The sequence below is a fragment of the Pseudoalteromonas sp. 20-92 genome, from assembly GCF_030847595.1.
In the GTDB taxonomy this organism is placed as follows: Bacteria; Pseudomonadota; Gammaproteobacteria; order Enterobacterales; family Alteromonadaceae; genus Pseudoalteromonas; species Pseudoalteromonas fuliginea.
Genome location: NZ_JANJGQ010000021.1, coordinates 1 through 57671, shown reverse-complemented (window position 1 = coordinate 57671; position 57671 = coordinate 1). Strand labels below are relative to the sequence as shown.

The following is a 57671-nucleotide window of genomic DNA, read 5'->3' as shown; positions in this document are numbered from 1 at the left end:
TAAGCCTATACCAATTTTGACCGCAGGTAGTTTTTGTTCGGCAAATAATTTATTAATGAGAGTCAGTCCGTTAATCATAGCCATTGCTGCTTCAACGCCGTTTTGTGCATGGTTTTCATCTTTTAATGGAGCATTCCAAAACGCCATCACCATATCACCAACGTATTTATCGATAGTCCCGTTATGATCAAATATTATTTGCGTTATTGAAGTAAGGTATTGGTTTAAGTACTCGCTTAATTGATGCGCAGTCATGTTTTCAGATAATGAGGTGAAACTGCGAATATCAGCAAATAATACTGTCATGTTTCTTTTTTCACTGCTTTGAGATAGCTCATTGCCTTGTTTTATAAGTTGTTCAATACGCGCAGGGGGGACATATTGATTGAACATAGATTTAATTTTTCGGCTGTGGTGCATCTCGGCGATAGAGCCAACAATAATGTAATAACCAGCTAATAATATTATGAGTAAGAGTGGCATTAATAATGGCAAACTAATTTTTTGTACTGACCATAAATACACGTTAAATGATATAACAGCTACCGTAATAGTTAACGAAAGAAAAATAATAAATCGGGCACTTCTGCCGTGGCTAAAAAGTGATAAAACGACACCCGTTAGCGCAATAATAAATAGGCTCGCACCTAAAGACCAGTTGGGCTTGGCTGGCAGTATCTCTGGGTGCATCAGTCCTTCAAATATATTGGCATGCACTTCAACACCAGGATATTGCATACCAACTGGGGTTGACCTTAGGTCAGCTAAGCCCACAGCTGAAGTACCAATAAAGGCAACTGTTCCTTCTAATTCATCAGAGCCAACTCTTTGCATCAGCACATCGGTTGCTGAATAATATGGGAAGCTATGTGCTCGGCCTTTATAGGGAATGAGTATTTGGCCGTGCTCATCTGTCTGAATCCATTTATCTTGAAACTTAATTCCTTCAAACAAAGTAATACCATCTAAAATATTTGAGCGCGTTTCAATTTTATTAGCAAGGACATACAGTCGAGCCACTTCAAGTGCTAAAGAGGGGTAAAGTTTATCACCGACTCTATTAATAAGAGCGGCTCTGCGGATAAAGCCATCGTTGTCGCTATGCGCATTTATAAAACCAATACCAGCAGCGGCATTTTGTAATTGTGGGATATTTACAATAGCCCCCGAAAACTCACTTATTTGTGAGTTCGCATGTTCAGCATTTTGCCATAAAACGCTGCTTTTTTTTGGTGGACTGTGGGCTGCAAGTTGGTCATCGGTTAGTAAAAATCCAAGGGCGGTATCATTTTTAGCAAGTGCGTTAGCAAACTTAGTATCGGCGTCTACTTGCTGTTTAATTTTGGCAAGTGGTAATCTATATTGCTTTGATAAGTTAGGTATTTCAGAAATGATTTGTGTAACTGGATTTACTTCAGGCTCGGCAAAAAATATATCAAAAGCGATAACAATAACACCTGCATCGGTGAGTTTTGTTACAAGATCAGCTATTTTCGATCTACTCCAAGGAAATCGACCTTGCTCTCGCATACTTTTTTCATCAATATCGATAATAACTACTGATTCGTCGATATGTCTAGGTGTTGCAGGTGTTGTTAATAAGAGCCGAGAATCATAAATGATGCCTTCCACACGATTAACTAATTTGGCTAATGTTCCTGTAGCAAATAACTCTATTGATGCAATAAATAAAGTTATAACGGCACCAATAAAAAAATGCCTGGAAATTATAGGCTTTAAAGATCTAATGGGCGTTTATCCTTGATAGATTAAAAATCAAAAACTCGTCCTTCTCGGCCGCATTCTATCAGTAACTTGTCACCGTATTTAGCTTGCAATGAGTTTTCTATTGCAAGAAGTTCATCATCGCTTCTTGCAGGGTCGTGGCTGATAATAACAATGTTTTTGATGTTCGCCTTTACGGCGAGATCGGCAACTTGATTAATCGTGCTGTGTCCCCAACCATGCTTAAGTGGTAAGTCGATATCTATAAATTGTGCGTCATGGATCAGTAAATCAGCGCCTTTAATAAAGTGAATCCACTCGTTGATATCGGTTCTTAGATCTTCTGGGGGGTTTAATTCATTATCAGTAACATATGCTACTTTCTTGCCGTCAGCGTTAACACAATACGCAGTACCGCCATCGGGGTGATTAAGCGGCGCAGTCGAAATTGAAAAACTATTAAGGCTAAATGTTTTTTTAGCCGACAATGTCGTATTTAGCGTAATATTTGCAGGTAACTCTTGGTATTTAACCGGAAATTGAGAGCCACTCATTTGTTTTAGTATGGCATCTTTACTTTCTTCGTCATCTACATTTCCAGCCACTATTGTTATATTTTGGTTAGATTGATAAATAGGGGTGAAAAAGGGGAAACCCTGAATATGATCCCAATGATTATGTGTCAGTAATATAGCGATAGGTTCCGCTTTTACCACTAAACGTTTACCTAGTTCAACAATACCTGTACCTGAGTCTAAAATAAGGGATTTGCCATTTTTCTGCTCTATATATACGCAAGATGTGTTACCACCAAAAATGTGCGTATGTTTTCCTGTTGAGGGCATTGAGCCCCTAACACCAAAAAGTTCAACTCTCATAAATTAAGGTGTAACTCCATCAACATAAAAATTGAACTTAGATGCACTTATATTATTAGAAGTACCGTTATTACAGGTGCTGCTAACAATAACTTGGGTATCACTTTGTAAAATCATTGATGTAAATACTTGTTCATTTGCACATTGCTCGGCCTTGTAAAAACCAACACCGTTGTGGCCAAATGTGCCATCTAATACACCATTACTTAAAATGCGCGCTAACACACCTTTATTATTACCCATACCACTTAGTACAATGTTACCCATGCTATCAAGCGCGGCATCTTTTACCTTAGTGTCACCGGTTTGCGTCAGTATGTACTGGCCAGCTCCACCTTCAGCAAAACTAGTCTCTTTTATTCCTGCTGATGATAATTTAACAATGACAGCTTGGTTTGGCGTATTCGTTTCATTACCAATTAAATACAGGTTATTTAAGGTATCAGCAAATATTTTAACTATTCTATCGTCGTTATCTAAACTCATTACAGAGTCTATATAGCTAAATTCGCGTTCACCATCAATACTTAGCTTTACTGCTAATAGCTGAGAATCAGAACCCGAAACAACTTTTCCGCCAATAAAAATTTTATCGCTATTATCAATGTAAACAGTTTTATAGGATTCGAAAGCGGTTCCAATAACTTTACCATTGTTACCAAAGTCGCTCTCCAGTGAGCCTTCTGGCGTTAACTTCATAACAAATGAGCTCGGTGTATCTGCCACTGTTAACGAGCCTACGGCAATAATATCGTTATCGTTATCCAGTGCTGCGTCAGTTAGATTGAGCTTCTGCGTCGTTACGGCTGTAGTGGCGTAAATCCCTTCTGTTGCAAAGTCTGTATCAAAATAACCATTTTGATCTACTCTTGCTACAAAACCTTCTTCATTGTTTTCAGTTTTACGCGAACCCGCGATAATAAGTTTGCCATCATTTTGCTCAATTAATGCAAAATTAGATGTACTTAAGTCGATTGCAATTTGCTTGTGCCCACTTTCACTAAAGCTAGTGTCTAACAGCCCGGCTCCGGTCAGGCGCGTTAATACTAGTTTAATTACGGAGCCTTGCTGAGCTGTTGATGCGATAATATATTTACCAGCATGGGTGCCATGGCTAAGCTGTATCACCTGCTTTGATTGATCATTAGAGTCAGTCCCTAAGTTGCTCAATGTAAGGTAACCTGATCCTGCTAAGCCAGTAAACAATGCCGCGTGATTGTCTATTGCTACAATAAATGGCTGACTACTTGAATCATCGCTGATGCCTGATACCCAAAGCGTATCGTTTAAATCTATTGTTGCAGTATTAGCTATTTGTTTACCGTTAATATCCGAAATAATATTAATGCCGTAGGTGTCATCAAGTGCCCCATCGGTTGCTAAAATACGCGTAGAAAACAGCTTTTCAGTCTCACCTTTCCCCGTTGTGCCCGATAAAGTAATTTGATTATTTATAGGTTCATATTTTACGCCTGTAATTTCAGCACCACCATTGCCTGTATTACCACCATTGCCTGTATTACCATCAATATCATAAACGGCAATACCATGATTACCTATACTCGTTACCAAATCGCCTTTTTTATCAATAGCGAGAACAACAGCTTCTTTTTCACCTGAATGGCGAGTGGTATATCCGCCAACAAAGGCGGTAAAATCAGCTGTATTTAAACCGCCAAGTGCAAAGAGTTCATCGTCGGTGTTATTCCCAGATAAATCGATGCTAAGTGCATTATAATCATTAAAATTACCGTTATTTTCACCATCTGAAATAAGGTAACGGATTAATGCATCTTTATCACCGTTTGCACTGGTAACACTCCCCACAACCATAAGATCAGAACCATTAAAGTTTTTAATGGCAAATGCTTCATCATCGCGTTGTTGACCACTTACATCTTTAATTTTAGGGCTAGATGCTTCGTAAGCTAATGTCGAAATGTCATATTTTATCCATAAACTATCATCGTCATTACCATTAAACTGTTTGCCAACAGCTTGAATTTTATTGTCGCTAAATTCAAGATCATTAATAACCAGCGTACTTGCCATTTTGGTACAGTGAATACCTGAATTATTGTCACCTGAGGTGTTGCTTATCACGCCTGTAACGCTCATTTTTAATAAACATGCTTCGGTGTTGGTACCATCAAAACTAGAAAAGGCGATAAACAAGTCACCGCCACCTGAAATTATGGCCGTTGCTTTTTCATCGTGCCCTAAATCCAGTATTTTTATGCCATCTTCATCGAACGCATTGTTGGCCGCACCATTATTAGTATATGAAGCAATGACAATATCTTGGTCTATGTTTTGACTAAACCCAACAAAATAAAGATTATTATTTAACTCAATACTGTCGTTAAATTCACCGTTTGAAAAAACACTAGACAGCTCTAACTCACCAGTCACAGGGCGTCCAAAAATTTCACTTTCGACAGGTATAAGGTAGTCGTCAGCATTAATTACATTAACAGTAATATTAATAGAAGTTGTTTCATTAGGAGTACCATCGTCGGTAACTGCTACTGTTATCAAATGCTGAGTCGCATTTTCATAATTAAAAGGGCTCGGGCCGCTTGCTGTTAATAGGCCTGAGCTGCTGTTAATGTTAAACAAACCTATGTCGCCACTGACCAGTGTGTAGCTTAAATTTTCGTTTTCAATGTCGCTGGCAACAATGGTGCCGACAACGTCACCGTCTATCGAATTTTCACTAACACTAAATGTTTGATTTGATGCAGTAGGTGCATCGTTTACAGCTGTGATTGTAATCGACAAACTTGCCGAGGCAGTGCCTTGGTTTCCATCACTTACAGAATATAAAACGGCTGCCACGCCATTACTATTTACAGCAGGTGTATATTGAAGTTGATTGCCAATAATTAATACCGACCCTAAGTCGGCGGTCGCTGAGGTGATTGTTAAGGTATCTCCGTCAATATCGGTGTCATTGGCGAGCACATTAATTAATAGCGGGGCGGCATCTTCGGCCATTGTTGCTGTATCAGCATTTGCAATGGGCGCATCGTTTACAGGTGTGATTGTAATCGACAAACTTGCCGAGGCAGTGCCTTGGTTTTCATCACTTACAGAATATAAAACGGTTGCTGCGCCATAACTATTTATAGCAGGTGTATATTGAAGTTGATTACCAATAATTAATACCGACCCTAAGTCAGTAGCTGCAGAGGTTATTGTTAAGGTATCTCCATCAATATCGGTGTCATTGGCGAGCACATTAATTAGAAGTGGGGCGGCATCTTCGGCCATTGTTGCTGTATCTGCGTTCGCAATAGGCGCATCGTTTACTGGGATAACCGTGACAGTTACTGTTGCTGTTGTATCATTAGCATTGGTGTTTTCTAAGGTTTTTCCATCAGTAATACTATAAGTTAGCGTTATATCACCATTAAAATTGACTGGTGGTGTAAATTCTATTTTTTTATCGACAATAACAGCTTGGGCAATCGTGTTTTCAATACGAGATATACTAATTACATCGCCATCTAAGTCGTTATCGTTAGCCAGTACATCAAGTAACGTCGCTGGACTATCTTCATTTAGTGTAAAGGTATCATTATTTGCGCTTGGCAAAGTATTCACACCACTTTTACTTAATATTACTTGAGCACTCGCCGCAAGGCCTTGTTCATTTGAAACTAAATAAGTAAAGCTATCAACACCTACAAAATTTTGATTCGGTTGATAAGTAAAAGAGCCATCAGTATTAAGATTAAGCTCGCCATTTTTTACAGCCACAACCGGTACGGTATTAACATAAAGATCACCGCTTTCAATATTAATGTCATTAACTAGCAAGCCGTTTTCAGCGTTAACTTCAAGCAACTTATTCGGTCTGAATAAATACTCATCATTCTGGGCAATCGGATTATCAGCTTCACTATTAATTGTTAACGTTACGCTGGCTTGAGCTGTAGCACCTTGAGAGTCAATTATTTGATATTGAAACTGATCTACACCAAAAAAATTAGCATCGGGTATATAAGTAAAGCTACCATCAGTTGCAAGTAATAATTGGCCATGAACAGGCGCAACAATAAAGTTTTCATCAACAAAAAAGTTGTCATTATTAGGATCTGTATCATTTTTAAGTAAACCAGCAATCGCTTCAACAACTAATGTACTGTCTTCACTTAAACTATAACTATCGTTAGTCGCAATCGGTGGCATATTTTCAGCTGCGCCGATGATAACTACATTGGCAATAGCTTGCTCACCTTGACTATCAACAATACGATATTGAAAGCTATCCTCCCCGCGCATATCTACTTCACCAAGGTATTCAAAGCTACCATCTGCGCGTAAAGTCAAACGTCCTCTTTTTGGTTCAGTGATAGGTGAGGTATCAACCGTTAAGCTATCTAAATCAATATCACTATCATTGGCAAGTAAGCCTGGTGATGCAATATTCAAATTACCATCAAGTGGAATGCTATAGCTGTTATCAAGTGCAATAGGTGCATCATTTATCGGATTAACAACAATTTCAACAACAGCGATGTCTGTCATATCAAGCTCATTAACCACTTGATAGCTAAAAGTATCTTCACCATTAAAGTTGGCCGTTGGTGTGTAATTAAACTCACCAGACTCATTTATATTTAACGTACCGTGCTGTGGTTGCACTAGCGCATCTAAATTTATGCGTAATTCACCCATATATTGATCGGTATCATTAGCAACTACATTGCCTTGTAAGCTTTCATCTTCATTAATTTGAAATTGATCGGGTTGCGCATTCGGGGCAAAATTTAGTTCTCCACCAATGGGGGCTATATTTATTGCTTCAGCAAAACCACTTTCGCCACCGCCATCAATGCCAGTGATCAGTATTTGATAGCTTTTATCAACAAGCGATCCATCAAAGCTAAAAGCTGAATTGGATAAGCTTAGAAATTGTTGCCCATTTTCGAGCGTATTAATATTTTCAGGAGTCACACCAGCTTGAGTTGCTAAATAAACGTTATAGCGATTGAGGTCTGAATTGGCTTGCCATGAAAGATCAATACTTTGATCATTACGCTGCGCTGTAACGCCTTCAATTTGATGGGGTTGCCAGCTAAATGTAGTCGCGTCAGCAAGTACTTGGTTATTTAAATTATCGGTTATCCATATTTCTAAACGAAGATCGCCCGCTTTTTCACCATAAAAATAAGGGTTAAAGCCAATAATTGATTGTTCAAAGCTTAAGCCACATAGTTCAGAACAAAGTGCGATGCTTTTATCTACACTTGGTAATACCAAGCTTACTGTAGCAATACCATCGGGATCTGAAACCGCAAGTGAAAACGTTACATTACCTTGCACAACTTCATTTTTTTGCGCAAATATAATATCAGCCTGTGAATTAGCAACTACATCGCTAACAAATGCTCTACTTGACGTCGAAACACCTGAAACTTTAAATTTGGTCGATTGATTACTAGCAGTAACTCCCGTTAAGTTGAGGTTACTTGAAATAGGCTGAGGTGTTGCTTCGTTACTCGAACTTGGCGAAGCTTCTGGTGCAGTGGTGCCTTCTGAGCCACCACAGGCGCTTAATATAAACGCCATGGCACCAAGCAAAAATATATTTTTTGCTATCATTTTAAATACTCCATAATAAAAAGCGCTATGTCCAATGTGTTTATGGTTCTAACCTAAAGGAGCCATTAGCATTTACATTAGGATTATTTATTTCATTGAGATTAAAATTGCCGGTAATCGTATCTAAACCATTCAAAAAAATCGCCTCAATATCGCCAGCTGCTTTATTATTGCCATGAGATGCAAAGGTAACAGCTAAATCAAGTTTACTTATATCTATTAGGCCGCTGTAAGCTGCATACCAATTACCACCAGTATCGCTAAAGCTAATTTCACCCTCGGGCACTGTACCATTATCAAAATCAACCGCCATGGTCATTGCAAAGTCAGTCACTGCACCTAAACTAGAATTCACTCCAAAGCTTGTCGCTTGATAGTTAAAAACGCCTTGGCGTTGTGCTATTTGATCAACCAAAGATGCATCACTAACCGTTTGATATTGTTGTTCAGAATAAACATCAGCAATAATAACTGTCTCTGAATCAAAGTTACTTTCTACTACAATCTCAGTAACAGGATCGGGCGAGGCAGTGGCCGTTTGTTGTTCACTTTCTTCATCCTCACTTTCACTTGGGCTATCGATACTTGTTATATTTTGATCAAAAACGCGCGACGCACTAATACTTGTGAATACTTCACCAGAAGACGTTACTTGCGCAAAGGAAAACGCTTCATCGCTGCCTAAAGAAACAACTTGCTGGTTTTCGAGTGTTAAATCTATTGCGCCGTCCCAAACAGCTAAAAACACATCGCCTTCGACCAACTGAACTTCAAAATGTGTACCGCGAATACCAATAGATCCAACAGGGGTTTTTACGCTATAAGAGCCACCATTTTTTTTAATCACTCCCGAAATCGAACGCAAACCACCTTTAAGTAATTCAATTGATGCAGAGCCTTGTTGGGTATTACTATCAAATTCATAATTAGCAATATTGAGCACCGAATTCTCTTTTAGCGCAATCAAGCCACCGTCAGACATTGAAAACTGTGCCTTACTTTTTTCACCAGTAGTTATGCGATCTACACCAAATACAGTGTCTCTGCGTTTTAATTGTCTTTGCTGTTTGGAGTTAGCATCTAGAGCTAAAACAGTACCTCGGGCAAGAATCGTTTTACCAGCAGGATTGACGGCTTGTGCATTAAAACTCACACAAAATAAGGTTGTTATTACAGGGAGTAAAAGTTTCATAAGTACCTTAAATTAGAATGAGTAAGAAACGCTTAAATTAACATCTAAGCGGTCATATTCGAATAAAGATATATTACTGGTTTTATCTTGGTAATTGGCCGCCAGTTGTATAGCTAAATCGTCGTTTATTAAATAACGTATGGTGCTTGTAAGCATCAGTAAATTGTCTTCACGGTCTTTTAAAAATAAAGGATGTTCATCTTGGTAATCAATCCACTGATATCCTGCAAGTGTTAGTAGTTGCCAATGTTCAGCAAGCTGAGAATTAGCCTGATAATACATGCCAAGTATATTACGACTATTTGATTTACCCGCAGGCACATCCGCATTTTCAGTTTTGATATTAATACTCACACTCTGAAACCAGCGTTGAGATACATAACTAGTTCCTGCGTTTAGTGCAATAAATGTGTTATCGAGTTTTTCATCAAGTTTATTATTCATTACACCAAAAGAAACAGCCCCAAATAAGCGAGACTTTTTAGAGAATTTAAAATCAGCCCCTGTTACGAGCGACGATTCTGTTCTATAAAGTTCGCCATCAAGTATTAATGGTGTTACACCAGCTTGTACATACCAACTTAGCTTATCTTGTTTGTGTTTATAAGCTGCATTTATGTGTGTGTTAACGCGGTCATATTGCTCTAACGCTTCAAACTTATACCATCCAGTATTAACACTTAACGTTAATAAGCTTTGCTGGTCCAGAGGATGAGAGTAGCTCCCTCTATAGTTAAGCTGCATATAGTTATCATCAGTACTTTTGCTGTCTGGCGACAGTAAAAATTCGCCTAAATTAGGTATGATAATAGTATCTTCGGTTGTCCCTGCGTTTACATTGTCATCCACACCAAAAGCAAGTTGAATATTTTGCGTATAAGAACGCCCTGCACGTTGCTGTTCAACAATGGCAGCATCAAGTAGTGATTGCGCGCTCGTTTTTATATTTTTGGGTGTATTAGCCGCGTTAATAAGTATTAGCGCTTGAGTGTCTGCTGCGGGTAAGTTTTTAACCATTAAATAAGCTCGAACTAAATGTAGGCGAGCTTCGTACCATTGCGGGCTTGCTTCGACTACACGTTCAAAAGCAAAGACTGCTGTAGCCGGTTGGTTTGTTTTAAGTGCGGAAATCCCTAACAAAAAATCAAAAGCAGGCTCGCCTAAATATTGATTTTCAATATGACTTTTTTTGTAGGCTTGTTGAAACTTATGATCAGAAATTAATTGTTGTAGTTCATTTAACAATTTAGCGTAGCTTTCGTCATTTTTAGCCAGAGCACTAACACTAACTACAGTTAAAAAACCACACAGTAAATGTGCTAAAGCCTGTCTAATCATGTTTTATCGAATATCCTATAAGAATTTTTTTGCTTTATTGCCATTAGGGTCAGTTGACCTTTGCGGATTGAAATTTGTTCTATCTAGGGGCGACTTAATCGCGGCGCAAGGTTTGTAGCTTAGTGGGCTCGGTAACTGCTCCTGCGTTACTCTAATGGCTTACATCCCTATAAGAATAAATCAAAACCGAGCAAAGCTGCCCAGTCATGCTCACGGGCCTTATTTAAAAAACAAACACGCCGCTACAAATCTAACCTCGAAAGATAAACAAGCCCTAATAAAATGATGGTAGTAGGTAATAATTTAGCACTTTTTATAGGCATGTAAAGCAAATGAAAACATTATTTCAAAAATGTAAATGTTAATATCTTCCAGTTTTTTAAATCAATAGCATAAAATTAGTGGCCTATTATAGCGATAATAAAACAGCTTGATAACAAAGCATAAATTTCGTTATTTAGGGCGTGTTGGCCTTTGTGGATTGAAATTTGTTCAATCTAGGGGCGATTAAATCGCGGCGCGAGGTTTGTAGCCTAGTGGGCTAAGTAAAAACCGAGCAACAAAGACTTAATCGTCCCTAGAATGAACTCAAAGGGCAGCGCATGTTTGGCATTTATACTGCGTTATCGCCTATTTATGGGGAATAACCACACTACATAGGCTCTGCCTTGCCTAAATACTAAACAGTCTGCTGAAAAATCAATCACGAAAGGTCAACACGCCCTAGTTGTTCTAAATAAAAATTTACAACGTTTTAGAGTAATTTAATTCGGTAAATTAGTCATGTTTTAATAAAATTGGTTTAGAACTGGTCTAGCTGTTCAGACAAGTAAATGCAGGGGGTAATAGATTGTATTTTTAGTTATTTAAAATTACTGAGGATATAATATGAAAATGATTATACAAAAAAATAAAAAAGGAGAAAAATTGGGGCGATTGACGGGGCTTGAACCCGCGACAACCGGAATCACAATCCGGGGCTCTACCAACTGAGCTACAACCGCCACAACACACCTTGTTTGGTGTGGCGCGCATAATACATAAAATAATAAATCTTGTGAAGTCTAAAAGTGAAAAAAATCAAAAAAAATAATTAATGCGTAAAATACAGTATGTAAGGTGGTGATTGATTAGTGCTTAAATATGGCTACTTTAGGCCATTTAACTGGGGGCAAAACGTGTAACGAACGAGATTAGTAAAGGGAGAAGAAATATTTAAGTCTTACTTTCTTTCTTAGTAAGTGCGAATGATTAAGAAACAGCGCATACCTTCTAAAAAACCGATAAATACTCAATAAATATGAAATATATTGTCGCTTTTATATATTAATTTATATAAACATAGCGTTTTTTGTAGTGAAAATTCATTGTTTTTTGAGAATAAATTGTAAATGAATGTATAATATTGGCTGGAAAAACGCTTAATAAAAACTATTTGGAGTGATTATGGATTCAATATTAAACTGGCTGAACGAAAACTCAGGCTTAATTTTACATTACGGTATACAGGCGGTTGTTGCGCTTGTTATCTTTTTACTTGGTAGTCGTATTGCTAAGTTTTGTTCTAACTTAACTGAAAAAGGTTTTGCTAAAAAGAACGTAGATAAAGCGGTTGGCTCATTTGTTTCAAGCATTGTGTATACACTTGTATTTGCTGTCACTATTTTAATGGCACTTTCGCAAATTGGTATTGAAACTACGTCATTCATCGCTATTTTAGGTGCCGCAGGTTTAGCTGTTGGCTTAGCGCTTCAAGGTTCATTGTCTAACTTTGCATCTGGCGTACTAATTATTTTACTTCGTCCATTCAAATCAGGTGATTTTGTTGAAGCTGGTAGTAAAATGGGTACTGTTAAAAAAATCGAAATATTCTCAACTGAACTACGCACTCCAGATAATAAAGTAATAATTGTGCCAAATTCACAAATTATGTCGGGTGCTATTACAAATTTCTCACGTGAGTCTACTCGTCGTATCGATTTAGTTATCGGTGTTGGTTACGATGCTGATTTACGTCAAGCAAAAGAAGTATTAAAATCAGTGTTAGATGCAGAAGAACGTCTACTTAAAGATCCAGCTTATACAGTTGCTGTATCTGAGCTAGGTGATTCGAGTGTTAATTTTGTAGTGCGTCCTTGGGTTAACAGTGCGGATTACTGGCCAACATATTTCTCGCTAATGGAAAATATTAAAATTGCATTAGACGACGCAAACATTTCAATTCCATTTCCACAAATGGATGTTCATTTACACAAGCAAGACTAATTTTAAATAGGTTATTTTTTTAATGAAATTAAAGCTTTTATCAATGTTAGTTGCAGCCTCTGCTGCAACTAACGCATTTGCCGAAGATGCAGAGCAAAAAACGTGGGAAGTTACCAGTGAGCTTGGTGCTATTATCACAAGTGGTAATACAGAAACAACCACGCTTAAAGGTGGTATTAAAGTACAGCACAATCTAGAAAACTGGAACAATGAGTATAAAATCGATGGAATCTTCAAAGAAGATGAAGTTGAAGATGCTGACGGTAATAAAGATAAGCAGCGTACCAACGAAAAATACTCTATTTCTGCGCAAGGTAATTACAAATTAAATGAAAAGCATGCTCACTTATTCATTTATGGTTCACACGTGTCAGATTACTTTGGCGCATACCGAAGTGAATCAGTAATTTCTGCTGGTTATGGTTTACGTTTATTAAACGAAAAAACCATGTGGCTAAGTGCTGAAATTGGTCCAGGTTATAAATATTTCGAATACCCAGATGACAGCACTGAAATTGACGACAACGGCGATTTACTTGCTGGTGAGTTTGAAGGTGAGGTGATTGCTCTAGGTAAGTTAGATTATAACTGGAAGATTTCTGATAATGCGCGCTTTACTCAGTTAATTGCAGTGGAGTATGGTGATACAAACACTAAAACGCGTTCAGAAACTGCACTACTTGCAAAAATTAATGGCTCATTACAAATGAAAGTTGCTTTTAATGTTACCAACAACTCAGATGTTGCTGATGATAAAGAAAGCACTGATACTGAAACGTCATTCACGTTAGTTTACAGTTTTTAACCAATGTAACTAAAGAAATGACATTTAAGTGACAAAAAGGGACGAAAGTCCCTTTTTTATTTGCTACTAAATAATGTATTATGGCGACCAATTTTGGTTGTAGACCTAGGGATATACCTACTCGTGAAAGTATTTACACAATTTATTAGTGCTTTTGTTCTATTGTGCAGTTTTAGTGCATTGGCTTTTACGCCAACAGCGTCACAATTGGAGCAGTTTAAAAAGTTACCTAAAGCTCAACAAGAAGCCCTCGCAAAACAGTACGGTGTTGATATAGCAACGATCACTGGTACAAACCAATCTAATAATCAAAATAATGCACAGCAGCAAAATAGTATTGGTGAGCGCGCAGAACCCGAAAAAGAAAAGCTTACAGATGAAGAGCGCTTTAAACCAAAAGTAGACGAAATAAAGCCTTTTGGTTATGCGTTATTTGCAGGTGAACCTACAACATTCATGCCAAGTGAAAATGCAGCGGTTCCTGATACGTACTTAATTGGACGCGGCGATCAACTAAGAATTAATTTTTATGGTAAAGAAAGTGAAAGCTTCGACATAACCGTTGACCGTGAAGGGCGACTTAATATTCCTGACTTAAGTCCAGTTCAAGTGGCTGGCCTTACTTTTGCTGAAGTAAAAGAGTTAATTAATGCAAAAGTAGAGCAAGAAGTTATTGGTGTAAAAGCATTTGTATCGCTTGGTCAACTTCGCAGTATGCGCATTTTAGTGCTAGGTGAAGCGTATAAGCCTGGTAGCTACAGTGTTTCTTCATTAACAACTGTTTCGCACGCATTATTTGTAAGTGGTGGAGTGTCTGATATTGCTTCACTGCGTAATATTCAAGTTAAACGCGCAGGCAAGGTTGTAGCAAATTTTGACCTTTACGACTTACTTATCAATGGCGATAGCAGTAACGACATCGTATTAAAGCCTGGCGATGTTGTGTTTATACCATCAGTAGGATCACAGGTCATCGTTGAAGGTGCAGTAAAACGCCCAGCTATCTTTGAACTTAAAGAAGGTGAGTCTGCTAAGCAGTTATTAGCAATGGCTGGAGGCCTTAAACCAAATGCATATGCCAAAAGCGCAATTGTAGAGCGCTTTAACTTCGATCGTAAAGAAGTGCTATCGGTAGATTTTTCAAAATCGCAAATTAACTATATTCCGCAAGATGGCGACCGTATTCGCTTTAATTCAGTTAGCTCTCAATACCAAAATACTATTAGCTTGATTGGCGCAGTAGCACGCCCGGGTAATTATCAATGGTACCAAGGAAAACGTATTTCCGACGTTCTAAAATCAGTACGTGGCGACTTACTCCCACAAGCAGATTTAAGTTACGGCTTACTTATTCGTGAAACAAATATTAATGGTGACATAGAAGCGCACCAATTTGATATAGCGCAAGCAATAGTTAAAAACACCGCAAATAACCTACAGCTTAAAGCAAACGATAAAATAATTGTATTTAGCCGCTTTGAAGAGAAAGAAGCTGAGTTGTCTGCGCTAGCAAATATGGCATTAAGCCAAGAGCAACAAGAGCAGCAACAAAAAGCAGAGCAATGGCACAAGTTTGAGCAAAAAGAGTTCGAAAAATATATTGGCGTTAATCAAGAAGACGAAGAGCTTGTTCTTGAAGACAATAAAATACTCACTATTGCTGAAATTTCTAAGCGCAAAGCAAAAGAAGAAGAAGACCAAGAACTCAAACCTGAAGATTACGCATTATTTAGCCGCCATAATTTATTAGCGCCAATTATTGCTAAATTTAAGCAGCAAGCATCAGTGCAACAAGCTATGCAATTAGTTGAAATCAGCGGGAATGTTACCTTTCCTGGTATTTATCCTCTAATGATTGGTGGTGAGGTAAGTGACTTAATAACAGCAGCCGGTGGCTTATTGGAGTCTGCCTACGTAAAACAAGCTGAAATTACACGTATTGTAGCCAGCGATGGTTCAAAAATAGAACATTTACGATTTGACCTTGAAAGAGCTATGAAGGGCGATCTTCAAAGTAATATTACGCTACAAAGCAAAGACAGCATAAACGTATTCGCTATTCCAAACTGGCAAGAAAACGTAAAAGTAGAATTAAGAGGCGAGCTCAAATTCCCTGGTACATACACTATACGCCGTGGTGAAACGCTAACTGAATTACTTGAACGCGCGGGTGGTTTTTCACAATTCGCAGAACAAAAAGCTGCAGTATTTACTCGTGCATCAATTAAAGAGCAAGAGGAAAAGCAGTTAGCGCGTTTATCTACAGAGCTTCGCCGTGATATAGCTTCTAAGAGCTTCCAAAACTCTGTAAGCAGTAGCACACTCTCGTATGAAGAAATGAACAAGCTGTTAAACGACCTCGCTAGTGTTGAAGCCGTAGGGCGTTTAGTAATTGATTTACCTTTAATTGTAAATAATCAACAAAATTTAGTATTACAAGATGGTGATACACTTTATGTACCAAGTAAGCGTGATTCTATAAGCATCATAGGTGAAGTTAATTACTCTACGTCTCACCTTTATCAAGCTGGTGTGAGTGTTGATGATTATATAGCGCTAAGTGGTGGCCTTAAAGAGCGTGCGGCTGAAGACCGTATTTATATTATTAAAGCCAATGGTTCAGTAAAAATCCCTAATGCAGGCGGCTGGTTTGCTGCTAACAATGCAGACCAATTAGAACCAGGTGACACAATAGTAATACCAATGGATGCTGGGCATATGGATAAGCTGACGCTTTGGAGCACAGCAACGCAGATTCTTTATCAGCTAGGTGTAGCAGTTGCTGCGATTGGTAGTTTGTAAAAGTTATTTTTCAGTATTCAGTTCAAACTAAAAAATTGAAATAGAAAATATTAAGCTTATTTCAGAAGAGAGAATCATGAGCGAAGAAAAAGAAGATAGTATTGAAAATTGTCCAGTTAACTCGCTAAAAAAGCTTGATAGCGAAATTGAGTTAAAAGAAGTGTTAATTGTACTTTGGAACAGCAAGAGGTTAATTATTGTTGTTACTTTTTTATTTTTTTTAGCTTCTTTAGTATACGCATTAAATACACCTGATTTATATAAGTCAGAGGCTCTATTATCTCCGACTGAAAGTGATAAATCAGGAGGTTTGAGCAGCTTAAATGGCCAATTTGGTGGTTTAGCTAGTTTGGCTGGCGTAAGCCTTGGTAGTGGTGCAGATGATAAAACAAAGTTAACAATAGAGGTTTTGAAGTCACGTAAATTTATTAGTGAATTCATACAGAATCATAATATTCTTAAAAATTTAATGGCAACTGAGTCTTGGGATGCTCGAAGTGATACTATCATTTACAATGCGAAGGTTTTTGACATTGAAAATAATAAATGGGTTAGAAAAGTTCGATTCCCTCATAAAGAAAAGCCTTCAATGCAAGAAGCGTACATTGAATTTTACAAGATAATGAAAGTCGTACTAGATAAAGATACGGGTTTAACAACTCTATCAGTTGAACATATTTCCCCTGTTATTGCACAGCAATGGGTTTTATGGTTAATTGAGGATATTAACTTAGAAATGAAGCAAAGAGATGTCGTTGAGGCAACAAAAAGCACCGCTTTCTTAACAAGCCAACTAGAAAAAACTAATGTTACAGATATTAAAACCGTTTTATATAAGCTTATAGAAGAACAAACAAAAGTAATTATGTTTGCGGAAGTTCGTGATGAGTATGTTTTTAAAACGGTTGACCCACCAATAATAACAGAAAACAAGTTCAAACCTAATCGTGCTGTCATTTGCATAATTGGGTTTTTTTTAGGAGCTACTCTAGGGGTTATTTTCAGCTTAATTAATTACTTTATTAGAAATAAGTAAGGTTGTTTTTTGATTTTTAAACTATCGTATCAACTCAAGGCTAGCTAAATATATGGGTTTTAATAATGCATCAACTAAAAAAAGAGATGATCTCAAAGTGGTAAAGCCCCATTTTTACTTAAACAAACGCTTTAAATCAAAAAAAGAAGCACTTACACAAAAGATTATTTACGTATATTGTCCAGTTGAATGTGCCTTTAACATAGGTGAAGTTATTGATGATTATGGTTTTGATATAATTGTTAATGATTATGATATTTTAGATTTTAGTAAAAAAATAATTTGCCATTATAAAAGCGGAGATTTGGGTGAAAAAGAGAGAGATTTTTTAGTTAAAGCTACCGAGTGTGGAGCATGGGTTGAACCTTTAGTAAGTTATTTAGATGATAGATTGAAATATACCGAAGTAAGGTTATTACACAGCAGTTACTTTTTACATCAAAAAGCTTTTTCAATTTTGTCACAAAAGCGAACTCAAATAACAAAAAGGTTTACAGATATAGTTAGTTCAATATTAATTTTGATTGTTACTTTACCAATATCATTATTAACAGCTCTTTTTATTAAATTAGAAAGCCCCGGCCCTATTTTCTTTAAACAAAAAAGAACGGGTCAGTACAATGTTGAGTTTTGTGTGTATAAGTTTCGTTCTATGCGAAACGATGCAGAGAAAAATGGCGCTCAATGGGCTAGTAAAAATGATGCGCGAGTAACAAAAGTTGGAAATTTTATTCGAAAAACACGTATTGATGAAATACCACAATTAATTAATGTTCTCAAAGGTGAAATGTCTATAGTAGGACCAAGGCCTGAGCGAGAAGTGTTTATAGCAGACTTGGAAAAAGAGATCTCATATTATCGTTTCCGTCATGCTGTTAAACCGGGCGTTACTGGTTTAGCTCAGGTTAGGTATCCTTATGGAGCGTCAGTTGAAGACGCTGTTTGGAAACACAAATATGACATTTATTATATTAAGCATCATTCGAGTATGTTAGACCTGAAAATATTATTACTGACAGTTAAAACAGTAATATTTGGAATGGGTCGTTAAGTTTTTACGAATTAAAAGTAGGTTGTATGAAAATTGTAGTTACAGGTGGTGCAGGGTTTATTGGTTCGGCTGTTATCCGCCATATCATTGATAATACAAATGATTCAGTTATCAACCTTGATAAGCTTACTTATGCAGGTAATTTAGAATCGCTTAAATCGGTGGATAATAGTGAACGTTATACTTTTGAGCAGGTTGATATTTGTAACCGGATAGAGCTTGATAGGTTGTTTGTAACGCACAAACCAGATGCAGTAATGCATTTAGCCGCAGAAAGCCATGTGGATCGTTCTATTACAGGGCCAGCCGAGTTTATTCAAACTAATATTGTAGGCACTTATAATTTATTGGAAGCAGCACGCGATTATTGGAATTCGCTAGACAATAAGGCTAAACAAGACTTTAGGTTTCACCACATATCGACTGATGAAGTATATGGGGATTTACCACATCCTGATGAGCAAACGGGTGATCTAGCTTTATTTACCGAGCAAACTTCATATGCACCAAGTAGTCCTTACTCAGCGAGTAAAGCATCGAGCGACCACCTTGTACGAGCTTGGTTACGAACATATGGTTTTCCTACAATAGTTACTAATTGCTCTAATAATTATGGACCATATCATTTCCCTGAAAAATTAATACCATTAGTAATACTTAATGCCCTTGAAGGTAAAAAACTTCCAATTTATGGTAAGGGTGACCAAATTCGTGATTGGTTATTCGTTGAAGATCATGCTCGAGCTTTATATAAGGTAGTAACTGAAGGTAAAGTTGGTGAAACCTATAATATCGGTGGTCACAACGAAAAGCGAAATATTGAAGTGGTACAAACTATTTGTAGTATTTTAGATACTTTAGTGCCGAAAGAAGCAAAGTATGCTGATCAAATTACGTATGTTACAGACAGGCCAGGTCACGATAGACGCTATGCTATAGACTCATCAAAAATGAGTCGTGAGTTAAATTGGATGCCAGTTGAAACATTTGAAACAGGCTTACAAAAAACTATTCGATGGTATCTGGATAATCAGCAGTGGTGCAAAAATGTTCAAGATGGCTCTTATCAGCGTGAACGTTTAGGAAGTTTAATTAATAGGAATGAGGAATAATATGAAAGGGATTATTTTAGCGGGTGGCTCTGGGACGCGTTTGCACCCAATAACAAAAGGTGTATCGAAGCAGCTATTACCGATTTACGATAAACCAATGATTTATTATCCATTATCAGTATTAATGCTGGCTGGTATTAATGAAATATTAATTATCACAACACCAGAAGAGCAAGAGGGCTTTATTCGTTTATTGGGAGATGGTTCTCAATTTGGTATAAATCTTACTTACAAAGTTCAGGCTTCTCCTGATGGGTTAGCACAAGCATTCATTATAGGTGAAGATTTTATTGGCACAGATGACGTGTGCTTGGCTTTAGGTGATAACATCTTTTTTGGACAGGCATTTGGTAAACAGCTTAAACATGCTGCTGAAAATTTAACTGGCGCGAGTGTTTTTGGTTATCAAGTAATGGATCCTGAACGATTTGGTGTTGTAGAGTTTGACGAAAACTTTAAAGCATTGTCCATAGAAGAGAAACCTAAAAATCCTAAATCGAATTGGGCAGTAACTGGTTTATATTTTTATAATAATTCAGTTATCGACATAGCTAAAAATGTTAAGCCATCATCACGTGGTGAGCTAGAAATAACATGCGTAAATCAAGCTTACTTAGAACAAGGTACCTTAAACGTAGAACAATTGGGACGAGGCTTTGCATGGCTTGATACTGGTACTCATGATTCGCTACTAGAAGCATCCCAATTTGTTCAAACAGTTGAAAAACGTCAAGGCTTTAAAATTGCTTGCCTAGAAGAAATTGCATTACAGCAAGGTTGGTTAACTAGAGAGCAAGTTTATCGTATAGGTAATGACTTGGCAAAAACTGGTTATGGTCAATATTTATTGAACATCACAAAATAGTTATTAAAAGATAAAAATATGAACGTTATTAAGACCAAAATAAAAGATTTAGTCATCATAGAGCCTAAAGTTTTCGGTGATGAAAGAGGTTTTTTTTATGAAATTTTTCAAGCAGAACGCTATAAAGCCGCTGGAATAAATGCAGATTTTGTGCAAGACAATCGCTCCCGCTCAACTCAAGGGGTATTAAGAGGCCTGCACTTTCAAAAAAACAAACCTCAAGGGAAATTAGTATCCGTTACCGAAGGTGAGGTGTTTGATATTGCCGTTGATTTACGTCCACATTCGGATACATTTGGCCAACACGAAGCTGTTTTATTAACTGGTGAGAACAAACTACAATTTTACGTTCCACCTGGTTTTGCTCATGGCTTTTGTGTATTAAGTGAAACCGCTGACTTTCAGTATAAGTGTACCGACTATTACGATCCAAATGACGAAAGTGGCTTATTATGGAATGACTCTGAATTAGCAATACATTGGCCACTTAATAATCCACTATTGTCTGATAAAGATAAAATTCAGCCAACATTTTGTGAGATTAAAGACAAGCTAATAAATGGGTGGGATAAATAATGGCATTGTATACAGTATTTGGCGGGCGTGGTTTTATTGGTTCTGAAATAGTGAATCAGCTAAATGATCTAGGGCATACAGTTAACGTTCCCAAAAGAGGTGATAATGCAATTTTTGAATCCGACTTAGGAACTGTAATTTACTGTTCTGGTGTTGGTGATTGTAAAAACACACCATTTTCTGTTTTGGAGGCCAATGTCAGTTTACTTGCGCAGATTTTACAACAAGCAAAGTTTGAGCGCTTACTTTACGTCTCCTCTACTCGCGTATACATGAACCAGGCACTATCAAGTGAACATGAAAACTTAACTGTTTGTGTAGATGATAATAGGCGACTATTCAATTTGACAAAGTTAGTAGCAGAAGAGCTATGCCTTAAAAGTGGTCGTAACGTTAGTATCGTAAGACCGAGTAATGTGTATGGCGTGGCGTTAAACAGTCCTCTTTTTTTACCTGCTATCACACGTAATGCTATTAATCATAGAAAAGTAGATATGTATATTCCTAAGGGGTATGCTAAAGATTATGTTTCAGTGGAAGACGTTGCTTTTTGTTGTATTACAATTGCCTCAAGTGAACAATGCGATAACCAAATAATTAACATTGCTGCGGGTTATAATATAACAGCACAACAAATTGCAGACATGCTACAAGAACATACACAATGTGAAATTGTATGGCATGAAATAGATTTTCCAAATGAGGTCTTTCCACCAACTGATATAGCATTAATAAGTAATATAATTCCAAACTACAGCCCTAAAAATGTATTAGCGGATTTACAAGAAATGATTGTTGAATTTACAAAAGTGTTAAGCATCAATTAATGAGTGGGTTTAATCGTTTATTGAAAAATTCTTTAGCTAATATAATCAATGGTTTTTCTAATGTAATATTAGGTATTGTTATATCCCCATTTTTGATAAATACACTAAGCTTTGAGGAGTTTTCAGTTTGGTCAATATGCTTACAGGCGGGTATTGCTGTGAGCATTTTTGGTGTGGCGGGGCAAATAACAATAGGCCGCTTTACCTCTCAGTTCAAGTTTAACAATGATGAGCTAGGGTTAAATCGAGTTATTAATAACTATTTTAATATCATTTTTTATATTTTTGTATTTTTCCTGCTGTTGTTAACAGTCATTATAGCAAACTTTGAATCTATATTCGCCAACATCCCAAATGATATTATTTTTGATTCAACAATCTCATTCATATTGGTTTTTAGTTCATTTATTCTCGGTATATTTTCTACAGTAGTCATTGGCTACTTCATTGGCATAGAAAAAAACTATGTCACGGCAAATATTAATCTCATATCCAGAGTGTTTATTGGTATTGCAGTAGTATTTTTAGCCGACTATGGCTTAATTGCTATTGCATCCAGTTACTTTGTGATTAATGTGCTTTCATATCTATTTATGTACAAACAGTTTCGTGCTTTTGAAAAACATCATTTTTCATTTGGTTTGCAAGGTAAAATTGACGAGCTTATTAAGTTCTTCGGTGGGCTAACTATTTGGAATTTTGCTCAGTTTCTTATATCAGGAATAGGTATTTTCGTTGTTTCTATTTATGACTTTGAAAATCTCCCCTATTTTGTATTAGCAATGACCATGGTGAATGCAGTCGTTGGTCTATTAGGTGCGATTGTTAATCCGATTATTCAACCAATAGTAAAGTTGAATGAGGCAGATAATAAAAAAGGAGTTGATGAGCTTGTTATGTCATTGTCAATGATTTTTGCATTGGCAACATTTTTGGGTGTTAACATTTCTAATTATATTTCTTTGCAAATACTTCAGCTTTGGGTTGGCGACAGTAATGGTGAACTTGCTAATAACTATTTCAACTATTTATTAGTCGCATTTTCGATTCGAATGGTTATTGCTCCTTATGGTATGAAGTTAGTTGCCAATGGCCATCAGCTTAAAATTGCACACTTTCCGGTTATTGAAGGTGTATTAAATTTAGTTTTTTCAATATGTTTTGTGAGAGAATTTGGGGCTATAGGTATCGCATATTCAACAATACTGTCTGCAATAGTTATTATGTTGGTTTATGCAAGAAAATACTCAAAAGAAACTATTTTAGATAAAAGTGCTTTATTTATATTCTTGTCATTTCTGCTAATACCTTCAATAGCTGTAATTTCAATTTTTTCCTTTGATTATGTAAGTGATGAATATCGCATCTATTTGCAATTAGCACAGGTCTTTGTAATTATTGCTGCGGGGTACTATATGAGTAAATATTTTGCGAAAGTTAAAGGTATTGTTAATGAAACTAAAGCAATTAGTTAGAGATTTTTTAGTTGTGATAAAGTCTAATTATTATAAGAAATTAAATAAAAGTTCTATTTTTGCGGACAAGACAATACTTTTTGAAAAAATAGATATATCCCACTCATCAATTGGGAAATACACTTACTTTGCAGGTAAGGGGACTGTGAGCAACGCAATAATTGGTAGTTATTGTTCTATTGCTGATGGCGTTAAAATTGGCATTGGGTTACACCCGCTTGATTGGGTTTCTACACACCCATCAACTTTCTCTAGTAATACTATTTTTCCTTATAGACATTTTTCAAGATCAAAACCATTTCTCGAATCAGAAACCGTCACTATAGGTAACGATGTATGGATTGGATTAAATGCAATCATTTTGGATGGTGTTGTTGTAGGTAATGGTGCTGTTATTGCTGCCGGTTCTATCGTTACTAAGAATGTTGATGATTACGCTATAGTCGCCGGAGTCCCTGCAAAGATAATTAAGTATCGAACTCAACCTGAAGTAACTAATATTCCGTGGTGGGAATTCGATGATATTAGCTTAAATGAATATTTAACCAAGGTTGATAATTCACATGTATGAGTTTATCTATAAAGTAAATCGTCGTATTTATCTATTATTATGGAATATTTTATTTAAGCGAGATTTCAAGTCATTTGGTAAAAAAACGACTATCTACAAGCCTAGAAATATTCAAGGTGCGAAGTATATTGATTTAGGTTGCAGAACATCATTTATGCCTGATGCTTGGCTATTAGCACTTAAAATTGATGATAATGATCCACAGCTTGTTATCTCAAATGATTGTTACATTGGCCATTATGTTCATATTGTTGCTGTTAGGAAGGTGATAATTGAAGATTCAGTGTTAGTTGCTGATAAAGTTTATATTTCAGATAATTTACACAACTACGAATCGATTTCAGTACCGATAATTCACCAACCTGTTAAATACCATCGTAATGTTCTTATTAAATCAGGGGCTTGGATCGGTGAAAATGTATGTGTTATTGGTGCTTGTATCGGTAAAAATTCAGTAGTCGCAGCAAACTCAGTTGTCACAAAAGATGTGCCTGATTACTGTATTGTAGCAGGGGCTCCTGCAAAAATTATCAAACGTTATTGCCATGAAAGCAAATCTTGGAAAAAAGTTAGCTATGAATCAATGTAAAAGATTGGGTTTAGTCACTGTTTTATATAACTCGCCTGAAATACTAAATGATTTCTTCGAAAGTATTAATAATCAAAAAAATATTAATTTTCACTTATACGTTATAGATAATAGCTCATTATCAGAGCCATTAGCGCTTTCTAAAGTATTGGTAGAACAATATAAACTACCAGTAACATTTATAGATAATAAAGGTAAAAATGTAGGCGTTGCTGCTGGCAATAATCAAGGAATAAAAGCTGCTTTGAGTGATGGTTGCCATTATATAGGTTTAATAAATAATGATCTTATTTTTAGCAAATCTGATGTTCTTTTCTCTTTATGTTTATCTTTAAATGAGTATGACTTAGTTACCCCTAAAATTTATGCTTACCCTGAAGGCGATGTGTGGTTTGAAGAGGGTTACTTCGATAATCTAAGGGGGACTACTCCTCATTCTTTAATTACTGATAAATCTGTAATGCCTTATGCTCCTACATGCTTTTTGATATGTAAATCAGAAATATTTGAGGTTTGTGGAATTATGGATGAGTGGTATTTCGCTTATTATGACGATTCAGATTTTTTGTATAGGGTGAATAAAGCTGGTTACCAGCTTGGCTTTATAAAATCTGTATATATTCAGCATAAAGTGAGCTCTAGTACAGGTGGAAGTTATAGTGACTTTACAATCTACTATGCTACTCGGAATCGTCTTTATTTTATTCGCAAGAACATAAAAAAAATATTACCTCTTTTTTTTACTGTACTGTCCAGGATCTTTACGTTCCCAAAAATTAAATATAAACAATACGGTCTTTTGGTTAAAGCTATCATTGATGGCCTTAGAGCTAAAGTTTAATGCCCTATTTTATTGTATTTATATTATTGTTATCTACAGGATTTGATGTTTTGGCCGTTAATACGCCTGTAGGTGCGGTTCGATTCTCATTTTTATTGTTTTTACTTGCTGCTATTTGGATGTTTTTTTTTAAAGAGTTTAAAGTTTCTAAAGTCGGTTTAATAATTTTTCTTTTAATCATATTTATGATGTTAATTTCGACTTACTTTTCTTTTTCCCCTATTCGTAGTCTTTCTTACATAGTATGGTTTATCATTTGCTACTTATTCTATTTTAGTGTTACTAAAAATGCGATAAGGCAATTCTCTCCAGAGAGTATTATTAAAGTTTTTAGGGACTTAGGTCGTTTACTGATTTTAGGGTGTATTTTTCTAAAGGTTTTAGGGGTTGATAGACCATCACTTTTTTTCTATGAACCATCTTATATGGTCATTGCATTATTGCCATATACTTATTTTACAATTTTACAATTTAAACTTAATAATACTGTCTTTAAGCTTATAGATGTAATGTTAGTGGGTATATTGGTTTTAATAACGATGTCGGCAAATCTGTTGTTATCAATATTAGTTGTTATTTTAGTGGGGTATTTGAGGCCGTCTTTTAAATCAATATTTATATTGATATGCTTTTCTGTTTTAAGTTATTACTTTTCAATTTGGTATTATACAAATAATTCAGATTTACTCGCTTTTACATTTCAAAAAATACATGAATCACCTGATATAATAGCCTCGCTACTTGAGCGAACAGGAAATCGTTGGCCGCGAACTATGATAGGGATAGATGTTGCAAAAGAGTATTTTAACTCAGGGATCGGTTTAGGAGCTTTTGCAGATTTTTCTATTTATTATAATGTTTATAAAGATTATGCTGGTGGGTTTGTTTGGAATGAGCCGAGAGGTTTTCCTGCAAGCAATGTTTTTATAGAACTTTTGGCTGAAGGTGGGATTGGGGTATTAGTTGTTTTTTTAATTTTTATTCTATATACCTTTTTTAGTTCTTTAAAAGTTCAGGATAATAAACGTTATATATCGGATTGGCGTAAAATTATATTTATATTTTTTATATTGTTAATGTTCGAGTCGAGTTTATTAAGACCCTACTTTTGGGCTTATTTAGGAGTTCTTGCAAGCTTTACTGCCTTGCCAAATTGTTCAAATTTAAAAAGATTAAATAAATGAAATTAATTATAATTGATGCCCGCTGTATTTTCGACTCTGGAGTTGGTGTGTATTTGAGGGAAGTTTTACAGAGGTTAATTAAAGAGGATGTTCAAATTGAGTTGATTATGGATAGAGCCCAAAAGGCTCAGTTTGAAGCTCTTAAAATATCAGTGAAAAAGGTACATGTTATAAAGTATGGGAGATTCTCTTTTTTTAACCTATTGTTTTTGAATAAGTTAATAAAGCATGCTGATGTGTATTTAATGCCGTCTCTTACTGTGTCGCCTATTTTTAGTTCGGTACAAAAGATGACTGTTGTTCATGATGTATGCCCAATTAGGATGTATAAATCTTTTGGGTACATTACTGCAATAGCTTATTGGTTCATGCTGGGGATTCAATTGGTCTCTTCTAGAAAAGTAATTGCTATCTCTGAGTTTACAAAAAATGAGATTAAAGCCTATTACCCCTCATATTTGACTAGAAAAATTGATGTTATATACAATGGACTTTCCACTCGCCTTAACGATAAATATAAAGAAAATATTCGTGAAAAGCCCTATTTATTATGTGTTGGTAATGTAAAACCACACAAAAACATAGTCAATTTTGTAAATTATTTTACAAATCACAGTAAGTTTTCTAAAAAATTTATACTTGTAATTGTTGGGCAGTCTGATGGTTTTAGAACAGGAGAAAAGCCCCTTATTTGTTACGAAGATAATGTTGAGTTTACAGGTTTTGTAAGTGATGAAGAATTAGGGGGGCTGTATGATAATGCATCAGCTTTTGTTTTCCCTAGTTTTTATGAAGGTTTTGGTTTGCCTATCTTGGAGGCTATGAGTTTTAACTTGCCTATATTAGCTTCTGACATACCTGTTTTTAAAGAAATAGCCCAAAATACTATAGAGTATTTTAACCCTAATAACTTCAATGATTTTGATACGAAGTTGGAAATACTGTTTTCGCGCAGTAACTCTGATTTTTCTAAAATCCTAGAGCAGTTTACTTGGGAAAATAATGTAAAAAAGATGATTGGTATTATAAATAGATGAAAATTTTACAAGTGAATAAACTTTATACCCCTGATATTGGTGGTGTAGAAACAGTATGTCAGCAATACAGTGAGCTTTATGCAAAAAAACATGATGTAGTAGTATTATGTGTACATAAAAAATTTAAGCTGTTAGGCGATGTTTCTTATATTAACGGAGTTAAAGTAATCAGATGTAGCTCTTTGGGTATGTTTTTTTCTATGCCAGTGTCATTAAGCTTTTTATATCATTTTATTATACAATTTATAAAATGCGATATTGCTTTTATCCACCTTCCTTTTCCACTTGCAGATGTCTCTTGGATGTTTAGCTCTTTTGTGAAGCGCAGAGTGTATTTAGTTTGGCATAGCGACATAGTTAAACAAGGATTATTCAAAAAGTTATTAGGTCCAATTTTAAGATTAAGTGTTAGAAATGCCAATAAGATTCTTGTCACCTCACCATTGATGTTAGACTTTTCAGATAGTTTGAGCTCTGTGAGGCATAAATGTTCAGTCATACCCTTATCTGTTGATTCAAGCAAGATAAAGCAACAAGCTAATTTCAAAACAAATATTGAAGAAGTAGAGCATCTTACTGAAATTGATGGTCTGTTTTTTGGTCGTTTATGCTATTACAAAGGTGTAAATGTACTACTAGACTCCCTAGTTAATGGAAGCAAGAATGGCTTTACTCCAAAAGTTGTAATAGCTGGTAGAGGAGAATATGCAGAGCTAATAACTAAAACTATTATTACGTATAATTTGACAAATGTAATATTTATTAATCGTTTTTTGAGTGAAGAAGAAAAATACAACTTAATTAAAATGTCAAAATGTTTTTTGTTTCCCTCCATAGAAGTATCAGAAGCTTTTGGAATAACTCAGCTTGAAGCCATGTGCTTAGGTATACCTGTAATTAATACGGACCTCGCATCAGGAGTACCTTGGGTTAGTTTGCACGATGAAACAGGCTTGACTGTAGAGCCTAAAAATTTAGTACAATTTTTAGATGCTTTTAAATTACTTTTAGGCAATGATATTTTGCGAAAGAAGTTTAGCGAGAGTGCAATTAAAAGGGTTGCTACAGAGTTCGATGATACAATTATTATTAAAAAATTAAACTTACTGATAGAAGAGTAAATAAATGATTTTACCTATTATAATGGCGGGTGGCTCCGGCACGCGCTTATGGCCGCTTTCTCGTGGCAATTACCCAAAACAGTTTTTATCGCTAAGCGGCGAACATACGATGCTGCAAGATACATTAAGCCGATTGAATGGTCTTGTGCATAGTCCAGCTATGCTAATTTGTAACGAAGAGCATCGTTTTATTGCCGCAGAGCAAGTACGTCAATTAGGTGTAAAGCATAGCGGTATATTTTTAGAGCCAGTAGGGCGTAATACAGCCCCTGCAATAGCACTCGCTGCCTTCAAAGCAATTGAAAAAGGCGAAGACCCATTACTGCTTGTACTTGCTGCCGATCATATAATAGATGATATCGTTTCGTTCCATCAAAGCGTTAACAAAGCCTCAGAGCTTGCAAAGCAAGGTAAGTTAGTCACATTTGGTATTGTTGGCAATAAACCAGAAACAGGTTACGGCTATATAAAACGTGGCGAAGAGTTTAGTACAGGTTTTGTAGTAGACAGCTTTGTTGAAAAACCAGATTTAGAAACTGCAAAACACTATATTGCCAGTGGTGATTATTACTGGAATAGCGGTATGTTTTTATTTAAAGCGAGCCGTTATCTAGCCGAGTTAAAAGCGTTTCGTCCTGATATTTATAATGCTTGTAAAAAAGCAATTGAAATACAGTCTAACGACCTAGATTTTATTCGTGTAGATAGAGCTGCATTTGAAGCTTGCCCTGATGAATCAGTAGATTACGCCGTAATGGAACACACCCAAGATGCGGTTGTTGTGCCTATGGATGCAGGTTGGAGTGATGTAGGTGGTTTTGCTGCGTTGTGGGAAGTATCAACTAAAGACGAAAATGGCAATGCATTTACTGGTGATGTGAAAGCCGTTGATACTAAAAATACCCTTGTGTTTGGCGAAGACAAACTTGTTGCCACCGTAGGTGTTGAAAACTTAGTCATAGTAAACACCAAAGATGCCGTACTTGTAGCGCACAAAGACCAATCACAACATGTAAAATCGATCGTACAGCAATTAAAAGCTGAAAATCGTTCAGAAGCAACCATGCATCGTGAAGTATATCGCCCTTGGGGTAAGTATGATTCGGTTGATAATGGTGAACGTTTTCAAGTTAAACGTATAACGGTAAAGCCTGGCGCTAAGCTAAGTGTACAAATGCATCATCATCGCGCAGAGCATTGGATTGTTGTATCAGGCACCGCTAAAGTACAAATCGACGACACAGAGCAATTTGTAACAGAAAATGAGTCGGTTTATATTCCCATTACAGCCGTGCATGCACTCGAAAACCCAGGGAAAGTTGATTTAGAGCTTATTGAAGTTCAATCAGGCTCGTATCTAGGTGAAGATGATATAGTGCGCTTTGAAGATCGTTACGGGCGAGTAAAAGGATAAATTATGGATACAAAAATCATAATTGAGCAAAGTGATATTGCTTTTGGCACAAGTGGCGCACGTGGGCTGGTTACTAACTTTACTCCAGATGTATGTGCAGCTTTTTCAATCGCATTTATTAAATCGATTGAAACAAAATTTAGCTTTAATACAGTCGCGCTAGCAATTGATAACCGTCCAAGTAGCTACGCCATAGCACAAGCTTGTGCTGAAGGATTAAAACAACTTAATGTAAACGTAATATATTACGGCGTAATACCTACACCAGCTTTAGCATATAAAGCAATGCTGGATGATATTCCATGCATAATGGTAACAGGCAGTCATATACCATTTGACAGAAATGGCTTAAAGTTTTATCGCCCAGATGGTGAAATTACTAAAATAGATGAACAAAGTATTTTAAGTGCATCGGTAGAATTTATTACACTGAGTCAAGACTTAACAGAGCTATGTGAAAGTCAGGCAGCAAGAAGTGCTTACATACAGCGTTACAGCGAATTATTTAATAGCGACGCATTGGCAGGTAAAAAAATAGGTATATATGAGCATTCAAGTGCGGGGCGCGATATTTATAAACCATTGTTTGAAAGCCTCGGTGCCAATGTAATTAGTTTAGAGCGAAGTGATGTTTTTGTACCTATTGATACAGAAGCTGTGTCGGATGAGGATAGAGAAAAAGCGCTCAACTGGTCAAAAGAGCACAGCTTTGATGCAATATTTTCTACCGATGGAGATGGAGACCGTCCATTATTAGCTGATGAAAAAGGTCACTGGCTAAGTGGTGATACTCTAGGGTTGCTTACAAGCCAACTATTAAATATAGAAGCACTGGCAGTACCCGTAAGCTGTAATACTGCGATAGAAAAATCAAATAGTTTTAAACAGGTTACGCGCACAAAAATAGGCTCGCCTTATGTAATAGCAGAGTTTAATGAATTAAAAGCGCATTTTACTCGTATTGCTGGTTTTGAAGCAAATGGTGGTTACCTACTTGGTTCTGATATTGAGGTTAATGGTAAAAGATTAACGGCATTGCCAACGCGAGATGCATTACTACCAGCGTTGTTAGTTTTGGCTCAAAACAAATGTATATCAAATCAGCTATTAGCATTACCAAATCGATTTGTTGCAAGTGATAGGTTACAAAACTTCCCTACCGATAAAAGTCGTGAGCTGATTAGTGTGTTAACACAAAATGTTGAAGTACTGACTTCTGGATTAGGATTGCAAGTACACTCAGCAATTGATACAACCGATGGTTTAAGAGTAACGTTAATTAATGATGAAATAGTGCACCTTAGACCTTCAGGTAATGCCCCCGAACTTCGTTGTTACGCAGAAGCATCGTCATTAACGGTAGCAAAAAAATTAGTTGTAGCTGCATTGAAATTTTCTAATGAGTATTATATTTAAACCAATATAGTATATAGGGCTGCAAATATATGCAGCCTTGTTTTCACTGAAAATCTCTGGTTAGAAATAAATGAATTTAAATACTTTTAACTCAGTGTTTTAGCTAATTTATTAACCAGAGTTCAGGTAAATTAGTGTGAAAGTAGCCTGTTGAGATAGAGTTTTTACAAAAGCTTAGCTTGTCTACACATAAACCCCCAAACTTAACTCTCTGTGTTATTTGCGCAGTTTGACCCAACCAAGTACAATCTGCCCTCACCAAATTAAATCTTTACTATAGAAAGTTAGCACTTTGTTTTATGTAACCCTGATTAATAAGAAATAATAATCGGCTTTTATAATCAATAGGTTAAAGTGTTTTTAAGTTATTCACTAAAGTACTGGTTAAAGCTTGTGGCGCTAAAAAAGCTATTTTATTTTAAAATTATGTATACCAGCTCATTTAACAGTACCAGTAAATATATTCGTTAAAAGGTAAACGCAGCACTGAGATTGTAGGTTTAAAATAAATCAGTACGCAAACTCTTAACTACAGATAGAAAGATTAACCGAAAGTGAAAACCTAAGAATAATATACTAGTGAGGTTTTTTGCGGGTATGCTTTTCACATTTATTTAACTGGTTGCGTGTTTACTGAACAGTCGTATCTTGCGCCGCTACTATAGCCATGCTTTAATTAGCCAGTTAAAAATACAAGTGCTCACCAAGGTCGGTGAGTAAGTGCAATATTAAAAAAATTGGGATTCTACAATGGCGTTAAGCTGTAAATCACTCGCATCAATACTCGCAATACTAAGTGTAACAGGCTGTACAATAGTACCAGGAAGCCATTTTGAAGGTATAGACTCAGGCGAGCAAACACAAAACCTCGAACAAGATCTCGAAAAAGTAAACATTCAAATAATCGACTCGCTACTAATAAATAAACAAAATCAAGCACGTATAGCAGCTAAACCAATTTCAAGCACCGATGGCTTAAACGTAAGTAACTACGAATACAAACTAGGCGTTGGTGACGTACTAACCATTGGTGTATGGGATCATCCTGAGCTAACAATACCAGCTGCTGTACAACGAACAGCCGAATTTGACGGTTTCCGTGTACAAAAAAATGGCACAATAACCTACGCATACGCTCCCAATATTCCTGCCGCAGGTAAAACGGTTGGTGAGGTTCGTAACGAGCTGGTAAAACGTTTAAGCCGCGTAATAGAAGACCCTCAAGTAGACGTAAAAGTAGTTGGCTTTAAAAGCCAAAAAGCGTATGTGACTGGTGAAGTAAAACAGCCCGGTGTATACCCAGTAACCGAAATTCCACTTACCTTAATAGATGCTCTAAGCCAAGCCGGTGGCTTAACAGAAGAAGCAGATTGGCGAACAGTAACGTTTACCCGTGGCAATACAACAGAAGTTATTCAACTTAATAACTTTTATTCCCATGGTGACATTTCGCAAAACAGATTATTACAAAACGGCGATATAGTGCATGTTAGTCGTAACGACGCACAAAAAGTGTTTGTATTAGGTGATGTAAAAAGAGCTGGTTCAGTAACCCTTAATCGTTATGGCTTAAACTTGGCCGAAGCGCTAAGCGATTCGGGCGGTTTGAACGAAAATACAGCCGATGCTAATGGTGTATTTGTACTGCGTAAAAGTAATGTTGAGCAAACCGGTATTATTGCTAATGTTTACCAGTTACATGCTAAAAATATAGCCGCAATGGTATTAGCTGAGCAATTTGAACTACAACCGCACGATATAGTTTATGTAACATCAGCGCCACTTGCGCGTTGGAACCGTGTAATTAGTTTATTATTACCATCGGTAGCGACTGTTGATAATTTAAACGACATTAACAACTAAGGATTTATTAAGATGTTTGATTCTGTTTTAGTTGTGTGTGCCGGTAATATTTGCCGTAGCCCAACAGGTGAGTATGTATTAAAAGCAAAACTCGAAGGTAAAAATATTAAAGTATCATCAGCGGGTTTAACAGCGCTTGAAGGCAAACCAGCAGATGCAAAATCCAAACAAATAGCACTCGCACATGGCGTTAATATGGATGCTCACCAAGGGCAGCAGCTTACATCAAGCTTAGTAGCGCAAAACAGCGTAATACTAGTGATGGAAGAGCGCCATTTAAACGACGTACATGCGCGTTATCCTGAAGCGCGCGGTAAAACCTTTTTACTAGGGAAATGGATTAATAACGCCGAAATACCCGACCCATACCGCCAAAGCCAAGAGGCTTTTGAGCACGTTTATACATTAATCGATAGCGCGTGTAGCGCTTGGCAAAAGTATTTATAAGGAATGGCTAATTTAATGAATGCTCAGCCGAATAACAGCGCTAATGGCGCGAATAATAAAAACACCAATAACACAGCACAGCCATCGCAAGAAATTGATTTAATGGCATTATTAGGTACATTGCTCGACCGAAAATACTTTATAGTGGGAATTACCGCACTATTTATGTTTATAGGTGTTGTATATGCCGTGTTAAGCACGCCAGTGTACCAAGCAACAGCTATGATACAAGTTGAAGATGGCGGTGGCTCAGTCCCAGGCTTTGACGACATGGCAGGCATGTTTGAAAGTACATCGGCTGCGGTAACAGAAATTGAGCTATTAAAGTCGCGCAGTATTATAGGTGAAGCGGTAGATACATTAAAACTTGATGTAACAGCAGAGCCTAAGTTATTCCCGTTTATAGGTAGCCGCGCTTACCGTAAATATACCCCAATGGAAGAGGGCGATTTAGCCCAGCCAAGTTTTGGCGCTAACAGCTACGCCTGGGGTGGAGAGAGCATAAACGTATTTAGGTTTGATGTACCACGTACCGCTATAGAGCAAGAATTTACGCTTATAGTGCAAAATAACAACGGTGTTGTGCTAATAAATGATAATGGCGAACAAATATTAAGTGGCAAAGTAGGTGAAGAACTCACTAATGGTAAATTTAACTTAACCATACGCAGTTTAAATGCACGCCCAGGTACCGAGTTTATAATTACCCGTAAAGATCGCCTAAATACTATTTTAGACCTTCAAGCAGAGATCGGTGCAAGTGAAAAAGGCAAAGACTCAGGCATCATTAACTTAAGCTTACAAAGTACTAAACCAAGTTATGCCGAAAAAGTGCTAGATAAAGTGGCAGCTATTTATGTACGCCGTAATGTTGAGCGTAGCAGCGCAGAGGCGCAAAAGTCACTCGAATTTTTAGAAGTGCAATTACCAGAGATAAAAAAACAACTTGAGTTTGCCGAGCAACGCTTTAACGATTACCAAATAAAACGCCAATCAATAAATATAACATTAGAGACCCAAGGCGTGCTTGAGCAAGTTGTAAAGCTTGAAACTAAACTACAAGAGCTTAATTTAAAACGCTTAGAGCTAGGGCGCAAATTTAAAAAGGACCATCCCGCATATCAAAGTATTATTGAGCAAGTAGCGGCTGTAAATAAGCAAAAAGACGAGCTAATTGGTGAGGTAGGTAACCTGCCCGAAACTCAACAAGAGCTACTACGCTTAAAGCGTGATGTTGAAGTAAGTAACCAAATTTACACACTATTACTTAGTAAAACACAGGAGCTTGATATAGTACGTGCAGGCACTGTGGGTAATGTACGAGTAATTGACTACGCAGAAGTAAATACCAGCAAACCCGTAAAACCTAAAAAAGCATTAATTGTTGTAATGGCAACTATGCTAGGTGGCATGTTGGCTATAGCTATTGTACTTATACAAAAAGCCATACATAAAGGGGTAGAAGACCCAGCTGAAATAGAAGCCTTGGGTATACCTGTTTACGCAAGTGTACCGCACTCAGATTACCAAGATAAACTAAGCGGCTTTACCGCAAAGGTACGCAAAAATAAAGTAAATAAACCTAAGTCGATACTTGCACTCGATAACCCCGCCGATTTAGCTATTGAGGCACTACGCAGCCTGCGTACTAGCTTACACTTTGCGATGATGGAATCTAAAAATAACATTATTGCAATTTCGGGTCCAAGCCCAAGCGTAGGTAAATCGTTTGTATCAGTAAATTTAGCGGCTGTACTGGCTCAAAGTGGCAAAAAGGTATTGGTTATAGATGCCGATATGCGTAAAGGCTACTTACAAACCCAATTTGGCTTAAAGTGGGATAATGGCCTAAGTGACTACCTATCTGGCCGTTTAAACCTAGAGCAAGTTACTAAACCGACCAAGGTTGATGGCTTAAGTGTTATAACTCGAGGGCAAGTACCACCTAATCCTTCTGAGTTATTAATGCATAGTAACTTTAGTGAATTAGTTGCAGAAGTTAGTGCAGCTTACGACATAGTAATTATAGATACACCGCCAATATTGGCAGTAACCGACCCAGCCATTGTAAGTGCCCATACCGGTACAACCTTGCTTGTAGCGCGTTTTGGTCAAAACCATTTGCGTGAAATAGAACTAACGCGTAATCGCTTTGAACAAAATGGCATAGACGTGAAAGGCTTGGTGTTTAACGGCGTAGTTAAAAAAGCGAGTAACGCCTATGGGTATTATGGCTACTACAACTACGAATACAAAAGTGATAAATAATTTTTAACTCTTTATTATTAAAATATAAAGGGCCTATTGGGCACTTTTTATAAAAAGTATAAAAACAAGGTATTACAATAAGATAGTCAAAATTGACTGTCCCAATTTAGAAAAAAGTGTCTCAGTGGGTCAAATGATCACTGAGATACTAAGTTGAAAAGATGCATTTTCTAATCCTTGCATTATTCCATTATTATAGTCTTATTCGTTATTTCTACCTTCTTAAATATGCGGATTTCGATATAAAGTTTGACCTTTTGGTTGTATCAAAATCAGCAATAGGCTGATTAAATAGAATAAGTAAACTGAATTTATGCTTTCACTAAACGACTTTAAAAAAATAGTAGAGTTAACGCCTCTAATTTCGATAGATTTAATCGTTAGAAATCGCGATGGTAATATCCTGTTAGGTGAGAGATTGAATAAACCTGCACAAGGCTTTTGGTTTGTCCCAGGGGGTCGAGTGTTAAAAGGTGAAGCACTTGAAGTAGCTTTTGCTCGATTAATTAAAGCGGAACTTAACTCTGCTCTGATTAGCTCTAGCTTTAAAGGTGTATACCAACATTTATACGATGATAACGTATCAGGTGAAAGTTTTGGAACACATTATATAGTACTAGCTTATGAAATATTATTGGACTGCGACTTGAGCTCATTACCTACTGAACAACATTCGAATTATAAATGGTTTGAAGAGGATAAACTGTTGCAGGATAAAAATGTGCACCTTCACTCTAAATGGTACTTTCAAGAAGAGAAAGAAGCCGATAAAGCATTTTGCTAGACCTAATCAAGTTTAATTAATTTTTATATGGAATATTTATGATCACACCAGTAATTATGGCTGGCGGTTCGGGTACACGCTTATGGCCACTTTCACGTAGCAACTACCCAAAACAGTTTTTAAAGTTAAGCGGCCAGCATACAATGCTGCAAAATACCTTAAATCGCTTAAATGGTTTAAACCATAGCCCAGCAATGTTGATCTGTAATGAAGAGCATCGTTTTATTGCAGCAGAACAGCTTCGCCAGTTAGGTGCTGAGCACTCTGGTATATTTCTAGAGCCAGTAGGTCGCAACACGGCACCTGCAATCGCACTTGCCGCATTCAAGGCCATTGAGATGGGCGAAGACCCACTACTTTTAGTGCTAGCAGCTGATCATGTAATAGAAGATATCGCCTCATTTCAGCACAGCGTTAATCAAGCGGCAGAACTTGCCTTGCAAGATAAATTAGTTACATTTGGAATTATTGGTAACAAACCTGAAACAGGGTACGGTTATATCAAGCGCGGTGAGCGATATCAAACGGGCTTTGTTGTAAATAGCTTTGTCGAAAAACCAGATGTAGCTACAGCAGAAAGATATATCACAAGTGGAGATTATTACTGGAACAGCGGTATGTTTTTATTTAAAGCAAGTCGCTACCTAAATGAGCTTAAAACGTTTCGTCCGGATATTTATGAAGCGTGCGAAAAAGCGATAAAAATTCAAAGTAATGATTTAGATTTTATACGAGTGGATAAAACAGAGTTTGAAGCATGCCCAGATGAATCGATTGATTATGCGGTAATGGAACACACAAAAGATGCAGTTGTAGTTCCTATGGATGCAGGCTGGAGTGATGTAGGCGGTTTTGCTGCACTTTGGGAAGTGTCTGCGCGAGACGAAAACGGTAACGCATTCAAAGGCGATGTAAAAGCAGTCGATACAAAAAATACACTTGTATTTGGTGAAGACAAACTTGTTGCCACCGTAGGTGTTGAAAACTTAGTCATAGTAAACACCAAAGATGCCGTACTTGTAGCACACAAAGATCAATCACAACATGTAAAATCGATCGTACAGCAATTAAAAGCTGAAAATCGTTCAGAAGCAACCATGCATCGTGAAGTATACCGCCCTTGGGGTAAATATGATTCAGTCGACAGTGGTGAGCGCTTTCAGGTTAAACGTATAACAGTAAAACCAGGGGCTAAACTTTCAGTACAGATGCACCACCACCGTGCAGAACATTGGATAGTTGTATCAGGTACAGCTAAAGTACAAATTGACGACACAGAGCAGTTTGTGACAGAAAATGAGTCAGTTTATATTCCTATTACCGCAGTACATGCCCTTGAAAATCCAGGGAAAGTTGATTTGGAATTGATTGAAGTACAGTCAGGTTCTTACCTTGGTGAAGACGATATCGTACGTTTTGAAGATCGCTATGGCAGAGTGGAAGGGTAAATTATGAATACTAATATCGTAATTGAACAAAGTGGTATTGCTTTTGGTACAAGTGGAGCGCGTGGGTTAGTTGCGGACTTTACTCCTGACGTTTGCGCAGCTTTTTCAATCGCGTTTATAAAGTCAATTGATATGGAATTTGGTTTTGATACTGTTGCTATCGCTATTGACAATCGTCCAAGCAGTTACGCAATGGCACAAGCGTGTGCAGAAGGTTTGAAACAACTTGATTTAAATGTTGTCTACTACGGAGTCATACCTACACCAGCACTCGCTCATCAAGCAATGAAGGATAATATTCCATCTATAATGGTTACAGGAAGTCATATACCCTTTGACCGAAACGGCTTAAAGTTTTACCGACCTGATGGGGAAATAAGCAAAACCGATGAGCAAGCTATTCTAGGTGCCACGATAGAATTTACAGGGTTAAATGAAAACCTAAAAGATCTAAATAAAAGTGATGCAGCCAAAAAAGCCTACATACAACGCTACAGCGAGCTCTTTAGACACGATGTACTTGCTGGAAAAAAAATAGGCATTTATGAGCACTCAAGCGCGGGTCGTGATATTTATAAAGTGCTATTTGAAAGTTTAGGAGCTGAAGTTAAAAGCTTAGAACGAAGTGATATATTCGTACCAATAGATACTGAGGCAGTTTCTGCAGAAGACCGAAAAAAAGCATTGGATTGGTCAAAAAAATATAACTTTGACGCAATATTCTCAACTGATGGTGATGGGGACCGCCCGCTTCTAGCTGATGAGAATGGTAATTGGTTAAGTGGTGATACGCTCGGGTTACTCACAAGTCAGTTACTTAATATCGAAGCGTTGGCTGTACCAGTTAGCTGTAATACAGCAATTGAGAAGTCCGAAAGTTTTAAGTATGTAACGCGAACAAAAATAGGTTCGCCATATGTAATCGCAGAGTTCTCTAAATTGAGAGAAAGTTTTACCCGTGTTGCGGGTTTTGAAGCGAACGGTGGTTATTTACTGGGTTCAAATATAGAAGTTAATGGTAAATTACTAACTGCACTGCCAACGCGAGATGCTTTATTGCCAGTATTAACATTGCTAGCTCAACCAGATAGCATAGCGACTATCCAGTTAAAATTACCAAAGCGCTTTACGGCGAGTGATCGAATCAAAAATTTCTCAACCAATAAAAGCAATAAAATTATAATTGAAGCGACGGAAGAACCAGAAAAACTATTAGCAGCAATAGGCTTTAAGGATTTTACAATTGAAAATGTGAACACTATTGATGGTCTAAGAATAACATTCCTCGATGGTCAAATTATTCACCTCCGTCCATCAGGGAACGCACCTGAATTACGCTGTTATGCTGAAGCCGATACATACTTAAAAGCGACTCAATTGGTTTCAAATAGTTTAGAAAAAGTTCAGCATTTATAATTTAATATAAGCATATAAAGTGACTAGATTTTAAAATTTAGCCGTCGATAAAGGAATTAAGTAATGAAAGAGAATAAAGTAGCTTTAATAACCGGTGTAACAGGGCAAGATGGTTCATACCTAGCCGAGCTATTGTTAGAAAAAGGCTATGAAGTTCATGGTATAAAACGCAGAGCATCATCGTTGAATACTGAACGTGTAGATCATATTTATCAAGATAGCCATGAAAAAAATCAAAAGTTCTTCCTACATTACGGTGATTTGACTGACTCATCAAACCTAACGCGTATAATAAAAGATGTGCAGCCTGATGAAGTTTACAACTTAGGTGCACAATCTCATGTAGCCGTTTCATTTGAATGCCCGGAATATACCGCTGATGTTGATGCTATGGGGACTTTACGTTTATTAGAAGCAATTCGCTTTTTAGGCCTAGAGAGAAAGACAAAGTTTTATCAAGCTTCAACATCTGAACTGTATGGTGAAGTACAAGAGATACCGCAAAAAGAAACAACGCCGTTTCACCCTCGCTCACCTTATGCAGTAGCTAAAATGTATGCCTATTGGATAGTGGTAAATTATCGTGAATCTTATGGTATGTATGCTTGTAATGGTATTTTGTTTAATCACGAATCACCTCGTCGCGGTGAAACCTTCGTAACACGTAAAATCACTCGCGCTATTGCTAATATTTCACAAGGTTTAGAGAAATGCTTATATTTGGGTAACATGGATGCCTTACGTGATTGGGGTCATGCCAAAGACTATGTCCGTATGCAATGGATGATGTTACAGCAAGAAACGGCAGACGATTTTGTAATTGCAACAGGTAAGCAAATTTCTGTTCGCGAATTTGTAAAGCTATCAGCTAAAGAAGCAGGTATAGAACTTCAGTTTTCAGGCGAAGGTCTTGAAGAAATAGCGACTATAACCGCTATCACTGGTGATAATGCTCCAGCTTTAAGCGTAGGTGATGTTATTGTTAAAGTTGATCCTCGCTATTTCCGCCCTGCAGAAGTTGAAACTTTATTAGGTGACCCTACTAAAGCAAAAGAAAAATTGGGTTGGGTACCACAAATCACAGTTGAAAAGATGTGTGCGGAAATGGTTGAAAATGATTTAAATAAAGCTAAACAACATGCGATCTTAAAAGCACATGGTCATAACGTAGCTATTTCTATAGAAAATCAAGGTTAACAATATGTCAGGCTTAAATTGTAAAATATTTGTCGCGGGTCATCGCGGCATGGTTGGATCGGCAATTGTTCGTCAGCTAGAAGCAAATGGTCATACAAATATCATAACGCGTACGCGATCTGAATTAGATTTAACTAATCAGCAAGCAGTTGTTGACTTTTTCCAAAATGAAAAAATTGAACAAGTTTATTTAGCTGCAGCGAAGGTTGGCGGTATTGTTGCCAATAATACTTACCCAGCCGATTTTATTTATGAAAATTTAATGATTCAATGTAATATTATTCACAGTGCACATTTAGCTAATATTCAGCAATTACTATTTTTAGGCTCATCATGTATTTATCCTAAATTGGCAGAGCAACCAATGCAGGAAACTGCATTACTTACAGGCACATTAGAAGAAACCAACGAACCCTATGCTATTGCTAAAATAGCCGGTATTAAGTTGTGTGAGAGTTATAATCGACAATATGGTAGAGATTACCGCAGTGTAATGCCAACTAACTTATATGGTGCGAATGATAATTTCCACCCTGAAAATAGCCATGTTATTCCCGCATTATTACGCCGCTTTCATGAAGCAAAATTAAACGGGGACACAGAAGTCGTCGCATGGGGTAGTGGTAAACCTATGCGTGAGTTTTTATACGTTGACGACATGGCGGATGCATCAATTCATATAATGAACCTAGCTAAAACAACATATGATGAAAATACTGAACCTATGTTGAGCCACATTAATGTGGGGACAGGAGTTGATTGTACTATCCGCGAATTAGTTGAGACCGTTGCTAAAGTGGTTGGTTTTGAAGGTCAAATAAAGTTCGATACTAGTAAGCCTGACGGTGCACCTCGTAAATTGATGAATGTGGAACGGATAAACTCTTTAGGCTGGTACTCTAAGGTTTCATTGGAAGATGGACTCAAGACAACATATGACTGGTTCTTGAAACAAAGAAATAATTACCGCAACTAGGTTGCTAGGTTAAAGATAGGAAACTACTTTGACGCTTTTAGCGTTCATTGGATTCAAGTAGTGTGTCGACAGTTAATTTAGTTGAATAATTAATAGAGTGAAATTTAAATGAAAGATAATGTTGCGGTCTTAATATCAACATATGATGGCGCGAATGACTTATGGGAACCATTGGAAGAGGCTTATAAATGCTATTGGAATGACTGTGACTTCCCAATTTTTTTGACTAGTAATCATAGAAGCTTTGAGAGTGATTTATTTAGACCGCTACAAATTGGTAAAGAGAAATCTTGGTCGGATAATATTTTAAAATCTTTGGATAAGATAAATGCTAAATATGTTTTATTGACATTCGATGACTTGTTTTTAAATAAAAAAGTTGATAATAGTTTTATTATGCGTCAATGCCAATGGGCATTAGATAATAATGTTGACTATTTGCAGTTCACCAAGTCAGTTGGGGCAAAGCAAGAGTTTACGAGAGAAATATTAAAAAAGAATCTATCTACTGAATACCGGAATGCGACTGTGTTTTCATTATGGAATGTAGAAGTACTAAGGTCACTTTTAGTTGACTCTGAAAATGCATGGGAATTTGAAACGAAAGGGAATAACAGGTGCCGAGATTTGCCTCATTTTTATTCTACCAAAAAAGCAGGGTTTTCTTATTTAAATGGTGTTGTAAAAGGTAAGTGGAACCCAGTAGTTAAAAATAAATTAGTTAAGGCTGGCTACAATATTTCACCGCAAAGAAAGTCGTTTAGTATGCTACAGCTAATAAAGTATGAAGTTATTAAAGCTGCTTATACTTTTAAGAGAGGTTGTGTTAAATGAATACTATGAAAAAATCGGCTGTTGTGGTTATTGCGAAAGAATGTGATGAAAGGTTGATTAGTTTTTTATGTGAGGAGTTTAAAGGTTATAGTACCTACTTAGTAACTCCTGATTCAGAAAATATTAATTTAGATAAGATAAATATACTCGATGATCAAAGTTTCTTTGATTTTGAGAGTTTTTCAGAAAAATTAAAAAATACTAACCTCCGTGTTGGCTGGTATTACCAACAATTTCTTAAATTACATGTTTGCCTTAATCTAGGATATGAAAATGTTTATATAATAGATGGTGATAGCGTTGTAAAGAGAGATACATTCAAAACTGACTCTATAAGCACAACAGGTAAGCTTGCTGAAAATAAATACACTGATTTTAATAAATTAATATTAAGTCTCGATTCTTTCGAAGAACCTTCATATGTGACCAATGAGATGGTTTTTAATAGAAATATATTAGAAAAACTTATTTATGAAATTGAGGCAAAGTTTAATAAATTTTGGGTTGATGCCATTTTAGATATATTAAAAGCAAATGAAAATGTACAGTTTAGTGAGTACCAACTTTACGGCAGTTTTGCAGTGAATCGATTTTCCTACCCGGTCCATCAAATTAAAGTGTTCCGCAGAATGGATTGTATTAACGACTCTATAGTTAACGGACTAAAAAAATTTGATTTGCTAGCTTTTGAAAGTCATCATAAAACAGGTTTCTTACGGCATCTACGCGCAAAAACTTTATATTTATTCGGGAAGCAATTAGGGTGATCGCGTTATTGTTTTTACTTCTTTCTTTTCTTTTTTGTATTGAAGCCTCAACATCTATTTCAAGAAAATCAGGCTATGCGATTAATAATGCTGCATCAGGGTTAATACTCCAGAGCTCTTTAGGCTTATTGTCAAGAGCATTAATTTTCATGTTTATGCCATTAATCGGTGCATTATCAGACACGGGAAGCATTTACTCTAATAGTTATTCGATTACCTTAAGCTTTTTACTTTTACCCTCTATGTTGTTTCTATTATTCATCTTTAGGGTTGAAGTAGAAAAAATATTTTTAACTTTACTTAAGCGGGTTGAGGTACATGGATCATACTTTAAAAAAGTTAAGTTTGTTAATAATATACCTAGGACGGATTCAAGATTAAGAACCGCCAAGAAGTTCAAAGGTTTATATATAGTCGTTTTTTTATCCTACATTCCTTACTACTTGGCATGGCCATTTATAATTATACTCTTGAATACTTACCCTGAAAATAGAGGTTTTATCCTAGGCTTATCATCTGTTTTTAATGGGGTTAATACCTTGGTATTAACCTTATTCGTTGATCCAAAACTTGCTAAGTTAGGCATGTATAGAAACCTAATATTAAGTGTTTATAATGAGCTTCTACTTGTTCGATTATTTTCTTCATTAGCAGCTTTTTTATTATTTTTAGCTGTTAGCATTTTCATTTAAGGTTGGTTAGCTTGAATATAAGAGTAATTATTGCTTTGAGTATGATGTCATTATTTATGGTTTTTTTTCCAGCAATAGAGTTGTTGTTTTTAAATGACTTAGTTGAAAATAAAGTGGACTTAGCACTATTTATCTTCTCACAATGTACCGCTTTAATTGTTGCTCTATTTTTTGCTAGGCAACTGGGGTTACTAACTTACGACAATGAACATATTGAAGCTGTAAAAAATAGTACTGATTCAATAAACGATATCGCTTTTTTAATTCTTAGTTTATTCTTTTTTTGTGTATTTATTGTATTTGTTTTAAAGCATATTCCAAGCCTTGCCTATGTTGTTTTTTTTGCAGAAGAGTATCGTAATGGCTATTACAGTGGGAGTGGCTTATATACGGCGGGCATGACGCAAGTAGTTCCATTCATGCTCGCAGTGATGCTAATTAAAAATAATAAGCTTGGTCTAAGTTTTTACGTAATTTTAGGACTAGCATTCATCACAAGTTATATACTGGGCTTAAGAATATATTTACTATCAATTTGCTTTTTTCTTATCATCAGAATATTTATGTCAAATGGTCTCAAATTTAGATCGATTTTTGTCTTAGTTCTGCTCTGTTTGTTTTTAATATCCTTCAAACTTTTTTTAAATGAGGATGTAAGAGAGTCATCAGTTTTTGAGGTTTTATTGCATGCAGCAGGCAGGGTTGCACACAGGTTTTTAGTTTACGACTCTGGCTATAGTTTAGATATTAGTAAAGTAGGTGCTGTAATTCCAATCTTAAATGAATTCACAGCATGTTCCATGGAATGCTTCAAAGAAAGTTTAGTAACCCAAATACCGAACATATCAACGAATATGCCTTTTATACATAATTATACGGGTGTCGCTGTTCCTGCGCCATTGCTATTATTTAACATATTTGGCTATTTAGGGTGGGTTTTTACGGTTTTATTTATAACTTTATTTTTGTTCTTTCTAAAAAGAGCATATTGCTCATCAAATTTATTCATTAATTTTTTAAGTATCATTCTGTCTTTTTATATGTTCGCTATGATGATTGAAGACATTACATATTTTTTGAAAATTAATTATGCAATTATAATTGCTTTTCTTATCTATTCATTAGTTAGTTTATTGAGATTAAGGGTTAAATAAAATGTTTATACTTTTGTGCTTTATGGTTTTTTTGTTATTGTGGTGTTATTTTTTATACCCAATATACCTAGTTGTTTTGAGCAAGTTTAAGGTAAATAGAAAGGAACCCATAGATGATAATTACGCCCCATCAGTATCTATTGTAATTGTGGCTCATAATGAAGAAAAAGTAATAGAAAAAACAATAATATCATGCTTAAAACAGAATTATTCTAGAGCTAACTTTGAGATAGTAGTTGCCTCTGATCACTCTACAGATACTACTATTGAAATTGCTGAGAAGTATAAAGAATCAGGTGTACGAATTGTACAGACTAAAGATAGAAAAGGTCGCGCTAATGCTCATAACGAAGCCTGTGAGACTATTACCTCTGACGTTATTGCATTTTGTGATGCCAATACTATTTGGGAAGAAGATACAGTTGAAAATTTAGTTAAAAGTTTAGCTTTTACTGATGTAGGACATGTTTCTGGCAAACTATGCTACATAAATACTGATGATAATCATGTTAGTCATTCTGAGGGCCTATATTGGAAATACGAGCTAATGCTCAGAAAACTAGAAAGCTCTTTGTCTAGCATTACGGCAGGGAATGGTGCTGTTTACGCAATAAAAAGAAGTTGTTACGAAGCTATTGATCCGTTGTATAGTCACGATATTGTGTTCCCATCCATGGTTGTTAAGAAAGGGTTGCGTTCTGTCTACAATCCTGAAGCTTTAGCTTATGAGAAAGCTGGAGAAACAACCAGTGACGAGTATTCACGTAAAGTGAGAATGTTTGGCAGAGCATGGCACTTTATGTACAAAAATCCAGATGTTTTTAACCCTTTTAAGGTTGGCCTTTCTTACTCTATTTTCATGATCTCACATAGATTTCTAAGATATTCAGCAGGCTTAATTCAGGCTATTATTTTGTTCATATCTATTTTAACTTTATTACGAGGTTACGATGGTAGTTCGGTAGTCTTTAATATATTTATTGTTACTCAATTGCTTTTTTATGTAGCGGTAATTTTAGGGAAAAAAATGATTTTAGGCTCTAAAGGCTATCAACTTTACTATTTCAACTTATTCCATTTAGCTACCTTGGTCGGGCTCTATAATGCAGTAACAAATAAAATAAAGCCTTTTTGGTTAAGTCCTCAATCGACCAGGAAATAAGATGGTTAATAAAATACTCACAGCTGTGAGGAGCTTATATTATTCGCTTATATTTAAAATTCCTTTGTCTTACTTAAGGGTGTATGGAGATTTTACAATTGTTTCGCCGCAAAATTTTTCAGCATTATCTGGTTTACGTATTAATCACTATTGTTATATTAATGCAAGAGGAGGGGTGAAATTAGGAAGGAATGTTACCTTATCTGCTGGAGCTATGATTTTGTCTAGTGAAATAGCTATTGACGAGTTTTTAAAAGAAAACAGGACAAAAGATTATCATAAAGATTCAAATGTAATCATTAATGATAACGTCTGGGTTGGCGCTGGGGCTAAAATCATGCCAGGTGTTCATTTATCTGGTTCCAATATTATTGTGGCCGCAGGTGCAGTAGTTACAAAATCATTTGATGATTCTGACGTTATCTTGGCGGGAATTCCGGCCGTAGTAATTAAACAAATTAAAAGTTCGAGTACATAGTATGATAAAACGTTGTTTTGATATAGTTGCTTCCTTTTTTGCTTTGCTTTTATTATCACCAGTTATGTTTTTTGTCAGTCGAAAAGTGGCTACAAACCTCGGGACACCAATATTGTTTAAACAACAAAGGCCTGGCTTGAAAGGTAAAACGTTTAAAATGCTCAAATTTCGTTCAATGCGCGATGCTATTGATGCTGATAATGTTCATTTAACTGACAGTGAAAGATTAACTCCTTTTGGACGCAAATTAAGAAGCTCGAGCCTTGATGAATTACCTGGCTTATGGAATGTTCTCAAGGGTGATATGAGTTTGGTAGGACCAAGACCACTGTTGGTAGATTATTTACCGCTGTATAGCCCAGAACAAGCTAGGCGCCATAATGTTAAACCAGGACTTACCGGTTGGGCGCAAGTGAATGGCCGCAATGCTATAAGCTGGGAAGATAAGTTTATGTATGATGTTTGGTATGTTGACAACCAAAGCTTTTGGCTTGATTTGAAAATACTCTTGTTGACAGTAAAAAAAGTATTTATTAAAGAAGGTATTACAGCAGATGATCATGTAACCATGCCTTTTTTTACTGGCAGTGATAATAATACAGGAAAAAAAGATGAAAAATAATGTACTTGTACTTTCAGCTGGAAGGAGAGTGTCACTAGTGCGAGCATTTGATAAGGCTATTGAAGACCTAGGTGTTGATGGTGAAGTTTTTGGTGCTGATATGAATCCGAATATGTCAGCAGCTTGTAATGTTTTGTGTAAAAGCTTTGTATTGCCACACGTACTTAACGATGAGTACATTGGTGAATTAAAAAGCCTTTGCTTTAAAGAATCAATAAAATTGGTTGTACCAACAATTGATACTGAACTATTAAAACTTGCTAGACATAAGCAAGAGTTTAAAGACCTAGGGATCACAATCGTTGTATCTGATAGTGAGCTAGTTGTCCCTTGTAGGGATAAAAGACTAACCCATGATTTATTTAATGAAATTGGCTTTCCTGTTCCTGTTACCTATTCACTAAACAACATAGCATTTCCATGCTTTTCAAAGCCAATATCGGGAAGTTTAAGTCAAAATATTCGTATTTTACAATCACAAGATGAACTTGATGCCTGGGATGTTCCAAAATCAGAAATGATGTACATGGAAATAGTTTCTGATAAAGCTTTTGATGAATATACAGTTGATGTTTATTTTACTCAAAGTAGTGAGCTTATTTGTATGGTACCCAGAGAAAGAGTTGAAGTTAGAGGTGGGGAAATCAGTAAGGGGCGCACTAATAAAGCACTGGTAAATTTACTTAAAGAACCGATGTCGAAACTAAAAACAGCTTTTGGTTGTTTAACCCTACAAGTTTTTAAGTCAAAAACAACAGATCAAATCTATGGTATAGAAATTAACCCTAGGTTTGGTGGTGGGTTTCCTCTTAGTAATGCAGCTGGCGCAAGATACCCTGAGTTTTTATTAAGAGAAGTTTTTTTAAACGAAAAATTAAATTATACAGATGATTGGGAAGACCAGTTGGTGATGCTACGTTATGATGCTGAGGTTTTAGTTTCGAATGGCTGATCTTTCAAATTTTGATGTGGTCGTATTTGACCTAGACGATACTCTTTATTCTGAATTGGATTACGTTTTATCTGGATATCACTTTTTATCAGAGTTAATTGAAAGGTTATATTCAAAAGTTACCTATAAAACATTTATAGAAGCTGTAAAAACGAAAGTTCCAGATGTTTTCTCTTACGTTATTGAAGAGCATAGTTTACCAAAAACACTTAAGGAACATTTAATATTAGCTTATAGGTACCACACCCCTAATATTAAATTACATGAAGGCGTAATCTTTATCCTTGAGCAATTAAGGAGTAAAAATATACCGATGTATTTGATTACCGATGGTAGAGGTATAACTCAACGATTAAAAATATCGTCTTTAGAAATTGAAACTTTCTTTGAATCGATTTATATATCTGAAGAGGTTGGTGTAGGAAAACCTCAGCCAGATTCATTTATTGCCATTCAACGTTTGCATCCTGATAAATCTATAGTGTACGTTGCAGATAACCCCACAAAAGATTTTATTGCCCCTAATCAATTAGGATGGGACTCTATAGGTATAATTAATATAAATACACGAGTTCATCCTTTGACTAGCGATTATACTCAAGCAGCTAACATTTGGTTAGATCAATTTAAAGGCTTAACATGTTAAATACCCCATTTTCTCCTTGGCCTTGCTTCACTCAAGAAGAAGCTGATGCTGTTGGTCGTGTAGTTTTGTCAAATAAAGTAAACTATTGGACTGGTTATGAAGGCCGCGAATTTGAAAAAGAATTCTCTACTTGGTCTGAGAGTAAATACGCAATTGCATTGGGTAATGGCACTTTGGCACTTGATCTTGCACTTAAAGCTTTAAATGTAGGCGCTGGCGATGAAGTAATAACTACGCCTCGTACATTTTTAGCGTCTGCCTCAAGTATTGTTACTGCGGGCGCTGCCCCTGTATTTGCTGATGTTGACTTAAATAGCCAATCAATTACGGCAGCGAGTATTAAAGCTGTACTTACACCAAAGACTAAAGCGGTTATTGTTGTGCATTTAGCGGGTATGCCTGCTGAAATGGACTTAATAATGGCATTAAGTAAAGAGCATGGCTTTTATGTAATTGAAGACTGTGCCCAAGCGCATGGTGCTAAATATAAAGGCCGCTCAGTGGGCAGTATTGGCCACGTGGGAGCTTGGAGCTTTTGCCAAGATAAAATTATGACCACGGGTGGAGAAGGCGGCATGGTAACCACTAACTCAAAAGAGTTATGGTCAGCAATGTGGAGCTATAAAGACCACGGTAAAAGCTTTGATGCAATTTATAATCGTGAACATCCACCTGGATTTAGATGGCTACACGAAAGCTTTGGCACTAACTGGCGTATGACCGAAATGCAAGCCGTATTAGGCCGTATACAACTAACGCGTATGAGTGACTGGACTATGACACGTCAATCATATGGTGATGAGCTTAATAAAGCCGCAGGTGAATTTGACTGCATTCGTTTAGTTACAGTGCCAGAGTACAGCGAACATGCTGAATATAAGCATTATATGTTTGTTAAGCCTGAGCAATTAGCCGAAGGTTGGGACCGTGACCGTATAGTTAACGAGATTGTTGAACGCGGCGTACCGTGTTTTCAAGGGAGTTGTTCTGAAGTCTATCTTGAAAAAGCGTTTGACAACACACCATGGCGCCCAAAAAAACGCTTACCAAATGCAGTAGAGCTTGGCGAAACATCACTGATGTTTTTAGTACATCCAACGCTGACTGAAACCGAAATAGCCAAAACAACCCAAGTAATCAAAGAAGTATTTAGTCTCGCAGCAAAATAGGGTTATATAATCACTTAAGTAAAAAATTACAAATAAGTAAAGAGGTCGCTACGCTTTAAAAATGAAAGCTGTATAGAGTTTTAGCGGCCTCTGATTTGCTCTTATTCACTGCTCTTTATATTATATATATTGTTTTGGCTAATCGCTAAAAAGTACTCGTGATAACAATTGTTTGTAGAACTCTAATTATAAAAGGAACTGTCAGTGGATAGTTTTATACACTCTATTTTAAATGCATCACGTGCTAAAAAAAGAATTATTACGCTGTTTATTGATACGTTATTTATTGTGATTGCTTTTTGGCTAGCACTTATTGTTAGGCTCGATAGCTTTGGGCCTCTGCAACGTTTAGATAATTGGCTCCTTTTAGCGCTACTAATACCAGTTAGTTTATATACGTTTATAAGTTTAGGTTTGTACCGAGCTGTGCTTAGGTACATGAACTCTCAAGCCATTTGGGCGATAGTGCTAGGTACGGTAATAACTACGGTTAGCTTGGTGTTAATTGCTTTTTTTATGGGTATAAATATACCACGTACTATGCCCTTTATATTTGCTTGGTTGTGTTTACTAACAGTGGGTGGGGCCCGTGTATTGGTGCGTGCCATTATTGGTAAAATGACCACAAGTAAAAAAGAGTCCATTATTATTTATGGTGCGGGCGCTGCTGGGCGTCAGTTAGCAACTGCTTTAGGTGCTGGGCCTGAGTACTTTGTTAGTGCATTTATTGACGATGATGTAACAAAGCATGGATCAATAATTCAGGGAGTACCTGTTATTGCGTTTAAAGGCATTTATGAGCTAAGCACTAAACGTAAAGTTAGTAAGGTATTACTAGCATTACCGAGTGCTACCCGTGCCCGCCGAAAAGAAATACTCGCGCAATTAGAGCCATTAACAATTAAAGTACTTTCAATCCCCGGTATGACCGATATAGTTGAAGGTAAGGCTAAACTTGCCGAAATTACAGATGTCGGCGTTGAAGATTTATTAGGCCGAGACCCTGTAGCTCCAAAAATAGATTTAATGACCGACAATATAGCTAAAAAAGTGGTTATGGTAACTGGTGCGGGTGGCTCTATTGGGTCGGAGCTTTGTAGGCAAATAGTTAAGCAAAAACCAACTAAATTAATTTTATTTGAGCAAAGTGAATTTGCCTTATATTCAATTGAAAAAGAGCTCAACGAATACATTTGCAATAATGCCCTAGAACTAGAACTAATACCTATTATGGGCTCTGTGCAACGAATTAACCGCCTTGAAACGGTAATGAAAGCCTTTGGAGTTCAAACAGTTTACCATGCCGCAGCCTATAAGCATGTGCCTTTAGTTGAGCATAACGTGGTCGAAGGTGTACGCAATAATGTGTTTGGTACTTATTATTCCGCAAAAGCTGCTGTAAATGCTAAAGTTGAAAATTTTGTACTTATTTCTACCGACAAAGCGGTACGGCCAACTAATGTGATGGGCGCAACTAAGCGTATGGCTGAGTTAGTGCTGCAGGGCTTAGCGCAAGAGCAAGGCGTAAAGCATAAAACACGTTTTTGTATGGTCCGCTTTGGTAATGTACTAGGTTCTAGTGGCTCGGTTGTGCCGCTATTTCGCAGGCAAATAAAAGAGGGCGGCCCAATAACGCTCACACACCCCGATATAACACGCTTTTTTATGACGATTCCTGAGGCTGCCCAATTAGTAATACAAGCTGGCGCAATGGGAAAAGGAGGCGACGTATTTGTACTCGATATGGGCGACTCTGTTAAAATTAAAGACCTTGCTACAAAAATGGTGCGCCTTTCTGGCTTTGAGGTTAAAAGTGACACTAATCCACATGGCGACATTGAAATAAAGTGCACAGGCCTTCGCCCAGGCGAAAAGCTTTATGAAGAACTATTAATTGGCGATAACGTGGGTGAAACAACCCATGAGCGCATAATGACCGCCAATGAAGTCATGCTTCCATTGGCTGAGCTTAATGTATTTATAGAAGCATTAGATATTGCATGCCATAATTTTGATCACGAAACAATTCGCCAATTATTGTTAGATGCGCCAACAGGTTTTAATCCTACTGATGGCATATGCGATTTAGTTTGGAATGCAAAAACTGAAAAATCAATTACAAGTACCAAGTTAGATAATATAGTTAATTTAAAGAGTTAACTGTATACATGCTTAATAAAGCCAATCTACGTACAGGCTAATACTAGCAGGCTTCTATTTTGCATTTTCTAGTTTATAGTTTTTAATTATTCGTATTGGGCTGTGGCTCTGGTAGAATTACTTATTAATTATGAATAATCTTAAAGGATTAATATGAAGGTTGCTGTAATAGGTACGGGTTATGTAGGGCTTTCTAACGCTATGCTATTAGCACAGCACAATGAAGTGGTGGCGCTAGATATTGATGAGCAAAAAATAGCACTATTAAATAATAAAAAATCGCCCATTGTTGATACCGAAATTAGTGAGTTTTTAACACGTAGTGACTTAAATTTTACAGCAACTACCGACAAAGCAGCAGCATACAAAAACGCTGATTTTGTAATTATAGCTACCCCTACCGATTATGACGTTGAAAATAACTATTTTAATACAAGCTCAGTAGAAGCTGTAATTAAAGATGTGATAGCGCATAACCCAAATGCGGTTATGGTGATTAAGTCAACTATTCCAGTTGGTTTTACGCAAAATATTAAAGAGACGTTGGGCATTAGTAATTTAATATTTTCGCCAGAATTTTTACGCGAAGGTAAAGCACTACACGATAACTTATACCCATCGCGTATTGTAGTGGGTGAGCAAAGTGAGCGCGCAAGCGTGTTTGCTAACTTACTTAAGCAAGGCGCTATAAAAAAAGATATTGAAGTATTGTTTACTGACTCTACAGAAGCCGAAGCTATTAAGTTATTCTCAAACACTTACTTAGCAATGCGTGTAGCTTATTTTAATGAGCTAGACAGCTACGCTGAAGCACATGGTTTAAACAGTAAACAAATTATTCAAGGTGTGAGTTTAGACCCACGTATCGGCAACCATTATAATAACCCTTCGTTTGGTTACGGTGGTTACTGCTTACCAAAAGATACTAAGCAACTACGTGCAAACTATGCAAATGTACCAAACAACATTATTGGTGCAATTGTTGATGCAAACACAACACGTAAAGATTTTATTGCCGACTCAATCATTAAGCGCAACCCTAAGGTAGTTGGTGTGTATCGTTTAGTAATGAAAACAGGGTCTGATAATTTTAGAGCTTCAGCTATTCAAGGCATTATGAAGCGCATTAAGGCCAAAGGTATTGAGGTTGTAGTATACGAGCCAGTACTTGAAGAAAATGAGTTTTATCACTCTCGTGTAATACAAGATTTAAATGAGTTTAAACAAATATCTGACGTTGTTGTATCTAACCGTATGGTTGAAGAGCTGAGTGATATTGCAGGCAAAGTTTATACTCGCGACTTGTTTGGTAGTGATTAGTAAACAAATAGGTATATGCTATTAGTAGTGTTTAAGCCTGAGTAGTGTTTTCAGAATGTTTTGTGTTACTGAGTTTTTAGTAACTTATTCACAAAGAGGTTTAGAGGGCGCTGCGCTTTAGAGAAGCCAAAAGTAGGTAATATATTAGTTATAAATATTAAAAGCTGAGCTTTCGCGTGAGCAAGTTCTACGCCTACCGGTAAAATTTACACCGTGGTTAAATTTACTTGTAGACGCACAGCTTGCTGGCGTGACGAGCAAAGCTCGTCATTTATATGCTTTAAAATGTCTTCTCATTTACTCCTCTTTTGCTTCTCTTTGTGCAATAAGGTTTTTAAGTCATTTATTCACTAAGAGGTTAAGGGGTGCTGCGCTTTAGAGAATTAAAAACAATTATTTGAGAATATTCACTTTGCTCTTTCGTGAAATTTATCTTGTGCAAAAGGATTGAGTAAATTTATTCATAAAATGTTTAGAAAGTACTTTGTCGTACTATGTAAAAGTAGCTATTTAGATATCTACTCATATATCCCCATTTACTTCTGTTTGTGAAATAAATGCGGCTTAAATTTCAGAATTAAGGTGTTTATGAAATATTTAGTAACGGGCGCTGCTGGTTTTATTGGCGCGGCAACATGCCAAAAATTGTTAGCGGCCGGTCATGTAGTAGTCGGTATTGATAACCTTAACGACTATTACGATGTAAATTTAAAGCTAGCTCGATTAGCGCAGTTTGAAAGCAATGAAGCATTTACATTTATTAAGCTTGATATAAGTGAGCGCCCAGCAATGGGCGAATTATTTGAAACGCATCAGTTTGATAAAGTAATTCACTTAGCAGCGCAAGCCGGTGTAAGGTATTCAATAGAGAATCCTGACGCGTACGCTGATTCAAATTTAGTCGGGCATTTAAATGTGCTTGAAGGATGTCGTAATAATAAAGTTAAACACTTAGTTTATGCTTCTTCTAGCTCAGTTTATGGTTTAAACGAAAAAACACCGTTTGAAACAACCGATAGTGTTGATCACCCCGTGTCGTTTTATGCCGCAACTAAAAAAGCGAATGAGCTAATGGCACATAGCTATTCTCATTTATATAGCTTACCTACAACAGGCTTACGCTTTTTTACCGTTTATGGCCCATGGGGTCGCCCAGATATGGCACCGTATATTTTTACTAAAAAAATACTTGCCGGCGACACTATTGATATAAATAACAACGGCGATATGTGGCGTGACTTTACTTACATAGATGACATTGTTGAAGGTGTTGTTCGTGCTGCCGATGTTATCCCTGTCGCAAACCCAGATTGGAGAGTTGAAAGCGGTTCACCAGCTTCTAGCTCTGCTCCTTATGCGGTGTATAACATTGGTCACGGTAGCCCAATAAACCTAATGAAGTTTATTGAAGCTATTGAAGCTGAGTTAGGTATAGAAGCTAAAAAGAACTTCCGCGAAATGCAAGCCGGCGATGTTTATAAAACTTATGCTGATACTACAGACTTATTTAATGCAACAGGCTATAAAGCACAAGTAGGTGTTAAGCAAGGTGTAAGCGAGCTTATTAAGTGGTATAAAGATTTTTATAAATAAAAGTAATTAGCCGCTTACAAAATAAACACTGTTTTAGTTTAAAACGGTGTTTTTTGTTTTTAATAGGATCGTTTTTTACTAACAACAGGTTTTTGATTACTTATTCAGCCCTCATCTACTTTTTACCTGTTAACTTAAAAATAATTAATTTATAAATAAAGGATTACTCATGAAAGCTGTTATTCCAGTTGCCGGCCTTGGCACTCGCATGTTACCAATGACCAAAGCAATTCCTAAAGAAATGCTGCCAATAGTTGATAAACCTCTGATTCAATATATTGTTAGTGAATGTGTAGCCGCAGGTATTAAAGATATAGTGTTAGTTACACACAGCTCAAAAAATGCGATTGAAAACCACTTTGATACAAGCTACGAGCTAGAAGCCACCCTCGAAAAACGTGTTAAACGCGCACTGCTTGACGAAATCCGCTCAATTTGCCCAACAGACGTAACGGTTATGAGTGTACGCCAAGGTGAGGCTAAAGGGCTAGGGCATGCAATTTTATGTGCAAAGCCAATTGTAGGTAATAACGATTTTGTTGTGCTACTCCCTGATGTAATACTCGATGCCTACACGGCTGATCAAAAAGCTGAAAACTTAGCCGCGATGATCAAGCGCTTTAACGAAACTCAAGCAAGCCAGATTATGCTAGAACCTGTGGCACAGGAAGATGTAAGCAAGTATGGGATTGCTGATATTAATGGCGTGCAACTTACCCCAGGGATGAGCGCAGCAATTAAAACCATGGTTGAAAAACCGCCGGCAGATATAGCACCTTCAAACCTTGCGGTAGTTGGGCGTTATGTATTAAGTAAAAATATTTGGCCATTACTGGCTAAAACACCTGTAGGCGCTGGTGACGAAATTCAATTAACTGACGCTATTGATGCATTAATGACACAAGAAACGGTTGAAGCATTCCATATGAGCGGGCGCTCACACGATTGTGGCGATAAGTTAGGTTATTTAAAAGCGATTGTTGAGTACGGTATGCGTGACGCAAAGCTAGGAAAAGAGTTTACTCAGCATTTAAATATACTTATGAACGGAGAAAATTAATAATCTAGTTACAAAGCGCGAAGTAAATTCGCACCTACGGGTTGGCGTATGTTGTAGGTGAGGTTTTACACCTCGCTTTTTAAGCATTAAAGCTATGGTGTATGAGCGCGAAGTAAATTCGCACCTACGGTTTGGTGTATGTTGTAGGTGAGGTTTTACACCTCGCTTTTTGGCATTAAAGCTATGGTGTATGAGCGCGAAGTAAATTTGCACCTACGGATTGGTGTATGTTGTAGGTGAGGTTTTACACCTCGCTTTTATACATTAAAGCTACGGTGTATGAGCGCGAAGTAAATTCGCACCTACGGTTTGGCGTATGTTGTAGGTGAGGTTTTACACCTCGCTTTTTACTTTATGTAAATACAGTCCCAGTAGGGATACGAAGCAACTTTATCGACGATTTTAGCCCTTAAAGGGTTTGCAATTATATACCTAGCGTTATTAAGTAAATCATCCTCATTTCTAATCATATGGTCGTAGTAGTTACGTTGCCATAGTTTTTGTACCCCTAAACGATCGCGTATAGTTTTGGAGCAGCGGCCTTTAAAAGATTTAATTACATCCGATAGGGATTTTTCATTTCCCAATTGAATTAACCAATGCACATGATTTGGCATAATTACAAACGCTATTGTTTTAGCCGCTTTTTGATCTTCTATATTTTTCATTTCTTTAGTAATTAAACGATTAATATCTATAGAGATAAACTTATTTTCTCTTTTATGTGCTACCAATGTAATAGAGTAAAATCGATTTATTAACGATACTCTGCCTTTTCTTAATAAATCGGAACGATGCATTTTTATTGATCCCTTTTATTTAAAGGTAGCAGAAATATAGAAATTTTTAAGATGAGTGAGCGCGAAGTAAATTCGCACCTACGGATTGGTGTATGTTGTAGGTGAGGTTTTACACCTCGCTTTTTAAGCATTA

46 protein-coding genes and 1 tRNA gene (1 of these 47 running past the window's edge) are annotated in these 57671 nt (G+C 36.6%); 40 read left to right on the top strand and 7 right to left on the bottom strand.

Features of this window, described 5'->3' with window-relative positions; translation table 11 throughout:
* The 6 genes from NRL14_RS16015 to NRL14_RS15990 all read right to left on the bottom strand — a co-directional run.
* A protein-coding gene (locus NRL14_RS16015) for a CHASE2 domain-containing protein (protein WP_306725121.1) crosses the window boundary here: on the bottom strand, positions 1-1632 show its 5' portion. The gene continues 471 nt to the left of window position 1, outside the view; the window shows 1632 of its 2103 coding nt (coding positions 1-1632); its start codon is at positions 1630-1632; the stop codon falls past the left edge of the window.
* Positions 1633-1769: 137 nt separating this feature from the next.
* A complete protein-coding gene (locus tag NRL14_RS16010) occupies positions 1770-2570 on the bottom strand; it encodes an MBL fold metallo-hydrolase (RefSeq protein ID WP_008136291.1) in 801 nt (266 codons plus the stop codon).
* 36 nt (positions 2571-2606) lie between these two features.
* Entirely contained in the window at positions 2607-8213 is a 5607-nt protein-coding gene (locus NRL14_RS16005; protein WP_306725120.1) for an Ig-like domain-containing protein, read from the bottom strand.
* A gap of 40 nt (positions 8214-8253) precedes the next feature.
* A complete protein-coding gene (locus tag NRL14_RS16000; protein ID WP_306725119.1) occupies positions 8254-9405 on the bottom strand; it encodes a FecR family protein in 1152 nt (383 codons plus the stop codon).
* 12 nt (positions 9406-9417) lie between these two features.
* Positions 9418-10743: a DUF2860 family protein gene (locus NRL14_RS15995; protein ID WP_306725118.1), complete on the bottom strand. Its 1326-nt coding sequence runs from the start codon at positions 10741-10743 to the stop codon at positions 9418-9420.
* Between the two features lie 928 nt (positions 10744-11671).
* Positions 11672-11747: transfer RNA gene (locus NRL14_RS15990), tRNA-His, on the bottom strand.
* A gap of 442 nt (positions 11748-12189) precedes the next feature.
* Between NRL14_RS15990 and NRL14_RS15985 the strand changes: the two genes are divergently transcribed.
* From NRL14_RS15985 to galU, 40 genes are all read left to right on the top strand, one after another.
* Positions 12190-13008 carry a mechanosensitive ion channel family protein gene (locus tag NRL14_RS15985; RefSeq protein ID WP_008133554.1) on the top strand — a complete coding sequence of 273 codons (819 nt, stop codon included), beginning with the start codon at positions 12190-12192 and terminating at the stop codon, positions 13006-13008.
* Between the two features lie 22 nt (positions 13009-13030).
* Entirely contained in the window at positions 13031-13813 is a 783-nt protein-coding gene (locus NRL14_RS15980) for a YdiY family protein (RefSeq protein ID WP_007376723.1), read from the top strand.
* A 123-nt stretch (positions 13814-13936) separates the two neighbouring features.
* On the top strand, positions 13937-16615 hold the full coding sequence (locus tag NRL14_RS15975; protein ID WP_306725117.1) for an SLBB domain-containing protein: 2679 nt from the start codon (positions 13937-13939) through the stop codon (positions 16613-16615).
* A 76-nt stretch (positions 16616-16691) separates the two neighbouring features.
* Complete coding sequence (locus tag NRL14_RS15970; protein ID WP_007376726.1) at positions 16692-17651, top strand: Wzz/FepE/Etk N-terminal domain-containing protein; 960 nt, start codon at positions 16692-16694, stop codon at positions 17649-17651.
* Between the two features lie 52 nt (positions 17652-17703).
* The gene (locus NRL14_RS15965) at positions 17704-18702 is read left to right on the top strand and encodes an exopolysaccharide biosynthesis polyprenyl glycosylphosphotransferase (protein ID WP_007376727.1); all 999 of its coding nucleotides are present in this window, start codon (positions 17704-17706) and stop codon (positions 18700-18702) included.
* A gap of 26 nt (positions 18703-18728) precedes the next feature.
* Entirely contained in the window at positions 18729-19814 is a 1086-nt protein-coding gene (rfbB, locus tag NRL14_RS15960; protein ID WP_306725116.1) for a dTDP-glucose 4,6-dehydratase, read from the top strand.
* Between the two features lies 1 nt (position 19815).
* On the top strand, positions 19816-20679 hold the full coding sequence (rfbA, locus tag NRL14_RS15955) for a glucose-1-phosphate thymidylyltransferase RfbA (RefSeq protein WP_007376729.1): 864 nt from the start codon (positions 19816-19818) through the stop codon (positions 20677-20679).
* Positions 20680-20697: 18 nt separating this feature from the next.
* A complete protein-coding gene (rfbC, locus tag NRL14_RS15950; RefSeq protein ID WP_007376730.1) occupies positions 20698-21255 on the top strand; it encodes a dTDP-4-dehydrorhamnose 3,5-epimerase in 558 nt (185 codons plus the stop codon).
* Entirely contained in the window at positions 21255-22082 is an 828-nt protein-coding gene (locus NRL14_RS15945; protein ID WP_007376731.1) for an NAD(P)-dependent oxidoreductase, read from the top strand. The genes rfbC and NRL14_RS15945 overlap by 1 nt, the downstream gene beginning before the upstream one ends.
* Positions 22082-23557 carry a putative O-unit flippase gene (locus NRL14_RS15940; RefSeq protein WP_007376732.1) on the top strand — a complete coding sequence of 492 codons (1476 nt, stop codon included), beginning with the start codon at positions 22082-22084 and terminating at the stop codon, positions 23555-23557. Before NRL14_RS15945 ends, NRL14_RS15940 begins: the two co-directional genes overlap by 1 nt.
* A 145-nt stretch (positions 23558-23702) precedes the next feature.
* Positions 23703-24128, top strand: a complete 426-nt coding sequence (locus NRL14_RS15935; protein WP_237113681.1) for a CatB-related O-acetyltransferase — start codon at positions 23703-23705, stop codon at positions 24126-24128.
* Entirely contained in the window at positions 24121-24717 is a 597-nt protein-coding gene (locus tag NRL14_RS15930) for an acyltransferase (protein WP_007376734.1), read from the top strand. The genes NRL14_RS15935 and NRL14_RS15930 overlap by 8 nt, the downstream gene beginning before the upstream one ends.
* A complete protein-coding gene (locus tag NRL14_RS15925; protein ID WP_306725115.1) occupies positions 24674-25558 on the top strand; it encodes a glycosyltransferase family 2 protein in 885 nt (294 codons plus the stop codon). Before NRL14_RS15930 ends, NRL14_RS15925 begins: the two co-directional genes overlap by 44 nt.
* Entirely contained in the window at positions 25558-26742 is a 1185-nt protein-coding gene (locus tag NRL14_RS15920) for a hypothetical protein (RefSeq protein WP_306725114.1), read from the top strand. Before NRL14_RS15925 ends, NRL14_RS15920 begins: the two co-directional genes overlap by 1 nt.
* Complete coding sequence (locus NRL14_RS15915) at positions 26739-27779, top strand: glycosyltransferase family 1 protein (RefSeq protein WP_007376737.1); 1041 nt, start codon at positions 26739-26741, stop codon at positions 27777-27779. Before NRL14_RS15920 ends, NRL14_RS15915 begins: the two co-directional genes overlap by 4 nt.
* On the top strand, positions 27776-28900 hold the full coding sequence (locus tag NRL14_RS15910; protein ID WP_007376738.1) for a glycosyltransferase: 1125 nt from the start codon (positions 27776-27778) through the stop codon (positions 28898-28900). The genes NRL14_RS15915 and NRL14_RS15910 overlap by 4 nt, the downstream gene beginning before the upstream one ends.
* A gap of 4 nt (positions 28901-28904) precedes the next feature.
* Complete coding sequence (locus NRL14_RS15905; RefSeq protein ID WP_007376739.1) at positions 28905-30314, top strand: mannose-1-phosphate guanylyltransferase/mannose-6-phosphate isomerase; 1410 nt, start codon at positions 28905-28907, stop codon at positions 30312-30314.
* Between the two features lie 3 nt (positions 30315-30317).
* The gene (locus tag NRL14_RS15900; RefSeq protein ID WP_306725113.1) at positions 30318-31730 is read left to right on the top strand and encodes a phosphomannomutase; all 1413 of its coding nucleotides are present in this window, start codon (positions 30318-30320) and stop codon (positions 31728-31730) included.
* 750 nt (positions 31731-32480) lie between these two features.
* The gene (locus NRL14_RS15895) at positions 32481-33593 is read left to right on the top strand and encodes a polysaccharide export protein (RefSeq protein WP_306725112.1); all 1113 of its coding nucleotides are present in this window, start codon (positions 32481-32483) and stop codon (positions 33591-33593) included.
* Positions 33594-33605: 12 nt separating this feature from the next.
* Complete coding sequence (locus NRL14_RS15890; protein ID WP_306725111.1) at positions 33606-34040, top strand: low molecular weight protein-tyrosine-phosphatase; 435 nt, start codon at positions 33606-33608, stop codon at positions 34038-34040.
* 15 nt (positions 34041-34055) lie between these two features.
* The gene (locus tag NRL14_RS15885) at positions 34056-36308 is read left to right on the top strand and encodes a polysaccharide biosynthesis tyrosine autokinase (protein ID WP_306725110.1); all 2253 of its coding nucleotides are present in this window, start codon (positions 34056-34058) and stop codon (positions 36306-36308) included.
* A 313-nt stretch (positions 36309-36621) separates the two neighbouring features.
* The gene (locus NRL14_RS15880) at positions 36622-37092 is read left to right on the top strand and encodes a GDP-mannose mannosyl hydrolase (RefSeq protein WP_033038743.1); all 471 of its coding nucleotides are present in this window, start codon (positions 36622-36624) and stop codon (positions 37090-37092) included.
* Between the two features lie 38 nt (positions 37093-37130).
* Positions 37131-38540: a mannose-1-phosphate guanylyltransferase/mannose-6-phosphate isomerase gene (locus tag NRL14_RS15875; RefSeq protein WP_033038746.1), complete on the top strand. Its 1410-nt coding sequence runs from the start codon at positions 37131-37133 to the stop codon at positions 38538-38540.
* A gap of 3 nt (positions 38541-38543) precedes the next feature.
* Positions 38544-39956, top strand: a complete 1413-nt coding sequence (locus NRL14_RS15870) for a phosphomannomutase (protein WP_033038748.1) — start codon at positions 38544-38546, stop codon at positions 39954-39956.
* A 63-nt stretch (positions 39957-40019) separates the two neighbouring features.
* The gene (gene gmd, locus NRL14_RS15865) at positions 40020-41153 is read left to right on the top strand and encodes a GDP-mannose 4,6-dehydratase (protein WP_033038750.1); all 1134 of its coding nucleotides are present in this window, start codon (positions 40020-40022) and stop codon (positions 41151-41153) included.
* A 4-nt stretch (positions 41154-41157) separates the two neighbouring features.
* Complete coding sequence (locus NRL14_RS15860; RefSeq protein ID WP_306725109.1) at positions 41158-42129, top strand: GDP-L-fucose synthase; 972 nt, start codon at positions 41158-41160, stop codon at positions 42127-42129.
* Positions 42130-42237: 108 nt separating this feature from the next.
* A complete protein-coding gene (locus tag NRL14_RS15855; protein WP_033038754.1) occupies positions 42238-42963 on the top strand; it encodes a hypothetical protein in 726 nt (241 codons plus the stop codon).
* Positions 42960-43730: a DUF6492 family protein gene (locus NRL14_RS15850; RefSeq protein WP_033038756.1), complete on the top strand. Its 771-nt coding sequence runs from the start codon at positions 42960-42962 to the stop codon at positions 43728-43730. The genes NRL14_RS15855 and NRL14_RS15850 overlap by 4 nt, the downstream gene beginning before the upstream one ends.
* A gap of 8 nt (positions 43731-43738) precedes the next feature.
* Complete coding sequence (locus NRL14_RS15845; RefSeq protein WP_306725108.1) at positions 43739-44422, top strand: hypothetical protein; 684 nt, start codon at positions 43739-43741, stop codon at positions 44420-44422.
* 11 nt (positions 44423-44433) lie between these two features.
* Complete coding sequence (locus NRL14_RS15840; RefSeq protein ID WP_033038760.1) at positions 44434-45576, top strand: hypothetical protein; 1143 nt, start codon at positions 44434-44436, stop codon at positions 45574-45576.
* 1 nt (position 45577) lies between these two features.
* Positions 45578-46738 carry a glycosyltransferase family 2 protein gene (locus NRL14_RS15835; RefSeq protein WP_306725107.1) on the top strand — a complete coding sequence of 387 codons (1161 nt, stop codon included), beginning with the start codon at positions 45578-45580 and terminating at the stop codon, positions 46736-46738.
* Between the two features lies 1 nt (position 46739).
* Positions 46740-47216 carry a DapH/DapD/GlmU-related protein gene (locus NRL14_RS15830; protein ID WP_050482434.1) on the top strand — a complete coding sequence of 159 codons (477 nt, stop codon included), beginning with the start codon at positions 46740-46742 and terminating at the stop codon, positions 47214-47216.
* A gap of 1 nt (position 47217) precedes the next feature.
* Positions 47218-47838 (top strand): sugar transferase, encoded by a 621-nt coding sequence (locus NRL14_RS15825; protein WP_157600361.1) that lies wholly within the window; start codon positions 47218-47220, stop codon positions 47836-47838.
* Entirely contained in the window at positions 47828-48790 is a 963-nt protein-coding gene (locus NRL14_RS15820) for an ATP-grasp domain-containing protein (protein WP_033038761.1), read from the top strand. The genes NRL14_RS15825 and NRL14_RS15820 overlap by 11 nt, the downstream gene beginning before the upstream one ends.
* A complete protein-coding gene (locus tag NRL14_RS15815) occupies positions 48783-49436 on the top strand; it encodes an HAD family hydrolase (protein WP_050482435.1) in 654 nt (217 codons plus the stop codon). Before NRL14_RS15820 ends, NRL14_RS15815 begins: the two co-directional genes overlap by 8 nt.
* Positions 49430-50605: a DegT/DnrJ/EryC1/StrS aminotransferase family protein gene (locus NRL14_RS15810; RefSeq protein ID WP_306725106.1), complete on the top strand. Its 1176-nt coding sequence runs from the start codon at positions 49430-49432 to the stop codon at positions 50603-50605. The genes NRL14_RS15815 and NRL14_RS15810 overlap by 7 nt, the downstream gene beginning before the upstream one ends.
* A gap of 204 nt (positions 50606-50809) precedes the next feature.
* Positions 50810-52765, top strand: a complete 1956-nt coding sequence (locus NRL14_RS15805; protein WP_033038764.1) for a nucleoside-diphosphate sugar epimerase/dehydratase — start codon at positions 50810-50812, stop codon at positions 52763-52765.
* Positions 52766-52918: 153 nt separating this feature from the next.
* A complete protein-coding gene (locus NRL14_RS15800; RefSeq protein ID WP_306725105.1) occupies positions 52919-54085 on the top strand; it encodes a nucleotide sugar dehydrogenase in 1167 nt (388 codons plus the stop codon).
* Between the two features lie 588 nt (positions 54086-54673).
* The gene (locus NRL14_RS15795; RefSeq protein WP_033038770.1) at positions 54674-55678 is read left to right on the top strand and encodes an NAD-dependent epimerase; all 1005 of its coding nucleotides are present in this window, start codon (positions 54674-54676) and stop codon (positions 55676-55678) included.
* Positions 55679-55847: 169 nt separating this feature from the next.
* Positions 55848-56738 (top strand): UTP--glucose-1-phosphate uridylyltransferase GalU, encoded by an 891-nt coding sequence (gene galU, locus NRL14_RS15790; protein WP_306725104.1) that lies wholly within the window; start codon positions 55848-55850, stop codon positions 56736-56738.
* Between the two features lie 347 nt (positions 56739-57085).
* Here the strand turns inward: galU and NRL14_RS15785 are convergent, their stop codons facing one another.
* Positions 57086-57538 carry a transposase gene (locus NRL14_RS15785; protein WP_096792452.1) on the bottom strand — a complete coding sequence of 151 codons (453 nt, stop codon included), beginning with the start codon at positions 57536-57538 and terminating at the stop codon, positions 57086-57088.
* Positions 57539-57671: the final 133 nt, after the last annotated feature.

What these genes read in the sequence shown, in the direction of transcription:
- galU (WP_306725104.1), top strand. Translation starts at nt 55,848, where the DNA reads ATGAAAGCTGTTATTCCAGTTGCCGGCCTTGGCACTCGCATGTTACCA.
- NRL14_RS15900 (WP_306725113.1), top strand. Translation starts at nt 30,318, where the DNA reads ATGGATACAAAAATCATAATTGAGCAAAGTGATATTGCTTTTGGCACA.
- rfbA (WP_007376729.1), top strand. Translation starts at nt 19,816, where the DNA reads ATGAAAGGGATTATTTTAGCGGGTGGCTCTGGGACGCGTTTGCACCCA.
- NRL14_RS15910 (WP_007376738.1), top strand. Translation starts at nt 27,776, where the DNA reads ATGAAAATTTTACAAGTGAATAAACTTTATACCCCTGATATTGGTGGT.
- NRL14_RS15925 (WP_306725115.1), top strand. Translation starts at nt 24,674, where the DNA reads ATGAAAGCAAATCTTGGAAAAAAGTTAGCTATGAATCAATGTAAAAGA.
- NRL14_RS15920 (WP_306725114.1), top strand. Translation starts at nt 25,558, where the DNA reads ATGCCCTATTTTATTGTATTTATATTATTGTTATCTACAGGATTTGAT.
- NRL14_RS15875 (WP_033038746.1), top strand. Translation starts at nt 37,131, where the DNA reads ATGATCACACCAGTAATTATGGCTGGCGGTTCGGGTACACGCTTATGG.
- NRL14_RS15985 (WP_008133554.1), top strand. Translation starts at nt 12,190, where the DNA reads ATGGATTCAATATTAAACTGGCTGAACGAAAACTCAGGCTTAATTTTA.
- NRL14_RS15980 (WP_007376723.1), top strand. Translation starts at nt 13,031, where the DNA reads ATGAAATTAAAGCTTTTATCAATGTTAGTTGCAGCCTCTGCTGCAACT.
- NRL14_RS16000 (WP_306725119.1), bottom strand. Translation starts at nt 9,405, where the DNA reads ATGAAACTTTTACTCCCTGTAATAACAACCTTATTTTGTGTGAGTTTT.
- NRL14_RS15885 (WP_306725110.1), top strand. Translation starts at nt 34,056, where the DNA reads ATGAATGCTCAGCCGAATAACAGCGCTAATGGCGCGAATAATAAAAAC.
- NRL14_RS15895 (WP_306725112.1), top strand. Translation starts at nt 32,481, where the DNA reads ATGGCGTTAAGCTGTAAATCACTCGCATCAATACTCGCAATACTAAGT.
- NRL14_RS15795 (WP_033038770.1), top strand. Translation starts at nt 54,674, where the DNA reads ATGAAATATTTAGTAACGGGCGCTGCTGGTTTTATTGGCGCGGCAACA.
- NRL14_RS15870 (WP_033038748.1), top strand. Translation starts at nt 38,544, where the DNA reads ATGAATACTAATATCGTAATTGAACAAAGTGGTATTGCTTTTGGTACA.
- NRL14_RS15965 (WP_007376727.1), top strand. Translation starts at nt 17,704, where the DNA reads ATGGGTTTTAATAATGCATCAACTAAAAAAAGAGATGATCTCAAAGTG.
- NRL14_RS16010 (WP_008136291.1), bottom strand. Translation starts at nt 2,570, where the DNA reads ATGCCCTCAACAGGAAAACATACGCACATTTTTGGTGGTAACACATCT.
- NRL14_RS15810 (WP_306725106.1), top strand. Translation starts at nt 49,430, where the DNA reads ATGTTAAATACCCCATTTTCTCCTTGGCCTTGCTTCACTCAAGAAGAA.
- NRL14_RS15970 (WP_007376726.1), top strand. Translation starts at nt 16,692, where the DNA reads ATGAGCGAAGAAAAAGAAGATAGTATTGAAAATTGTCCAGTTAACTCG.
- gmd (WP_033038750.1), top strand. Translation starts at nt 40,020, where the DNA reads ATGAAAGAGAATAAAGTAGCTTTAATAACCGGTGTAACAGGGCAAGAT.
- NRL14_RS15915 (WP_007376737.1), top strand. Translation starts at nt 26,739, where the DNA reads ATGAAATTAATTATAATTGATGCCCGCTGTATTTTCGACTCTGGAGTT.
- NRL14_RS16005 (WP_306725120.1), bottom strand. Translation starts at nt 8,213, where the DNA reads ATGATAGCAAAAAATATATTTTTGCTTGGTGCCATGGCGTTTATATTA.
- NRL14_RS15850 (WP_033038756.1), top strand. Translation starts at nt 42,960, where the DNA reads ATGAATACTATGAAAAAATCGGCTGTTGTGGTTATTGCGAAAGAATGT.
- NRL14_RS15880 (WP_033038743.1), top strand. Translation starts at nt 36,622, where the DNA reads ATGCTTTCACTAAACGACTTTAAAAAAATAGTAGAGTTAACGCCTCTA.
- NRL14_RS15905 (WP_007376739.1), top strand. Translation starts at nt 28,905, where the DNA reads ATGATTTTACCTATTATAATGGCGGGTGGCTCCGGCACGCGCTTATGG.
- NRL14_RS15835 (WP_306725107.1), top strand. Translation starts at nt 45,578, where the DNA reads ATGTTTATACTTTTGTGCTTTATGGTTTTTTTGTTATTGTGGTGTTAT.
- NRL14_RS15800 (WP_306725105.1), top strand. Translation starts at nt 52,919, where the DNA reads ATGAAGGTTGCTGTAATAGGTACGGGTTATGTAGGGCTTTCTAACGCT.
- NRL14_RS15820 (WP_033038761.1), top strand. Translation starts at nt 47,828, where the DNA reads ATGAAAAATAATGTACTTGTACTTTCAGCTGGAAGGAGAGTGTCACTA.
- rfbB (WP_306725116.1), top strand. Translation starts at nt 18,729, where the DNA reads ATGAAAATTGTAGTTACAGGTGGTGCAGGGTTTATTGGTTCGGCTGTT.
- NRL14_RS15940 (WP_007376732.1), top strand. Translation starts at nt 22,082, where the DNA reads ATGAGTGGGTTTAATCGTTTATTGAAAAATTCTTTAGCTAATATAATC.
- NRL14_RS15815 (WP_050482435.1), top strand. Translation starts at nt 48,783, where the DNA reads ATGGCTGATCTTTCAAATTTTGATGTGGTCGTATTTGACCTAGACGAT.
- NRL14_RS15830 (WP_050482434.1), top strand. Translation starts at nt 46,740, where the DNA reads ATGGTTAATAAAATACTCACAGCTGTGAGGAGCTTATATTATTCGCTT.
- NRL14_RS15930 (WP_007376734.1), top strand. Translation starts at nt 24,121, where the DNA reads ATGTATGAGTTTATCTATAAAGTAAATCGTCGTATTTATCTATTATTA.
- NRL14_RS15825 (WP_157600361.1), top strand. Translation starts at nt 47,218, where the DNA reads ATGATAAAACGTTGTTTTGATATAGTTGCTTCCTTTTTTGCTTTGCTT.
- NRL14_RS15945 (WP_007376731.1), top strand. Translation starts at nt 21,255, where the DNA reads ATGGCATTGTATACAGTATTTGGCGGGCGTGGTTTTATTGGTTCTGAA.
- rfbC (WP_007376730.1), top strand. Translation starts at nt 20,698, where the DNA reads ATGAACGTTATTAAGACCAAAATAAAAGATTTAGTCATCATAGAGCCT.
- NRL14_RS15860 (WP_306725109.1), top strand. Translation starts at nt 41,158, where the DNA reads ATGTCAGGCTTAAATTGTAAAATATTTGTCGCGGGTCATCGCGGCATG.
- NRL14_RS15785 (WP_096792452.1), bottom strand. Translation starts at nt 57,538, where the DNA reads ATGCATCGTTCCGATTTATTAAGAAAAGGCAGAGTATCGTTAATAAAT.
- NRL14_RS15995 (WP_306725118.1), bottom strand. Translation starts at nt 10,743, where the DNA reads ATGATTAGACAGGCTTTAGCACATTTACTGTGTGGTTTTTTAACTGTA.
- NRL14_RS15855 (WP_033038754.1), top strand. Translation starts at nt 42,238, where the DNA reads ATGAAAGATAATGTTGCGGTCTTAATATCAACATATGATGGCGCGAAT.
- NRL14_RS15890 (WP_306725111.1), top strand. Translation starts at nt 33,606, where the DNA reads ATGTTTGATTCTGTTTTAGTTGTGTGTGCCGGTAATATTTGCCGTAGC.